The organism is Gemmatimonadota bacterium (assembly GCA_009838645.1).
In the GTDB taxonomy this organism is placed as follows: Bacteria; JAAXHH01; JAAXHH01; order JAAXHH01; family JAAXHH01; genus JAAXHH01.
In genome coordinates this window covers 1-57671 of sequence record VXRC01000047.1, presented here as the reverse complement: position 1 = coordinate 57671, position 57671 = coordinate 1, and the positions used below count along the sequence as shown (strand labels likewise).

At 58.0% G+C, this 57671-nt stretch carries 50 protein-coding genes and 2 rRNA genes (1 of these 52 running past the window's edge); 17 read left to right on the top strand and 35 right to left on the bottom strand.

All coding sequences use genetic code 11. The features are described from left to right. The 3 genes in view from F4Y38_13265 to F4Y38_13255 are tightly spaced (at most 33 nt apart) and all read left to right on the top strand, a layout consistent with a single transcriptional unit that may run on beyond the window. Positions 1 to 149 carry the 3' portion of a polyprenol monophosphomannose synthase gene (locus tag F4Y38_13265; protein MXY50251.1) on the top strand. It extends 565 nt beyond the left edge of the window, so 149 of the gene's 714 nt are visible here — the last part of the coding sequence; its start codon lies off the left edge, out of view; its stop codon occupies positions 147 to 149. Positions 150 to 182: 33 nt separating this feature from the next. Further along, on the top strand, positions 183 to 986 hold the full coding sequence (locus F4Y38_13260) for a phytanoyl-CoA dioxygenase family protein (GenBank protein ID MXY50250.1): 804 nt from the start codon (positions 183 to 185) through the stop codon (positions 984 to 986). Continuing rightward, complete coding sequence (locus tag F4Y38_13255; GenBank protein ID MXY50249.1) at positions 983 to 1759, top strand: 2-dehydro-3-deoxyglucarate aldolase; 777 nt, start codon at positions 983 to 985, stop codon at positions 1757 to 1759. Before F4Y38_13260 ends, F4Y38_13255 begins: the two co-directional genes overlap by 4 nt. Positions 1760 to 1817: 58 nt before the next feature. Here the strand turns inward: F4Y38_13255 and F4Y38_13250 are convergent, their stop codons facing one another. The 25 genes from F4Y38_13250 to F4Y38_13130 form a co-directional block, all read right to left on the bottom strand. Further along, a complete protein-coding gene (locus F4Y38_13250; GenBank protein ID MXY50248.1) occupies positions 1818 to 2810 on the bottom strand; it encodes a methyltransferase domain-containing protein in 993 nt (330 codons plus the stop codon). Positions 2811 to 2870: 60 nt separating this feature from the next. Beyond that, a complete protein-coding gene (gene atpC, locus F4Y38_13245) occupies positions 2871 to 3272 on the bottom strand; it encodes an ATP synthase F1 subunit epsilon (GenBank protein MXY50247.1) in 402 nt (133 codons plus the stop codon). A 3-nt stretch (positions 3273 to 3275) separates the two neighbouring features. Then, on the bottom strand, positions 3276 to 4676 hold the full coding sequence (gene atpD / locus F4Y38_13240) for a F0F1 ATP synthase subunit beta (GenBank protein MXY50246.1): 1401 nt from the start codon (positions 4674 to 4676) through the stop codon (positions 3276 to 3278). A 38-nt stretch (positions 4677 to 4714) separates the two neighbouring features. Further along, positions 4715 to 5569 carry an ATP synthase F1 subunit gamma gene (atpG, locus tag F4Y38_13235; protein ID MXY50245.1) on the bottom strand — a complete coding sequence of 285 codons (855 nt, stop codon included), beginning with the start codon at positions 5567 to 5569 and terminating at the stop codon, positions 4715 to 4717. A 10-nt stretch (positions 5570 to 5579) separates the two neighbouring features. Then, complete coding sequence (locus F4Y38_13230) at positions 5580 to 7097, bottom strand: F0F1 ATP synthase subunit alpha (GenBank protein ID MXY50244.1); 1518 nt, start codon at positions 7095 to 7097, stop codon at positions 5580 to 5582. A 33-nt stretch (positions 7098 to 7130) separates the two neighbouring features. Next, entirely contained in the window at positions 7131 to 7673 is a 543-nt protein-coding gene (atpH, locus tag F4Y38_13225; GenBank protein MXY50243.1) for an ATP synthase F1 subunit delta, read from the bottom strand. Positions 7674 to 7680: 7 nt separating this feature from the next. Next, the gene (gene atpF, locus F4Y38_13220) at positions 7681 to 8187 is read right to left on the bottom strand and encodes a F0F1 ATP synthase subunit B (GenBank protein ID MXY50242.1); all 507 of its coding nucleotides are present in this window, start codon (positions 8185 to 8187) and stop codon (positions 7681 to 7683) included. 67 nt (positions 8188 to 8254) lie between these two features. Next, complete coding sequence (locus F4Y38_13215; GenBank protein ID MXY50241.1) at positions 8255 to 8515, bottom strand: ATP synthase F0 subunit C; 261 nt, start codon at positions 8513 to 8515, stop codon at positions 8255 to 8257. A gap of 106 nt (positions 8516 to 8621) precedes the next feature. Beyond that, positions 8622 to 9434, bottom strand: coding sequence for a F0F1 ATP synthase subunit A (gene atpB / locus F4Y38_13210; protein ID MXY50240.1), 813 nt, complete (start codon positions 9432 to 9434; stop codon positions 8622 to 8624). 12 nt (positions 9435 to 9446) lie between these two features. Further along, entirely contained in the window at positions 9447 to 9908 is a 462-nt protein-coding gene (locus F4Y38_13205; GenBank protein MXY50239.1) for a hypothetical protein, read from the bottom strand. Then, entirely contained in the window at positions 9892 to 10161 is a 270-nt protein-coding gene (locus F4Y38_13200; GenBank protein ID MXY50238.1) for an AtpZ/AtpI family protein, read from the bottom strand. The genes F4Y38_13205 and F4Y38_13200 overlap by 17 nt, the downstream gene beginning before the upstream one ends. 10 nt (positions 10162 to 10171) lie before the next feature. Then, positions 10172 to 10636, bottom strand: coding sequence for a hypothetical protein (locus tag F4Y38_13195; GenBank protein ID MXY50237.1), 465 nt, complete (start codon positions 10634 to 10636; stop codon positions 10172 to 10174). Positions 10637 to 10678: 42 nt separating this feature from the next. Beyond that, the gene (locus tag F4Y38_13190; protein ID MXY50236.1) at positions 10679 to 11347 is read right to left on the bottom strand and encodes a M23 family metallopeptidase; all 669 of its coding nucleotides are present in this window, start codon (positions 11345 to 11347) and stop codon (positions 10679 to 10681) included. Positions 11348 to 11778: 431 nt separating this feature from the next. After that, positions 11779 to 12639 carry a ParB/RepB/Spo0J family partition protein gene (locus F4Y38_13185; GenBank protein ID MXY50235.1) on the bottom strand — a complete coding sequence of 287 codons (861 nt, stop codon included), beginning with the start codon at positions 12637 to 12639 and terminating at the stop codon, positions 11779 to 11781. Then, positions 12590 to 13393, bottom strand: coding sequence for a ParA family protein (locus tag F4Y38_13180; protein MXY50234.1), 804 nt, complete (start codon positions 13391 to 13393; stop codon positions 12590 to 12592). Before F4Y38_13180 ends, F4Y38_13185 begins: the two co-directional genes overlap by 50 nt. Positions 13394 to 13430: 37 nt before the next feature. Then, positions 13431 to 13922 carry a 2-C-methyl-D-erythritol 2,4-cyclodiphosphate synthase gene (locus F4Y38_13175; protein ID MXY50233.1) on the bottom strand — a complete coding sequence of 164 codons (492 nt, stop codon included), beginning with the start codon at positions 13920 to 13922 and terminating at the stop codon, positions 13431 to 13433. A 39-nt stretch (positions 13923 to 13961) separates the two neighbouring features. After that, the gene (gene ispD, locus F4Y38_13170; protein MXY50232.1) at positions 13962 to 14660 is read right to left on the bottom strand and encodes a 2-C-methyl-D-erythritol 4-phosphate cytidylyltransferase; all 699 of its coding nucleotides are present in this window, start codon (positions 14658 to 14660) and stop codon (positions 13962 to 13964) included. A gap of 206 nt (positions 14661 to 14866) precedes the next feature. After that, positions 14867 to 15250, bottom strand: coding sequence for a hypothetical protein (locus F4Y38_13165; GenBank protein ID MXY50231.1), 384 nt, complete (start codon positions 15248 to 15250; stop codon positions 14867 to 14869). A 168-nt stretch (positions 15251 to 15418) separates the two neighbouring features. Next, positions 15419 to 16720, bottom strand: coding sequence for a tRNA preQ1(34) S-adenosylmethionine ribosyltransferase-isomerase QueA (gene queA, locus F4Y38_13160; GenBank protein MXY50230.1), 1302 nt, complete (start codon positions 16718 to 16720; stop codon positions 15419 to 15421). Then, complete coding sequence (gene ruvB / locus F4Y38_13155) at positions 16663 to 17712, bottom strand: Holliday junction branch migration DNA helicase RuvB (protein MXY50229.1); 1050 nt, start codon at positions 17710 to 17712, stop codon at positions 16663 to 16665. The genes queA and ruvB overlap by 58 nt, the downstream gene beginning before the upstream one ends. Further along, complete coding sequence (gene ruvA, locus F4Y38_13150) at positions 17713 to 18321, bottom strand: Holliday junction branch migration protein RuvA (GenBank protein ID MXY50228.1); 609 nt, start codon at positions 18319 to 18321, stop codon at positions 17713 to 17715. After that, positions 18299 to 18817 carry a crossover junction endodeoxyribonuclease RuvC gene (gene ruvC / locus F4Y38_13145; protein MXY50227.1) on the bottom strand — a complete coding sequence of 173 codons (519 nt, stop codon included), beginning with the start codon at positions 18815 to 18817 and terminating at the stop codon, positions 18299 to 18301. The genes ruvA and ruvC overlap by 23 nt, the downstream gene beginning before the upstream one ends. 9 nt (positions 18818 to 18826) lie before the next feature. Then, positions 18827 to 19576: a YebC/PmpR family DNA-binding transcriptional regulator gene (locus tag F4Y38_13140; GenBank protein ID MXY50226.1), complete on the bottom strand. Its 750-nt coding sequence runs from the start codon at positions 19574 to 19576 to the stop codon at positions 18827 to 18829. A 10-nt stretch (positions 19577 to 19586) separates the two neighbouring features. Continuing rightward, entirely contained in the window at positions 19587 to 21881 is a 2295-nt protein-coding gene (locus F4Y38_13135) for a hypothetical protein (GenBank protein MXY50225.1), read from the bottom strand. 9 nt (positions 21882 to 21890) lie between these two features. Then, positions 21891 to 23954: a hypothetical protein gene (locus F4Y38_13130; GenBank protein ID MXY50224.1), complete on the bottom strand. Its 2064-nt coding sequence runs from the start codon at positions 23952 to 23954 to the stop codon at positions 21891 to 21893. A gap of 318 nt (positions 23955 to 24272) precedes the next feature. Here F4Y38_13130 and F4Y38_13125 point away from each other — a divergent pair, with 318 nt between their 5' ends. Continuing rightward, positions 24273 to 25193: a serine acetyltransferase gene (locus F4Y38_13125; GenBank protein MXY50223.1), complete on the top strand. Its 921-nt coding sequence runs from the start codon at positions 24273 to 24275 to the stop codon at positions 25191 to 25193. A gap of 66 nt (positions 25194 to 25259) precedes the next feature. On the opposite strand, the gene trxB is transcribed toward F4Y38_13125, so the two are convergent. The 8 genes from trxB to fusA form a co-directional block, all read right to left on the bottom strand. Further along, complete coding sequence (gene trxB / locus F4Y38_13120; protein ID MXY50222.1) at positions 25260 to 26183, bottom strand: thioredoxin-disulfide reductase; 924 nt, start codon at positions 26181 to 26183, stop codon at positions 25260 to 25262. Next, the gene (locus F4Y38_13115) at positions 26184 to 27707 is read right to left on the bottom strand and encodes a tetratricopeptide repeat protein (protein MXY50221.1); all 1524 of its coding nucleotides are present in this window, start codon (positions 27705 to 27707) and stop codon (positions 26184 to 26186) included. A 70-nt stretch (positions 27708 to 27777) separates the two neighbouring features. Beyond that, positions 27778 to 29121 (bottom strand): bifunctional folylpolyglutamate synthase/dihydrofolate synthase, encoded by a 1344-nt coding sequence (locus F4Y38_13110; GenBank protein ID MXY50220.1) that lies wholly within the window; start codon positions 29119 to 29121, stop codon positions 27778 to 27780. After that, positions 29118 to 30284 (bottom strand): YheC/YheD family protein, encoded by a 1167-nt coding sequence (locus tag F4Y38_13105; protein MXY50219.1) that lies wholly within the window; start codon positions 30282 to 30284, stop codon positions 29118 to 29120. Before F4Y38_13105 ends, F4Y38_13110 begins: the two co-directional genes overlap by 4 nt. Beyond that, positions 30281 to 31456 carry a sugar kinase gene (locus tag F4Y38_13100; protein MXY50218.1) on the bottom strand — a complete coding sequence of 392 codons (1176 nt, stop codon included), beginning with the start codon at positions 31454 to 31456 and terminating at the stop codon, positions 30281 to 30283. Before F4Y38_13100 ends, F4Y38_13105 begins: the two co-directional genes overlap by 4 nt. 171 nt (positions 31457 to 31627) lie before the next feature. After that, entirely contained in the window at positions 31628 to 32596 is a 969-nt protein-coding gene (locus tag F4Y38_13095) for a dipeptide ABC transporter ATP-binding protein (protein MXY50217.1), read from the bottom strand. Between the two features lie 87 nt (positions 32597 to 32683). Then, positions 32684 to 33664: an ABC transporter ATP-binding protein gene (locus F4Y38_13090; protein MXY50216.1), complete on the bottom strand. Its 981-nt coding sequence runs from the start codon at positions 33662 to 33664 to the stop codon at positions 32684 to 32686. Positions 33665 to 33733: 69 nt separating this feature from the next. Continuing rightward, on the bottom strand, positions 33734 to 35815 hold the full coding sequence (gene fusA, locus F4Y38_13085) for an elongation factor G (protein MXY50215.1): 2082 nt from the start codon (positions 35813 to 35815) through the stop codon (positions 33734 to 33736). A 551-nt stretch (positions 35816 to 36366) separates the two neighbouring features. On the opposite strand from fusA, the gene F4Y38_13080 reads away from it, so the two are divergent. The 13 genes from F4Y38_13080 to F4Y38_13020 all read left to right on the top strand — a co-directional run bounded on the left by F4Y38_13080 (position 36367) and on the right by F4Y38_13020 (position 56994). After that, positions 36367 to 39039: a PDZ domain-containing protein gene (locus F4Y38_13080; GenBank protein ID MXY50214.1), complete on the top strand. Its 2673-nt coding sequence runs from the start codon at positions 36367 to 36369 to the stop codon at positions 39037 to 39039. Then, positions 39036 to 39689, top strand: coding sequence for a response regulator transcription factor (locus F4Y38_13075; GenBank protein ID MXY50213.1), 654 nt, complete (start codon positions 39036 to 39038; stop codon positions 39687 to 39689). The genes F4Y38_13080 and F4Y38_13075 overlap by 4 nt, the downstream gene beginning before the upstream one ends. Positions 39690 to 39920: 231 nt before the next feature. Beyond that, positions 39921 to 40553 carry a response regulator transcription factor gene (locus F4Y38_13070; protein ID MXY50212.1) on the top strand — a complete coding sequence of 211 codons (633 nt, stop codon included), beginning with the start codon at positions 39921 to 39923 and terminating at the stop codon, positions 40551 to 40553. Between the two features lie 209 nt (positions 40554 to 40762). Next, the gene (locus tag F4Y38_13065; protein MXY50211.1) at positions 40763 to 42802 is read left to right on the top strand and encodes a hypothetical protein; all 2040 of its coding nucleotides are present in this window, start codon (positions 40763 to 40765) and stop codon (positions 42800 to 42802) included. A 281-nt stretch (positions 42803 to 43083) separates the two neighbouring features. Next, complete coding sequence (locus F4Y38_13060; GenBank protein ID MXY50210.1) at positions 43084 to 44673, top strand: radical SAM protein; 1590 nt, start codon at positions 43084 to 43086, stop codon at positions 44671 to 44673. Between the two features lie 122 nt (positions 44674 to 44795). Then, complete coding sequence (locus F4Y38_13055; GenBank protein MXY50209.1) at positions 44796 to 47225, top strand: FtsX-like permease family protein; 2430 nt, start codon at positions 44796 to 44798, stop codon at positions 47223 to 47225. A 43-nt stretch (positions 47226 to 47268) separates the two neighbouring features. Continuing rightward, entirely contained in the window at positions 47269 to 49167 is a 1899-nt protein-coding gene (locus tag F4Y38_13050; GenBank protein ID MXY50208.1) for a S8 family serine peptidase, read from the top strand. A 15-nt stretch (positions 49168 to 49182) separates the two neighbouring features. After that, positions 49183 to 49467 (top strand): hypothetical protein, encoded by a 285-nt coding sequence (locus tag F4Y38_13045; GenBank protein MXY50207.1) that lies wholly within the window; start codon positions 49183 to 49185, stop codon positions 49465 to 49467. Continuing rightward, positions 49457 to 51118 carry an ABC transporter ATP-binding protein gene (locus F4Y38_13040; GenBank protein MXY50206.1) on the top strand — a complete coding sequence of 554 codons (1662 nt, stop codon included), beginning with the start codon at positions 49457 to 49459 and terminating at the stop codon, positions 51116 to 51118. The genes F4Y38_13045 and F4Y38_13040 overlap by 11 nt, the downstream gene beginning before the upstream one ends. 53 nt (positions 51119 to 51171) lie before the next feature. Beyond that, the gene (locus F4Y38_13035; GenBank protein ID MXY50205.1) at positions 51172 to 53496 is read left to right on the top strand and encodes a hypothetical protein; all 2325 of its coding nucleotides are present in this window, start codon (positions 51172 to 51174) and stop codon (positions 53494 to 53496) included. A 17-nt stretch (positions 53497 to 53513) separates the two neighbouring features. Then, a complete protein-coding gene (locus F4Y38_13030; protein MXY50204.1) occupies positions 53514 to 54713 on the top strand; it encodes a glycosyltransferase family 4 protein in 1200 nt (399 codons plus the stop codon). A gap of 192 nt (positions 54714 to 54905) precedes the next feature. Beyond that, positions 54906 to 56240, top strand: a complete 1335-nt coding sequence (locus F4Y38_13025; protein ID MXY50203.1) for an HlyD family efflux transporter periplasmic adaptor subunit — start codon at positions 54906 to 54908, stop codon at positions 56238 to 56240. Positions 56241 to 56319: 79 nt separating this feature from the next. After that, positions 56320 to 56994 carry an ABC transporter ATP-binding protein gene (locus F4Y38_13020; protein ID MXY50202.1) on the top strand — a complete coding sequence of 225 codons (675 nt, stop codon included), beginning with the start codon at positions 56320 to 56322 and terminating at the stop codon, positions 56992 to 56994. A gap of 325 nt (positions 56995 to 57319) precedes the next feature. On the opposite strand, the gene rrf is transcribed toward F4Y38_13020, so the two are convergent. Continuing rightward, positions 57320 to 57436: ribosomal RNA gene (rrf, locus tag F4Y38_13015) — 5S ribosomal RNA — on the bottom strand. A gap of 53 nt (positions 57437 to 57489) precedes the next feature. After that, positions 57490 to 57671 (bottom strand): 23S ribosomal RNA (locus F4Y38_13010); the annotation flags it as partial.

Sequence of the window (57671 nt, the reverse complement as noted above, 5' to 3'; positions counted from 1 at the left end):
GCTGGCGCAAGGGATACCGCATGCGTGAAATTCCCATCATCTTCGTAGACCGGCGTTCGGGTACCTCGAAGCTTTCCCAGGGCGTGATCAACGAAGCGGTCTGGATCGTCTGGTGGCTGCGCCTGCAGCGTATATTGCGCCGTTTATAGGAATCCGCAACCTGGAGATGAAGGAGCCGCGTCATGTTGACCGAACAACAGTACCGGCACTACAAGACCTTCGGTTTCGTCGTATTGCGCCAGGTCTTCACGCCGGACGAACTGGCCGTGATCAACAAGGAGTTCGACCACGGCCTGAAAGCCGCCTACCGTCACCTGCCCTTCGACGGCAAGGTCCGCCACTGGGTCACGATGATGGGCAGATCCACGCCCTTCTTCGCGAGCCTGCTGGAGGACGGACGACTGTGCGGTATCGCCGAGCAACTCTATGGCGCCGATACGCTGGGGGTCGCGTCCGACGCGAACCGGTACGTGGGCGATACGAGATGGCATCCGGATACTCACAGCATCCACCAGTACGGCATCAAGTTCGCCTACTACCTGCAACCCGTCGGACCGGAGACCGGGGCGCTGCGCGTCATTCCGGGTTCCCACCGAAATCCCTACCACGACGAATTGAAACGGGGCATGCCCGAATTCGGCCTGCCCATCGAGGATGTGCCGTCCCACGTCTGCGCATCGGAACCGGGGGACGTGGTCGGATTCGATCTGAGGTTGTGGCACGCCAGCTACGGAGGGTCCAACGACCGGCGCATGTGCACCTGTGTATACTACAACAATCCCGGTACACCGGAGGAACTCGAGGCAACCCGGAAGCAGGGGGCGAGCAACGGCAAGGCGACCACCACGTACCACCGGCCCGGCGATCCCCTCGTCGACCCGTACTGGATCGCAAACGCCGATGGCAGTCCGAAGAGGCAACGCTGGCTTGACCGCCTCCTCGAGCTAGGTTTCTTCCAGGACGTCGTGGGCGGCGAATCACAATGAACAGCCGCCTCAGGACACTGCTGGACGAAGGGAATCCCGCTTTCGGGATTCAGCTTCGATTCGGATCTCCCGCCATTGCGGAACTGGCCGGCCTGGCCGGGTTCGACTGGATCCTGATCGACACGGAGCACGCGCCGCAGACGCCGGTGGCCGTGCAGGCCCAGATCCAGGCGGCGTGTTGCACGCCGGCCACGCCGATCGTCCGGATCACCCGCACGGACCCGGACCTGATCAAGCTGTACCTCGACATGGGCGCCATGGGCATCGTCGTCCCCTTCGTAAATACGCCGGAGGAGGTGAAGCTGGGGGCCGATGCCTGCCGCTATCCGCCGCGCGGCACAAGGGGATGGGGTCCTCACCGCGCCGCGGGTTATGGACTGTTCGAAAAGGAATATACCGCTGAAATTGACGACATGGTGATGTACGTACCGATCATCGAGTCGGCCGAATCGGTAGGGAACATCGACGGCATCATGGCCGTGGAGGGCGTGGACGGCTGTATCGTGGGTCCCGTGGACCTGTGTATTTCCCTGGGAATTCCCTTCCGGTTCGACCATCCGAAGTATATCGACGCGCTCCGCCGCGTGCGGAAAGCCGGTCAGCGAACGGGAAAGCCCGTGGGCCATCCCCTGCTCGGTTCCATGGATGACGAGGAGAACGTCCGTCGCCAGGTGCAAGAAGGCGTGCGTCTGCTGCTCGTGGGAGGCGACGAGCAGGTGTTGAAGGACGGGTTCCGGCGGGCGGTCGAAGCGATGGCGTTTCTGCGGAACTAGGCGCCGGACGACGCGGTTCCGCGGCACGCGGTTCCGCGGCACCGCCACCTCGCGCCCGTCATGCTGCCGCCGGTTTCCGGGCGATCAGTGCCTGGGTCACCGTGGACAGTCCCAGCCATATGGCCATCAGATCGATCATGCAGCACACCGACTTGATGAGAAAGTTGTCGTAACTGATGATGCGGTACAGCAATCCGGTCGAGCGGGGAGCGTGGGGTTCCATGCCCAGCTTGATGCGGAGGCTACCCGGCCAATGACTCGCTTCGACGATGGCGCCGTGGAACGCGATCTCCAGGTCGCATTCGCGGACGCAGGCCGCGAGGTCCTTTCGGGAAAACAAGTGGAAGTGCCGAGGGGTACTCAGGGCCTGCCACTGGTTCTTGAAGATGAAACGGGACAGCGCGTTCAGATCGGGTGTTTCCAGATATAAAACGCCTCCCGGCGCGAGATGATCCGAAATCCATCGGACCAGCCGTCCGGGATCGGTCACGTGTTCGATGGCATGTTGGCAGATGATGGCATCGAACCGCTCCTCGCACTGTACCTCCTCGACAGGTCCTTCGATTAACGTCACGCCGCGGTCGGAAAGAAATGAACGGGCTTCCGGTTCGAATTTGAGGTCGTTGGCGAAGAGTTTGAGTGGAAAAGGCGCAAGTTTCGCCAGGTAGGTCAGGTTCCCGCCGAACCCCGCGCCGATATCGAGCACCCGGGAACCGGCCCGGAGATGCGCGATCACTTTTCGGTTCCATCCCCGGTCGAGTACGTTGAGTTTCAGCCACCTGAACGGAGCGAACGGCGGATACTGGGTTTCCGTGACGCGAAGCGTGTAGTTCCTCGGATAGATACGATCGATGTCCCGCATCCGGACTCGCGGCGACAGGTACACGTGCCCGCAGTCCGAGCACGCGACGAACCGGAACCGGTTGTCGCAGGAGCGGTACTCGTAGTCGTATCCCTCGAAGACCGCCCGCGGTTTCGTTTCCGAGCTTCCGCACATCGCGCAGGCGACCGGGACGAGGTCCAGTTCGACACCACTGCCTATAGGGTTCATGGGATTGTAGGCCACGCAGCGTGAGGGCTGATGCCGGGTCGCCTCCTTGCAGCGGGAGGACTACTGCTGAGTCGCCTTGATGCGGTTGAGCGCCCGGTCCAGCGAAGCCCTGGCCCGTTCGACGTCGACGCCTTCTTCGTCCGATCCCAGGCGCTGGCGCGCTCGTTCCTCGGCCTGCTTCGCCCTATCGACGTCGATGGCGCCGACCTCTTCGAAGGTCTCGGCCAGGACCGTCACCTGGGCCCGAAGCACTTCGACGAATCCGCCGGACACGGTATACTGCGTACGGCCCTCGTCGTTTCGGATGGTCAGGACACCGGGCCGCAGCGAGGTGAGCATGGGCACGTGGCCGATCAGCACCTCGAAATAGCCGTCCGTGCCCGGGGCCAGCACGCTGCGCGCCTCGCCTTCATAGGCCATACTGGAAGGCGTTACGATGACCAGGGGGAATTCGCCTGCCATGATCTACTGGAGCTCCTTGGCTTTGTCGTAGGCTTCTTCGATGGTGCCCACCATGTAGAAGGCCTGCTCGGGCAGTTCGTCGCACTCGCCGGCGACCAGCTTCTCGAATCCCTCGACCGTATCCTCTACCTTGACGTACCGTCCCTCCAGACCGGTGAAGATCTCCGCGACGAACATGGGCTGGGTCATGAACAGCTCGATCTTCCGGGCGCGGGAGACGATCAGCTTGTCGTCGTCCGACAGCTCGTCGATGCCCAGGATGGCGATGATGTCCTGGAGGTCCTTGTACCGCTGCAGGACCTGCTGCACACCGCGGGCGACGCCGTAGTGCCGCTCTCCGACGACGGCGGGATCCAGGATCCGGGAGTTGGACTCGAGGGGATCCACAGCCGGGAAGATGGCCCGGGCGAAGAGATCCCGGGACAAGGCGGTGATGGCGTCGAGGTGGGGAAAGGCCGTCACGATGGCCGGGTCCGTATAGTCGTCGGCGGGCACGTAGATGGCCTGCACCGAAGTGATGGCGCCTTGCTTCGTGGACGTGATGCGCTCCTGCAGGTCGCCCATCTCCGTGCTCAGCGTGGGCTGGTATCCCACGGCGGAGGGCATGCGGCCCAGGAGGGCGGAAACTTCTGATCCCGCCTGCACGAAGCGGAAGATGTTGTCGATGAAGAGCAGCACGTCGCGGCCTTCCTCGTCGCGGAAATACTCGGCGATGGCCACGCCGGACAGGCCGACGCGCAGGCGCACGCCCGGCGGCTCGTTCATCTGGCCGAACACCAGGGCGGTCTTGTCGAGCACCTTCGCCTCTTCCATCTCGAGCCAGAGGTCGTTGCCCTCGCGAGACCGTTCGCCCACGCCGGCGAACACGGAAATGCCGCCGTGCTCCCGGGCGATGTTGTTGATCAGCTCCTTGATGAGCACCGTCTTGCCCGTACCGGCGCCGCCGAGCAGCCCCGTCTTGCCGCCGCGGGTATAGGGTTCCATGAGGTCCATGACCTTGATCCCCGTCTCGAACATCTCCGCGGAGGTCGTCAGGTCCTCCTGTTCCGGCGCGCGGCGATGGATCGGGTAGTGATGATCCGATTCCACCGAGCCTCCGTCGTCGATGGGTCGGCCCAGGACGTTCATCATGCGGCCGAGGACGGCGGGTCCCACGGGAACGTTGATCGGTCCGCCGGTGTCGACGGCCGGCACGCCCCGGACCAGCCCGTCCGTGGCGTCCATGGCCACGCACCGCACCTTGTTGTCGCCCAGGTGCTGCTGGACTTCGAGGACCAGCGCGTCGCTGCCCTCCACGGGCACTTCGAGGGCGTTGTAGATCTTCGGCAGCGCGCCCGAACCGAATTCTACGTCAACGACGGCGCCAATGATCTGCGCCACGGTTCCTGAATTCGTTCCTTCCATGGTTTCCCTTCCCCGGTCAGCGGACGGCCGTCCTGGCGTTACTTCAGCGCTTCGGCGCCGCCCACGATGTCCATCAGTTCGGATGTAATGGTTTCCTGGCGGATCTTGTTGGCCGTCAGGGTCAGTTCGTCGATCAGGTCGCTCGCGTTTCGGGTGGCGTTGTCCATGGCCATCATGCGGGCGGCTTCTTCCGCTGTGTTGGATTCGAGCAACACGCGCCAGAGCTGGAATCGGAGATGCTGTGGCAGCAGGTCGTTCAGGAGCAGGGGCTGCGACGGCTCGTACACGTAGCCGGTGAACCCCGGATCGTCCTCAACCGCCATGGGCGGCACGGGGAGCAGTTGCTCGGTCACGAGGCTCTGCTGCCCGGCGGACTTGAACTCGTTGTAGAGCATATCCACCCGGTCGACCGTGCCGCGCGTAAAGAGCCCGGTCACCTCGTCGGCGATCTCGCCGGCCTGGGCGTATTCCAGCGCCTGGAACACGTTGGTATGGCTGGACAGGATCTCCAGCCGCTGGCGGGAAAGCGTATCCGAACCTTTGCGTCCTACGCAGAACAGCGCGGGTGTCGGCGAACCCTCCCGGACGCTTTCCAGGGCGCGGCGCACGACGTTCGAATTGAACCCTCCGCAGAATCCGCGGTCGGCCGTCACGACGATCAGCGCGGAGGCCTTCACCTCGCGGGAGGTCATGAGCGGATGCCGCTCGTCGGCCGTCTGCGCCGCCAGGTGCTTCATCATCTCATCCAGCTTGCGGGCGTAGGGACGGGCGGCGAACAGCCGGCTCTGCGCCCGGCGCAGGCGGACGCCGGCCACCGTCTGCATGGCCCGCGTGATCTTCTGGATGTCCTTCGTGCTCGCGATGCGTCGCCTGATTTCGCGAAGTGACGGCATGTTGCCCTTTCTACACGTTGTACGTCTTGCTGAATTCCTCGACCGCGCTCCGGATGCGCTGCTCGGTGTCTTCGCTCAGTTCCCTGGTCTCCCGGATCTCGCGGCCCACGTCCGAATGATGCGTCTCCATGTGCTGGAGGAAGGCCGCCACGAAGGGCTGCACCTCGCCCACCTCGAGGTCGTTCAACATCCCGTTGACGCCCACGTAGAGCGAGAGGATCTGTTCCTCGACCGCCATGGGCCGGTACTGGGGCTGCTTGAGCAGTTCGACCAGCCGCTCGCCCAGATGAAGCTCCCGCTGCGTGGTCTGGTCCAGGCCCGACGTGCCGAACCGGGCGAAGGCCTCCAGTTCGCGGTACCGGGCCAGCGACGTTCTCAGCAACCCGGCGACCTGGCGCGATTTCATCGCCTTGATCTGCGCGGCGCCTCCCACGCGGGAAACCGACAAGCCCACGTTCACCGCCGGCCGTTGACCGGCGAAGAACAGGTTGGATTCCAGGAAGATCTGACCGTCGGTGATGGAAATCACGTTGGTCGGAATGTAGGTCGACACGTCGCCGAACTGGGTCTCGATGACGGGCAGCGCGGTCAGCGATCCGGAACCGTATTCGTCGCTCATCTTGGCCGCCCGCTCCAGGAGCCGGGAGTGGAGGTAGAACACGTCCCCCGGATAGGCTTCGCGGCCCGGCGGCCGCCGCAGGTTCAGCGACAACTGCCGGTAGGCCACCGCGTGCTTGGTCAGATCGTCGTAGATGACGAGGGCGTGCTTGCCGTTGTCGCGGTAGTGCTCGCCCATGGTCGCGCCGCCGTAGGGCGCCAGGAACTGCATCGGCGCCGGCGTGCTGGCCGAGGCCACGACCACGGTGGTGTACTCCATGGCGCCGTGTTCTTCAAGGGTCGCCACCGTCTTGGCGATCGTGGAACCCTTCTGGCCGACGGCGACGTAGATGCAGACCACGTCCTGGCCCTTCTGATTGATGATGGCGTCCAGGGCCACGGCCGTCTTGCCCGTCTGCCGGTCGCCGATGATCAACTCGCGCTGCCCCCTTCCGATGGGGAACATGCTGTCGATCACCTTCAGGCCGGTATACATGGGTTCGTTCACGGGCTGGCGCTGCACCACGCCGGGGGCCTTCGCCTCGATCGGGCGAGAGTCCGCGTCTACGACCGGTCCCTTCCCATCTATCGGCCGGCCCAGGGAATCCACCACGCGGCCCAGCAGGCCGTCGCCCACGGCGCACTCGACGATCCGCCCCGTCCGCTTGACCGGATCGCCCTCCTTGATCAGCTGGTCGTCCCCGAAGAGGATGCACCCGACGTTATCTTCTTCAAGATTGAGCACCATGCCCACCACGTCGTTGGGGAACTCGACCAGTTCGTTCGCCATCACGTTGGAGAGGCCCTGCACGCGGGCAATCCCGTCGCCCACCTGGAGCGCGGTACCCGTTTCGTAGATGTCGACCTCTCGCTTGAAGTCGAGCACCTGCTGCTTGAGGAGTTCGGAGACCTCGTCCGCACGAATTGCTATTTCATCAAACGCCATTGTCTTCTCCATCGAAGGTCATTTTCGAACGAGCGCCTGCCGGACCCGCTGGAGCTGGGTCGCCAGGCTGCTGTCGAACACCTGGTCGCCCACGCGCACCACGAATCCTCCGATCAGGTCTTCGTTTACCGTGGTCCGCATACGAACGCGCTGCCCTGTCTGCGCTTCCAGCCTGTTTTTCAAGTCGTCTTCCTGCCCGTCGGTCAGCGCCACCGCGCTCACGACGTCCGCGTTTACGATGCCGTCCCATTCGTCCAGGATGGTGCGGCAGGCGTCCAGGATCTCCGGCAGGTTGCGCGCCCGCCGCCTGGAAGCCAGCAGATAGAGGAAATTGAGTGTGATGTCCTGGACTTTTCCTTCGAATATCTCACCCAGCATGCGTTGCTTTACGTCGGCGGGTATGACCTTGTCCGTGATGAAGTCCACGAAGGGTTGCGAGTCCCGGCACAACTGCTCGAAAGCCGTGATTTCCCCGCGCACCGCGTCCAGGGTATCTGTTTCCGCCGCGGCTTCCAGCCACGCCCCGGCGTAGCGGTATGCGATGTCTGACTTGCTGGCCATCGGTCCCTTATTCCTTTGAAGGCATCTGAGCGATGAACTCGTCCACGACCTTCCGGTGTTCCGTCGCGTCCAGGGTGCTGTTCAGGATCCTGCCCGCGATTTCCACCGCCAGATCGCCCACCTGCGCGCGCAGTTCGGCCACGGCGTATTCCTTCTCGCGCCGGATCGTGTTGCGCGCCTTCTCGAGCTCGCGCTCCGCTTCCTGCTGGGTATGCTCGAGGATCCGGCCCCGTTCCGCGTTGGCCTGGTCGACCGCGGCCTGCATCTTCTCGCGGGCCTCGGTCTCGATGTCCTCGAGCCGCCGCCTGGCTTCCTCGTGCAGACGGTCCAATTCCGCCCGGTCCGCGTCCAGTCCCTCCATGCGGTCGCGGATATCCCGTTTCCTGTCTTCGATGGCCTGGGCGATCATGCCGAAGACATACTTCCTCAGGACGAAGAACAGGACGGCGAACCCGATCATCTGGATGATCAGGGTGCTCAGGTCAATGCCAAGATCGTGCAGGATATCTAACACGCGCTATGCTCCTTCGAACGCCGGCGGCACGCTCCTTAACAGGCGCGCGCCGCAAGCCGCTTGACTGCTACTGGGCGAGGCGGCTCAGTTCCATGACCTGTTCGAAGGACGGCAACTGGCCCTGGAGCATGAAGAACACCAGCAGGCCGTAGATCGCCAGCGATTCCATGAACGCCAGGCCGATGATCAACACCAGCTGGATACGGCCGGCGGATTCGGGTTGACGGGAAATGCCCTGACAGGCCAGACCGGTCGCGATCCCCTGACCGACACCCGAGCCGATGGCCGCTACGGAAACGGCCAGCGCCACGCCAAGTCCTAAACCCATGTAGTACAGCATGAAGCGAGCTCCTTTCGGAATGGAGATTGAACTACAACAAATCAAACATCAATAACAGAATCCGTGATGTCAGAATCAGTGGTCTTCCTCCCTATCAGTGGTCTTCCTCCCCGTGGTCGTGATCCAGGAACTGGGCCACGTACACGGCGCTCAGCACCGAGAAGATCATCGCCTGGACCGTCCCCGAAAATACGCCGAACATCAACATCGGAACCTGCATCGGCACGAAGGGCACCTCGAGGGCGCCAATAAGGAAGACCGGGGACAAGCCCAGAAGCACCAGTACGATCATCTCTTCTCCGAACACGTTTCCGAAGAGGCGGATCGACAGGGAGATGACCTTGGCGAACTCGCCAACGATATGAAGCGGGCACATGAGCACGCCCATCCACTTGGGTTCGCCCCAGAAATGCCAGAGATAGGCCTTGAGTCCGATCTCGCGCAGGCCGATGAGATGGGCCGAGACGATGGAGATCAGGGCGAATCCGAGGGTGGTGTTCAGATCGGCGGTGGGCGACTGCATACCGGGTATGACGCCCAGCATGTTCATGAACCAGATGTAGATGAAGAAGGAGGCGAAAAAGGGAATGTACTTCCTGCCGCGCTCCCCGACGATATTGAGGAAGAAGCCGGTCAGTCCTTCGACGGCCATTTCGAATAGCGTCTGGACCGAGCCTTCGGGTATGCGCTTGAACGTTCTTACCGCGATGGTTACGAGAACGAGGACAATGACGAAGACGAGCAGGGTATTCAGCAGGAGATCCGGCTGCCTGACGGGTTGGGGGATCCAATCGGCCAGCGGGCCCAGCAGGTAAAATATACCATGTAGAATCGAGTAGTGCGCTTCACCGCTTCCTCCCTCGGTCGCCATCTCCAGAGAGAGGACACTCGACCACGGACCAGTCAAAGGACAACCTCCTTACCGGAAAGACCGCTTCGGCTTGCTCAACACGGCGGTCCAGTCTGCCCGATTATCCGATGAACCCTGTCTCATGACCAGGACGAGTCCGCACAGGGTCAGCGTGAAGGGAATCAGGGACACGCCCGTCAGCAACCCGATGGGGTGGAACCAGTTCCCCGACGTCACGAAATAAAGTACGATCCCCAGCAGCGGCAGCTTGGCCATCAGCAGCAGGAACAGCTTGTTGCGGTTCCGCTTGATCTGCTCGCCGGGCGTCACGAAACGGCGGACCAGCCAGGCCGTGACGTAGAGCATGGTCAGCCCGATCAGCGACCCGACGAAGAAATTGACGGCAAGCAGGTCCGCGCCCGCCACCCGCGCCGCGATGGTGCCGACGATGGTCAGCACGGCGCAGATCCGGTAGACGCGGGGCAGGAACCGCCTCAGCGGCTCGCCGTCATGTTCAGTGGTTTGCGCCATCTCTCTCCCGTTCCGCCGCTTCGATCTTCCTGTTCAGCCGTTTCAGCGTCCTCGCCATCTCCAGGAACCCGGCCACGACCCCGAGCATGGCGCCGACGACGCCGCCCCAGGGCTTCCACTCAGGCCAGACCCGTTCGACCTGGTGACCCAGGAAGTACCCGATCGCGGTGGCGAACACCAGAGTCAGGCCGATTACGGCGAGCTCCCCGGCTTCCCTCATGTACTGCCATTTGCCCTGCGTGTCCCGTGCCATAGACCATCAGTTAACGCTCGTAGGTATTTCGAGTCCCGGTCGTACCGGATGCGGCGGCGTCTCCGCCGTCCGCGCCGTCCGCGCGGTCCGCCTGATTCGTCTGCTTCGTCTGCTTCGTCTGGTTAGCCTTGTTCGGCTGGCTCACCTGGTCCGATCCGGCGAGTTCTTCCGCCATGGCCGAATTCCCGTGGAATACCGCTCCTTCCTCGATGACGAGGGTCTTGGTCTTCAGGTCGCCGACCAGGGTGGATTTGCCGCCCAGGAGAATGTGCTGCGATACGATAAGGTGGCTTTCCACGTAACCATGAATGACCGCGGTCTTGGATTCTATGGTCGATCCTACGATCCGGCCGGTCTTGCCGACCTCGACCCCTTCGGTGGCTCTCACGTCGCCGTGCACGGTGCCGTCTACCCGGACATTGCCCTCTATGTCCATCGAGCCGTTCATTTCAGCGCCTTTGGCAATGATCGTCATACCGCGCTCCTGAATCGCCCCGCGCCTGAAGATCCGCACGCGTCAGCGTTGCGTTCGCAAGCTCAACAGCAGATCGTCCCAGTGGATGACCTCGGGCAGGTAGCCGCGGGGATCTACGGGAACGTCGTCTTTCCAGACCTCGTAATGCAGATGCGGCGCCGTGCTTCGGCCCGTGTTCCCGACCAGGGCGATGATCTGTCCTCTGCGGACCGCCTGGCCGCGGTCGACGCGCAGCCTGGAATTGTGACCGTAATACGTCGACATATCATATCCGTGATCGATCTTGACCAGCCAGCCCAGGTTCTGGTCCCAGTCCGCGAACGTCACGATCCCGTCGGCCGTGGACACGACCGGCGTACTTTCGCGGGCGGCGACGTCCAGGCCGAAATGCGTCGCGACGATCGAGTCTTCCCCGGACTGAAACTCCCGGGTCACCCAGCCCGCCACGGGCCATATGGACGGCACGTACCGGAACAGCGCCGCGCTTTCGCTTTCCGCGTCGGCCGCGCCGGCCGTCGTAGAAAGGGCGCCCTGGCCGGCCAGGCTGACCAGGCTGGCCGCAGCCCCCGCCGGAAGGCCGTCATCCGCCAGGAAGGGCAGCCCGTCCCGGTGGGCGGCCAAAGTGGACCAGGCCGGCCGATGGCCGGTTTCATCGTCCACGCCGGCCAGGTATCCCGAATCGATCGACTCTACGCCCGCCAGCCTGCGAATGGTTCGGACGGTCTCTTTCACTTCTTCCAGTTGCCGGGCGAGTTCCGTGGACTTGTCCTCAACCGACCTCATCTGTTCCTTCAAGGAATAGCCGAAAGTAACGTCGGCTATACCCGCTGGAAGGACCAGGACAGCCACCGGCGCGAGTACGCACAGGCCGATCACCACGACGAGCGCGCCGAACAGGAACCGCGGCATGCGCAGTTCGTGCGCCCGGCCCGATCGGTCGGAGACGAAAACCAATGTCATCCAGTGCACTCTGAACATGGCCGACACCGCCCCGGATACGTGCGTACCTCCTTGTTCCGTCACGCCTCTCGACGGATTCGGCGCAACAGGATAAATATAGGTCGCCGGCACTGAAAGTCAACGGATATCGGCAAAATAACGGGGCTGAACAGGCGTGTGGCGTGTATGGGGTCAGGCGCGTCTCACAGTCGGACTTTCAGCAGTTCGAGGATGCGGTTCAGGTCGTCCGTGGAATAGAACTCGATTTCGATCTTCCCCTTGTGCTGCCTGCGATTGATGTTCACCTTCGTGCCGAGTATGCGCTGCATGATGGACTCGGCGGCCGCGACGTCGTGGGGCTTGCGCGCCGGTGTGCTTTCCCGCTTCTCCTCGAAGCGTTTCTTGACCAGTTCTTCCACCTTGCGGACGGACAGGCCCTTCTTTACGACCTGCTTGCACAACTCGGCCTGTTCCGTACGGTTTTCCAGGCCGAGCAGCGCCCGCGCGTGGCCCATGGTGATTTCGTCGGCCAGGAGGCACTTCTGGACCTCGGCCGGCAGTTTCAGCAGCCGGAGCGTGTTGGCCACCGTCGTCCTGTTCTTCCCCACGCGTGTGGCGACTTCCTCCTGGGTGAGGTGGCATTCTTCCTGCAGCCGAAGGTACGCCCGGGCTTCGTGGATCGGGTTCAGGTCGTCCCGCTGGATGTTCTCGATCAGCGACAGTTCCATCATTTCTTCGGGAGATGAAACCGCCATGACGATGGCCGGTATGGTCTGGTAGCCCGTTTGCCTGGCGGCCCGCAGCCTCCGTTCCCCGGCGATCAGTTCGTATTCTTCCTGCCCGTTCTTCCGGCGGACGGTCACCGGCTGGATTACACCCTTTTCGAGGATGGACCGGGCCAGTTCGTCGAGCCTGGCCTGGTCGAAGGACTGCCTCGGTTGGTAGGGATTGGCCGATATCCGGTCTATCGGCACCTGGAGCACGCTTTGCCGTCCTTCCTGGTCGTCCGGAAGGTCAGGGATCAGCGCTTCCAGCCCCCGTCCCAGCGCTTTCCTGGCTGCCATTGGCCATCACCTCCCTGGCCAGATTCATATAGCTTTCCGCGCCAGACGAGAGAATATCGTAGAGGATAATCGGACTCCCGAAACTCGGCGCTTCGCTCAACCGGACGTTTCTCGGGATGGTGGTCTGGTAGACCTTGTCCGCGAAATACTGCTTGGCTTCCACCTCGATCTGTCTCGAGAGGTTGAGGCGCCTGTCGTACATCGTCAGGAGGATGCCTTCGATCTTCAGGTTGCGGTTCAGGTGCTTCTGGATCTTCCGGATCGAATTGAGCAACTGCCCGAGCCCCTCGAGGGCGTAATACTCGCACTGTATGGGAATCAACACCGAGTCGGCCGCCGTGAGGGCGTTCAGGGTGAGCAGGCTCAGGGAGGGCGGGCAATCGATCAGGATGTACTCGTACTCGTCGCGTATGGGCTTGATCGCCTCTTCCAGTTTCCGTTCCCGGGCGATGGCCGATACCAACTCGATTTCGGCGCCGACCAGCCGTCGATGGGCCGGGACGGCGTGGAGCGCGGGGATCTCGGTCTGCTGGACGGCTTCCCCGATGTCGCGCTCGTCCAGCAGGACTTCGTAAATCGTTACGTCCAGCGTCCGGTCCTGCAGGCCGAGTCCCGACGTGGCGTTCGACTGCGGATCCAGGTCGACCAGCAGCGTCTTCTTCTCCGCGACGCCCAGGCAGGCGGACAGGTTGACGGACGTCGTCGTCTTGCCCACCCCGCCCTTCTGATTCGCTATCGAAATGACCTTGCCCATAAACGCAAATCACCCGCCGTCACTCGTAAAACGCAAATCACCCGCCGTCAGCGGAACGGATCAGTACCACGGCGAGGGCCGCGATGCCTTCTTCCCGTCCCGTGAATCCGAGTCTTTCTGAAGTTGTGGCCTTGATCGACACGCGGTCTTCCGGGAGTCCGAGGGCTTCGCCGATCCGGTCGCGCATCCGCGGCACGAAAGGCGACAGTTTCGGACGTTCCGCGACGACGGTGGCGTCCACATTCGTTACAGTATAACCGGATTCGCCCAGTGCGTCAATAATCCGTTGGAGCAGCACGAGGCTGGAAATCCCGCGATAACGGGCGTCGGTATCCGGGAAGTGAGTCCCTATATCGCCCAGCCCGGCCGCGCCCAGCATAGCGTCGCCAATGGCGTGCGACAGCACGTCCGCGTCCGAGTGGCCCTGCAGCCCGCGTTCATGGGGAATGGTCACGCCGCCCAGCACGAGGGGCCTGCCTTCCGCGAAGGCGTGGACGTCGTAACCGGTACCCACGCGAATGTCATCCATGTCCAATACCCCGTTCGTCTGTTTTCGGTTGCCGCACCGTCAGATCCGCCCCTGCCGCCGTAATATGCGCTCGGCGATTTCCAGGTCTTCCGCCGTGGTCACCTTGATGTTGTCCGGACTGCCCTCCAGCACCCGCACCACGTATCCGGCCCGTTCCACCAGTTCGGCGTCGTCGGTACCCACGTAGCCTTCTTCGCGGGCCCGTTCATGGGCCGACCGCAGGATCCGGTATGCGAAGGTCTGCGGGGTCTGCGCCCGCCAGAGCGCCGACCGGTCCGGTGTCGCCTCGACCACGCCGTCGCGGATAATCTTCATCGTATCCGTGGCCGGAGTGGCCGAGATCACGGCGCCGTGCCTGGCGCCCCCGAGGACGGACGCTTCGAGCGCGTCCTGTTCGACGCAGGGCCGCGCCGCGTCGTGAATCAGCACGGACCCGGTGCCCTCGTCAAGGGCCATCAGGCCGCGGTACACCGAGTCCTGGCGCGTGCTTCCGCCGGCGACCACACCGGCCAGCTTCGGATAGGCACCGCCCGCCTCGGCGAGGTGTGCCATGCACGAAGTCTGCCGGGAGGGCTCAACCACCAGCACGTATCCATCCACGGCCGGGCACGCCTCGAAGACGGCGAGGGTATGGGTCAGGATCGACCTTCCGCCGATCGCGATATACGGTTTCTCCTCGACCGACCGCATGCGCAGGCCGGTTCCGGCGGCGGGTATGATGCCCATGACCGAATTCAACGGCAATGCCTCCTTCCGAGCCGAATCGAGCGTCGGGCGCGGGTGCCGGGGGACGCGTGCAATTTGCGAGCCGCAAAAACGATCGTTCACGCGCTCTGCGACGATCCTGCTCTAATGAATACTAATTAAAGCGATCGCGTGAAGGAATTTGAATGTTATTTTGGGGATCGATTCAAAATCCGGCGCGAGGATCTTCCATCCCCGGATCAGGGGCCGCCCAGATACCACCAGGCCAGCAGGCTTCCGGAGGTTCCGGCCGTGAGGATCGCCCCGACGAAAAACGCCAATACAAAGGCACGCCACAGCATGGCGCGGGCCCATTTTACGGCGTCCTCGACGCGACGGATCTTGCGGAAACGGACCGGACCCCGGTCCCGGGCCGGATTGCCCTGGTCTCGGGCGGAATCCGCACTATCTCCAGGCCAGGGCGTGGTCGGAACCGCGCCAATAGGGGGCCGCCGGTTCCAGGCGCGCCAGGTTAAGAAGATGGCCAGCAAGGCGCAAACCAGGATGATGGCATCTGCCAGGGGATCGATAAGGCCGACATACTCGCGGGACGCGGCCGCCGCGCCGATCTCGTCAAGGGTCATGTCCGCCCTCGTTGGTTAAGGCCGCCTGAAACGGCGCCGGATTTGACAGCCGCGAACAATAGGGTACGGCACTCATCGGATAATCAAATGGCCATCTGTTTCCGATGAGTAAAATATGAGCATAAACGTTAAAGTAAAGAGTTTTGATGTTTAATTGTTTGAATTAACTCAGACGATCAGCATGGCGTCGCCATAACTGTAGAACCGGTATTTCTCCCGGACCGCTTCCTCGTACGCGGAAAGAATCAACTCCCTGCCGGCAAAGGCGCTGACCAGCAACAGGAGCGTCGATTTCGGAAGGTGGAAATTCGTCAGCAGCGCGTCGACCAGCTTGAACTCGTAGGGAGGATAGATAAAACACCGGGTAAGGCCTTCGTACCGGCAAGGTTCGAGTATGGAATCGGCCCCTTCGGTTGCGCCGCCCGGTCCGCCTGGCCTAGACTCGCCCCCGGATCTTCCCGCGCTGCCGCTTCCCGCCGCAATTGTCTCCAGGACGCGCACGGTCGTGGTCCCCACGGCGAACACCCGCCCCTTGGACCGCCTGCGCTGGATCGTTTCCGCCTGGCGCGCTTCCACCCGGTAGTATTCCGCGTCCATCTCGTGGTCCTCCACGGCGGCGGCGCGGATCGGCTGGAACGTTCCCGGCCCGACGTGGAGCAGGACCGGCACCACTGCCGTGCCCCGCCAACGGATGCGATCCAGCAGGGGCGCCGTGAAATGCAGTCCGGCCGTAGGCGCGGCCACGGCGCCGTATTCCTCCGCGTAAACCGTCTGGTAGCGGTCCCGGTCCTTCGCGTCCTCCGCGTCCGGCGCGCGCCGTATGTAGGGCGGCAGCGGCGTGCGGCCCACCTGCTCGATGACCCGGACCACGTCCGCGTCCCCTTCGAAACGGATGCGACGAATCTCCTTCCCCGGGGCGTCCTCCACGGTAGCGGTCAGGACGCCGCCCTCCAGTTCCAGGCGCGTCCCTTTCGCGAGCCGTGCGCCCGGTTTCAGCAGCGCTTCCCAGTGGTCGAGTCCGATACTGTGGGCCGGCCGGTTTTCGCGCGCTTGCGCAGATACGCGGGCTGGAGAGGATGTGCGGGCTTGAGTGGATGCGCCGGCGGGTGCGGATGCGCCGGCGGGCTCGGTTTCGGGGAACGGGCGGAACGGGCGGAACGGGCGAATCAGTACGACTTCAACCCTGCCGCCGGTTTCCAGCCGCACACCACGGAGCCTGGCCGCCATCACCCGCGTCCGGTTGAGCACCAGCGTGTCGGCCGGGGCCAGGTAGTCGACGATATCCCGGAAGGTCCGGTGTTCGATCTCGCCGCCGTCGCGGTGCACCACCATCAGCCTCGACGTGTCGCGGGGTTCGGCGGGGTATTGGGCGATCAGGTCTTCCGGCAGGGAATAGTCGAATTCGGAAAGATTCACGGATTGTCGAACAGTCCGGCCTGCGGCCTGGGCGGCGCGGGCGGTCCGGCGAATCCCAGGTGGTTGTACGCCAGCTCGGTGGCCACCCTGCCCCGGGGGGTGCGCTTGATCAGTCCCTGGACGATGAGGAAGGGCTCGTACACCTCCTCGAGCGTACCGCTCTCCTCGCCCACGGCCACGGCCAACGTGTTCAGGCCCACGGGACCGCCCTCGTACTTTTCGATGATGGTCGTGAGGATCAGCCGGTTCATGTCGTCCAGCCCCATGTGGTCCACGCCCAGCATCTCGAAGGCGGCCTTCGCGGTCTCTCCGGTGATGCGGCCGTCACGCTTGACCTGGGCGTAGTCCCGCACCCGCTTCAGGTACCGGTTGGCGATCCGGGGGGTTCCCCTGGACCGCAGGGCGATCTCCATCGCACCGGACTCGTCGGTCTCCACGCCAATGATTTCCGCCGCCCGCGCAACGATCAGGTAAAGCTCGTCCGGCGTGTAGAAATCGAGGCGGATGGGGATCCCGAATCGCGCCAGGAGCGGCGCCGTGAGCAGGCCCGTGCGTGTCGTCGCGCCCACCAGGGTGAAATGGTCCAGGTTGAGGGCGAGGGAACGGGCGTTCGGTCCGCGGTCCACGAGGATGTCGATCTTGAAATCCTCCATCGCAGCGTACATGTGCTCTTCCACCACGTGGTTCAGGCGATGGATCTCGTCGATGAAGAACACGTCTCCCGGCTGCAGGTTGGTCAGCAGGCCCGCCAGGTCGGCCGGCTTGTCCAGCACCGGCCCGGCGGTCTGACGGATCTCCACGCCCATCTCGTTGGCGAGAATGGTGGCCAGCGTGGTCTTGCCCAGTCCGGGCGGCCCGTGGAGCAGCACGTGGTCGATGTGGTTCTCGCCACGGGTCTTCGCGGCCTCGATGTAGAGTTGCAGCTCCGCCTTGGCCTTTTCCTGCCCGGGGAATTCATCGAAACGGCCCGGCCGCAGCGCGCGGTCGAACTCGGCATCCTCATCGAGCCGGTCGGGGTCGGTAAGCGGGAAGTCCCGTTCGTCCATCTATTGCCTTTTCTGATTTTTAAGCACCGTTCGGATGATTTCCTCCGCGACGGGCGTCTCCGCGCTTTCGGACAGCACGCGGATGACCTGCCTGCGCGCTTCGGGATGATCGAGGCCCAGGGAAACCAGGCCCGTGATGGCGTCGTCCACTTCGGGGGCCTCTCCCGCCGGAGCCACGGGCAGCGGCTGCGTTCCGCCGGTATCCATGGCGGCCAGCTTGTCGCGCAGTTCCATGATCAGCCGCTGCGCGGTCTTCCGGCCGATCTTGGGCAGCGAGACCAGTTTCCCGATGTCTTCGTTGATGATGGCCGCGGTGAACTCGGAGACCGTCGCGCCGGAGAGGATGTTCAGGGCCACGCCGGGACCGATGCCGGGCAGGGTGATCAGCACCTCGAATAGGCGCTTCTCCTCCGCGGTCGCGAAACCGTAGAGCTGCATGCCGTCCTCCCGCGCATGCAGCACCGTTTCCACGCGGACCTGCGAACGCGCGGGACCCAGTGCCTCAAGCGTGGAAAGGGGGACGAACATTTGCAGGCCGATCCCGCCGACGGACACCGTTATGGCGTCGGGCTGCTTGTCGACCAGTTCACCTTCGATGAATGCGATCAACCGCCTTGTTCCCTCCGGTTACCCTGTGATAGTGGCAGATGGCGACGGCCAGCGCATCCGACGCGTCCTCCGGCAGGTGTTCCCGGCCGGGGCCGCGGTCGAGGTTCAGCATCGCGCTGACCATGTACTGTACCTGCTGCTTCGATGCGCCTCCCGCGCGGACGATGGCCGATTTCACTTCGCGCGGGGCGTATTCCCAGACCTGCAGTCCCCGGTTCGCCGCGGCCAGGAGGGCGACGCCCCGGGCATGGCCCAGTACGAGGGCCGCCCTGGGGAAACGGCCGCCGAAGGTGGACTCGACGGCCACCAGTTCCGGGTGGTTCCGGTCGATGACCTCGCACAGGCCGTCGTAGATGACCTTGAGCCGGTCCGCGAGGGCCTTGCGCGAACCCGGACGCAACACGCCCTGGTCCAGCAACCGGTACTGCCTGCCCCGGGCCTCGATCACGCCGTATCCCGTAATCACGCTGCCCGGATCGATTCCGAGGATGATCATGGATACCCGCTACCCGTTCATTTCCTCCAGCACCTTGTCGTCCACGTCGAAATTGGCGTATACATGCTGGACGTCGTCGTGGTCCTCGAGGACCTCCATCAACCGGAGAAGCTGTTGCGCATCCTGACCCGCGACGGCCACGGTCGACTGCGGGATGCGGCCGATTTCCGCCCGCAGGGGGGCGAAGCCGCTCTCCTCGAGCTGGACCCGGACCGCCTCGAAATCGGAAACTGCCGTCAGCACGTCCAGGGTATCTCCCTCGTCCTGGATGTCTTCCGCGCCGGCGTCGAGGGCGACCATCATGACCTCGTCCTCGTCGACGCCGTCCTTGTCCACCACGATCGTGCCCTTCTGGTCGAACATCCAGGCCACGCAGCCCGCCTCACCCATGTTCCCGCCGTTCTTGGTGAAGGCATGGCGCATCTCGGACGTCGTGCGGTTCTTGTTGTCCGTCACCGCTTCCACCAGCAACGCCACCCCCGCCGGCCCGTAGCCCTCGTAGACCAGTTCCTCGTAATGCACGCCGTCCAGCTCGCCCGTGCCGCGCGCGATGGCCCGGTCGATGTTGGCCTGGGGCACGTTTTCCGCCTTTGCGGCGAGTACGGCCGTCCGGAGCCGCGGGTTACTTGTGACCGATCCGCCGCCCTGCCGCGCGGCAATGGTGATCTCCTTGATGACCCGGGTGAAGATCTTCCCGCGGGCGGCGTCTTTCTGCTCTTTCTTCCGCTTGATCGTGCTCCACTTGGAATGACCCGACACCTTCGCCTCCTCAGGGAATGGTAACGACCCGTTTCCCCGTTCCCGTGTTATTGGCCGTGTCCCTGGCGCGAATGGCGAGGGTATGTTCTCCAGACTCAAGACCGTCCAGGGTAATCTCGAAGGCCTCCGTCTCCGAATCCGTTACGCCGTCTTCGGGATGGACCACCCGCCAGTCGCCTCCGTCAATCGCGTATTCGACCCGGTACAGGGGACTGGCGCCGTCCCGGACCATGAAGGACAGTAAGCCGCCCGACACGTCGATCCGGGTGACCTGCGGGCCGGTATTGTCCACCAGGAAGGGTTCGCTCAAGTATTCCGCTTCCAGGGCCTGGTCCGGAGGATTCGAGGGGGCGTCGCTGGCCACGACGCGAAGGACGTATTCGCCGTCCGGAAAGGTCTCGGAATCCCACGAAAAGGAAGGAGTGCGCCGCTCCGACTCCAGGAGTTTCCACATTTCTTCCGCTACGCCCCGGAAATAGATCTCGTAAGACAGCCCGTCCCCGTCGGGATCGCTGGCCCGGACCGCGACCGCCCGCATGCCCTTCCGGTAGGCGGGCGTCCCGGACGATGCGCTCTGGCCGCGACCGTTGCCCCGGCCGCCGACCTGCGCGGCGATGCCCGGGGGGAGATCGGTTTGTGCGGACTGCCCGACCTGACCCGGCGCGGCGTCCCGCAGGTAGACCCCCGGCTCATACACCGTGACCGCATGCACCCTGGGCGGATTGTTCCGCGTCAGGTACGAGGCCGAAACGGACGAGACGGTGGGGGTTTCGTCGTTCTGCGTGCCCAGGACCGCCTTCCACTGCAGGTAGCGAGCGGGTGGGCAAGCCAGGGCTTCCCCTTCCGGATCGGTATAGGGTCCGGTCCATTCGCTCCAGGTCTGGTCCGGCGAATCCGTATTGCCGGACCGCGCGAACAAGCGGACCGAAGTTCCGGGGGGCTGTTCGCTCTCCCACCGGATACGGCCCCACCGCGCCATGCCCCGGGTATCACGGACATCGGACTCGTACTCGCCTTCCCGCATCGGCGTGGAACGCAGGCGGTACAGGTTGCCGCGATTGCTCGTCGCCACGACTACGCCGTCCGAAGCGTCCGGTGACAGCGCCGTGATCTGCGACTCCTGCAGTTCGTTCAGCAGCGTGCCGATGCCCCGTTCCCGGACACTGTATAGCCGGCCGCTCGACCCGGTACCGATGAGCAGTTCGTTATCCCCGCGAATCGCCAGCGACAGGCCTACGTCCGTCTGGGACCGCCACCACTCCTCCACCCGGCCGTCCGGATCGATCCTGAAGACGACGCTGCCTCCCGTGGCGAAATTACCGACGGACGGGCGATCGGCGGTCTCCGCCGCGGCGGTCACTTGAACCGCGTTGAGCATCGGACCTCCGCCCGGATCATCGGGCGCGCCAGTGGAAGGCGGAGGCATCGAAGCGCCCGCCGATCCGGCCCGGCCGCCGCGTGCACCGCGACGCGGCCCGCTCAGCGCGCTGGCGAAAATCGCGCCTTCTTCGCCCACCAGAAGGGTATTCACTTCACCGTAGGGAGAATCATGAAGGACCGAGATGGCGCCGTCGGACGAAATCCGGTAGACTCTTCCACCCGGCTCGGTCCCGGCAATGAGCCGGCCCGATCCATCCACGGCCAGGGCCATCACATGGGCCTCCTCCAGCTCGGCCAGCAGGTGTACTCCGCCGTCGTCGTCGATTCGATACACCCTTCCCTGCTCACCGGTTCCCGCGTAAAGCCTGCCCCCGGCGTCCAGCGCCAGCGACCAGATGTAGTTCGTGCCGCCGCTCGGGCCATCTCCATTGCCGCCGCCCGTGTCGCCGTCCGGGCCATTCATGCCGCCATCCTGCGCGGGATCGAAAAACACCGCGTGCGTCCCGTCCGGGTCGATCCGGTGGATACGGCCATCGGGAAAAGTGGCGGCGTAGACCCGGTCATTCCGATCGATCACGACGCTGCGGTTCTCCAGCTCGTCCGCATCGAAAAACACCTCGGACCGGCCCGAAGGTTCGATCCGGTACAGCTTGCCGTCGTTTCCCGTACCCGCGTACAGGTTTCCCCTGGAATCGGCCGCGAGACTCCAGATCAGCGGCTCGTCGCTCTCGAAAACGAGATCCAGCACCGGTGACAGGGTCAGGCGGCCCTTGCCTGTAATGGAAACGCCCCGGGTTTCACCTCTTATAAAATCCCCGTGGCCGGCCTGTTTCCAGATGACCGGCGTCGACGCGTGGACGCCGAATGCCGCCGGCAGAAACACCACGGCCATGCACAGCACTCGCCACCCCGGTATCTTTCTCAAGGATCGCTCCTATCGCTTAACGGTCAGCCGGCTCCAGTTCTGCCCGGCGACGACGTAGTCCGTGCGGATCGTTTCTTCGGCCACCACCTTCTCGCGGATCGGTACGAAACTGCCTTTGGTACGCTCCGAATCCATGACGGCGAGGACCGACGGGGGCAGGCCGGGCATTTCCCTTCCCTTCACCATGCCGCCCGCGCCGCCCTGGAACATCTTCAGGTATACCCGGTTTCCGGTCCGGCGGTTGTTGAGCAGTTCGATCAGCCGGGGGCCGTCCGTGGGCCTGTATCGCTGGGGAACGGCGTTCAGATCGTGGCGGGTGACGGCCCGGGCGGAACCGACCAGTACCTGTACCGGTCCGGCCGATATGGTCTTGGGGATCGTCACGTCCATTCGCCTGACCTGGCGGTCGCCCCGGTAGGGCCGGAGGTATACCCTGACCTCGAGCGTGTCGCCCGGCTCGACGGTTTCCGAACCGAACCACACGTCTTCGATGACGGCCGTACTGCGTTTGTCCGACGAATGGATATCGATCCTGAGGGACTCGATCATCGGCGTGATGAACCGGTTGTCGAGGACGAAATTTAGCACGCCGTTCACATCCCTGGCCAGCGCCGAAATGGACGCCTGGCCGGAAAACTGGTCGTCGAAGACGATGTCAGGATGGCCTCGCAATACAATCCGGCCGCCGATCGTAATCGTTCGCTCACCGGCCATGCGGCCGTTCGCGAGGATCGTATTCGACACGGCCATGTTCACCAGCAGCGGAGTCCAGCCGTTCGCCATCATCACGTCGAAACGGTAGGTCCGGGGCGCGCGAATGGCATCGTCATAGGAGAGTTCTACCGGGATCATGCGCGCCGTATCGCCGAGTTGGCCGTATATCCCGTTCGTATGGTCCCACAGGACCGAACCGACTTCGTCCGCCACGCTGCTGATCTTGGTGGAACCGGTCTGGTCCGGGATAACCGTGATGATCTCCGCCCGGTTCATCGGGACATTCAGGGCGCCCGTCCACAGGAAGGGATGCCCGAAGGCCAATATGGCGTCTTCCTCGCGCCAGGTGACCGTACCCGTGCCCGCCATATTGTAATCGCCCCGGATGAGCTGCGCGCTCACGGCGGAACCGGGTTCCAGGGGGGACTTTCCGCCGGTCGATGCCGGGCCTTCCTGTTCCGGGTCCGCGTCATTGCTGGCTACGTTGTCCGGTATCTCACTGGAAGCGCCGGCCAGACTATCGGTTTCTCCGCTGCCGGAAGCGCCGGCCACACTGCCGCCAGTCACCCTTCCGGCCACACTGCCGCCCGCCACCGGAACGAGTCCACGACTGCGCAGATCGTTTTCAAAAAGGGACACGGTGCTCGGGTGGAATCCCGAAAACACCATGGGCACGGCAATGGGCTTGAGACCGGACGGACCGAGTTCGGACGGGCTGAGACCGGACGGGCCGGTATTGGACGGACCGAAATCGGACGAATCGAGACCTGAAGGATCAAGACCGAATGGACCGAGATCGTGCCGGCCACCGCCCATTCCGCCCGGTGTCCCACCCGGTGCGTTACTTCCCGGCTTCGTTTCCGTTTCCACGGCCTCGCGAATGTCCAGCATATGGCCTATCGGCGTGACGCCGCCGATGGGCTTCATCGGAAACGCTCCGAAACGGTACGCCAGCGCGCCGACGAGTTTACCATCGATGTACACGGGGCTGCCGCTCATCCCCGCGATGACGCCCGCTTCGTCGACATAGGGCCCCGAGACCCCCACCATGATGATGTCGTGATCCGTGTAGAACTGGTTCTTGATGACGCCGATCACTTCGACGTCGAAGGTATCGATCCGGGCATCCTGAAAGACCGTGAGGCCGTATCCCCGCATGCCCGGTTGCACGTCGTCGATATCCATGATCCCGATATGCTGACCTGCGGGCCGGGCTTCGGCCGGCGAGGCGGACTGAGCCATGGCCAGCGTGGCGGACCGGTCAATGGCAGGCGAGGCGGACTGGGCCCCGGCCCGCAAGGCGGGTGAAAGCAGGCCTGCGAAGTATAAAAGCACGACCATCGATTGAATGATATACATAGGGCCGCTGCGCGGTGAGCAGGGGATCGGAATATGACGCCAGACTACTGCAATATAAGGTCGCACCGCTTCCCCTGGCAACTGGTTTGTAGCGGTTTCTGGACGATCGCGGCGCAGCCGTTAATGACAGAAACCGCTTGACTTACCGCGATGGATCTGCGAGATTCAGACAGCCGCGCAAGGGTACGGAGAGCAGGCCCCGCGCATACCTCGACACCATCGGAAAACGGCAGGCGAAACCCCGTATGGAGCACCATGGAACAATCACGGCGCAATAAGACCACGGACGAGAAGCTGGTACCGAACTTCAACATGACCATGTCCGAAACACGCGACCAGATCGGCGCCCTTTCCTCCCGGATCGTACAATCCTACGACACAATCGGCGGCCTGAACCGTATCGACGGCAAGAACCTGCCTTCCAGGGAACGGGTCTACGGCATCCTGAAGGACCTGCTGGCGCTCTGCTTTCCCGGCTACTTCGGCGCCGAGCCTCTCGTGACGAAGAACGTGGCTTTCTACGTGGACGGACTGGTGGACACCATCTACATCCGCCTGCGGGAGGAAGTGACCCGGAGCCTCATGCACGACGCGCAGTGCAAGGGAAAGGATCCCGTGGCCTGCGAGGAGATCGCCGACCGGATCGCGCTCGAACTGCTGGAGGCCGTTCCCGGAATCCGGAAGCTGCTCATGAGCGACGTGGAAGCCGCCTACGACGGTGATCCCGCGGCGAAGAGCCATGACGAGATCATCCTCAGCTACCCGTGCGTGGAAGCCATCTCCACCTACCGGATCGCCCATGAACTGTACCTGAGGAATACGCCGCTCATCCCGCGGATCATGTCCGAGCACGCCCACAGCCGCACGGGCATCGATATTCATCCCGGCGCGACCATCGGCACCCGTTTCTTCATCGACCACGGAACGGGCGTCGTCATCGGGGAAACGGCGCTGATCGGCAACAATGTGAAACTCTACCAGGGTGTGACGCTCGGCGCGCTGAGTTTCAGGAAGGATGAGGGCGGACGTCTCATCAAGGGCGGCAAGCGCCACCCCACCATCGAGGACGACGTGGTCATCTACTCCGGGGCGACGATCCTGGGCGGCGGAACGACCATCGGCCACGATTCCGTCATCGGGGCGAACGTCTGGCTGACGGAACCGGTGCCGCCCCATTCCAAGGTTACCATCGGCGACCCGAACCTGGACGTGGTGAAGCACGACGTCCGAACGGCCTGACTGGCCGCCTGTCCTGATTAACCTGGCCGTCCTGACCTGAACGGCTGCCTGCCCTGACCAACCGGCCTAGCCCGCGTTTTCAGCGATGTATTTCTCGGCTTCCATGGCGGCGGCGCATCCCGTGCCCGCCGCGGTGACCGCCTGGCGGTATACGTGGTCCTGCACGTCCCCGCCCGCGAACACGCCGGGCACGCTGGTGTGCTGCCGCCGGTCCGTCAGGATGTAGCCCTGCTCGTCCACTTCGAGCTTGTCCCTGAAGAGACCGGTATTGGGCGTGTGCCCGATGGCGATGAAGAGGCCCTCGGCGTCCAGTTCACGGACCTGGTCCGATTCCAGTTCCCGCACGCGCACACCGGTCACGCCGGTGGTCTCGTCACCCAGCACCTCGTCGACCACGGACCCCCACTGGAACGCGATCTTCGGATGTTTCAGGGCCCGTTCCTGCATGATCCTGCTCGCCCTCAGTTCGTGGCGGCGGTGTATGATCCGGACGTGGCTCGCGAACCGCGTCAGGAAGAGCCCTTCCTCCATGGCGCTGTCGCCGCCGCCCACCACGGCGACTTTCCGGTCCCGGTAGAAGGCGCCGTCGCAGGTCGCGCAGGTGGAGACGCCCCTCCCGAAGAACCTTTCCTCGCCCGGCACACCGAGCAGGCGTGGCGAGGAACCGGTACTGATTACTACGGCCTTCGCCGTGTACTCGCTGCGGTCCGTCGTGATCCGGTGCGCTCCCGGTTCGAACGCCACGGAGGTGACTTCCTCGTACTTCATCTCGGCGCCGAAACGTTCGGCCTGCTGCCTCATGCGGTCCATGAGGTCCATGCCGCCCAGGCTCTCGGGGAATCCCGGGAAGTTCTCGATCTCGCTGGTGAGCGACAGCTGCCCGCCGACCGTGCTGCCCGTCAACACGACGGGGGAAAGGTTCGCCCGGGCCGCGTAAAGGGCCGCCGTATAACCCGCCGGTCCCCCGCCGATGATGACGACCTGCTCCATTTACTCGATCCGCTTGATGATGTGAAAGCCCATGGGCGTCTGAACGACCCCGCTGAGCTCGCCGACCTCCAGGCCCATCGAGGCCTGCTCGAATTCCGGGATCATTTCGCCCGGACCGAAGAACCCGAGGTCGCCCCCGCTGTCCCGGCTCGAATCGATGGAGGTCTCCCGCGCCAGTTCGGCAAAATCGGCGCCGGCCGTCAACCGTACCATCACGGCGTCCGCGGCCTCCCGCGTGGCGACGACGATCTGGCGGACGCGGATCTTGTTGGATTCGATGGCCTTCTCCCGCTCCTCCACGATCCGCCTGACCCGGTTCAATGCGGCTTTCAGTTGCGCGTTTTCAGGCACGAGCTCGAGGGCCTGTTCATAGTTTGTGATCGCCTGGTCGAAGTCTTCCCTCCGCTCGTGTACCAGGGCGATTTCCGCGGAAATGCGCGGATCTTCCGCGCCCAGATCAAGAATCTCCCCGTAGTAACGCAGGGCGTCGTCAAGACGGCCTTCCGCAAAGGACAGGCGGGCAAGCGCCACGCGGGGCACGACCGACTGTCCTCCGACCTCCAGGGCTCTTTCCCAGACGGCCCGCGTGCTGTCCGGCATGTCCTTGTTCTGGTAGGCGGTCCCGAGGTTCATGTAGGCGTCCATGTAATCCGGTGCGAGCGCGGCGGCCTGCTTCCATTCCGTTATCGCGTCGTCGATGCGCTCCAGCCCCATGTAGGCGACACCGAGATTGAGATGGATCCTGGGCAGCTGGTCCTCCGGGGGAGACAGGGAGAGCACTTTCTCGTAGGCCTCGGCCGACTGTTCGTATTCCTCGGTGTCTGAATAGACCTTGCCGAGATTCGTATAGGCGTCAACGTAGGAGGAATCGTTTTCAATGGCCTGCCGGTAGTGGTGGACCGCTTCGTTGAGGTACCCGCCCTGGTTGTACGCGATCGCCATGTCGGTATGGGCCGCGGCCAGGTTCGGTATCCCCACCATCATCCGGTCGTACTGGCTTCGGGCCCAGGCATAGACGGTATCGGGCGGAACGGTGGTCATGCGCGCGACACTGAGCGTATCGCCCTCGACGGTATTCATGAACGCATCCAGCGCCGCGGCCGTATCCCCCCTGGCGTGGTGTACCAGCCCCATCGTGAGGTAGGCGGCGGCGAAACCCGGCGCAATCTCCAGGGCGTGTTCGAGATGCACCTGGGCGCTGTCGTACTGTCCCTGCTCGAAGTACACCGCGCCGAGGTTATTCTTCGTGATGGCGACGGTGGTCAGAAACTGCTGCAGCGCGGCCTGCTGGCGTTGCTCAAGCGTCAGCGTAGTGTCCGGCTGCGCGTCCTGCGGGGTGGGCGGGGCCGCTGTCGCTCCCGGATCTGCGTCAGCGCCCGTTGCTTCCGTCCCGGCCGGCGGATCGGTGGTCGTCTGCGCAACGGCCGGCCCTGTCCCGATAAATGAAAGACAGAGGATGCAAGACGCCAGCCATGTTCCCGGCCGGACCCATGCGGTTTCCCTTGTCTGAATGAACTTGCTCATTCCTTCCGTCCTCCAGTATTTTCCGCTTAAATTGCTTCTCGTATCTCTTCAACGGTTCCGCGTTTGTTTTTCAACGACTTGCCGTTTCTTCAGGTTCCAGTTCGTTCAGTACTTCCAGTGCTTCTCCCACCAGCGCGAAGCATCCCGTCACCAGGACCAGGTCGTCCGGTCCCGCCCTGTCCATCGATTCGGAGAGGGCCGCCGCCACCGACGGCGTCGTTCGCGCCGGCGTTCCGGCACGCCTGCAGGCTTCCGCCACGTCCCCGGGATTCGCCTGCCTTTTCCGCAGCACGCGCCGCTCGGGAACGATAATCTCGTCGGCGTACCGCGCGATGACCGCGCACAGGTCACCTACGTTCTTGTCCCGGTGCGCGGAAAGCACGACGATGGTCCGACGGACTGGAAACAGGCCGCGCAGGCTGTCCGTCAGGCTTTCGGCCGCCAGCACGTTGTGGGCGCCGTCCAGCACCACCCAGGGCCTGTCCTGCAGGACCTGCATGCGTCCGGGCAGCCGCACCGAGGCCAGGCCGCGGCGCACACCTCGGTCCGTGATCTTCATGCCCCGCTCGGACAGGGCCTGCGCCACCCCCACCGCTATGGCCGCGTTGGCGGCCTGGTACGTCCCGGAAAGCGGCAGTATGAGGTCTTCGTACGTCCGGTCCACGGCCTCAATGTCGATCACCTGCCGGCCGATCGCCGCTTCCTTGAGCGCGTAACGCACGTCGTCGCCCACCTGCACCAAGGCACTCCCATGGCGCTCGCAGGCTTCCCGGATCGCTTCGGACGCTTCTGGAAGCTGGGCGGCCGAAACGGTGCAGACGCCCTCTTTCACGATCCCGGCTTTCTCGCGGGCTATTTCCGCGATCGTCCCGCCGAGCCGGTCCGTATGGTCCAGGCCGATGGGCGTAATCGCGCAGACCCGGGGCCGGATTACGTTGGTCGAATCCAGCCGTCCGCCCAGTCCGCATTCGACCACGGCCAGGTCCACCCGGCGTTCCCTAAAATACACAAAGGCCAGGGCGGTGAGTACATCAAAAAAGGACCCCATGTCTTTCCACCGCGGGCCGTTTCCTTCGATGGCGGGCCGGGCGCGTTCCGTGAGTTCGGCGAATTCCGGTTCGGATATGGGCTCGCCGTCGACCTGTATGCGTTCGCGCAGGGAGACGAGGTGGGGCGAGGTGTACAGGCCCACGCGGTAACCGCATTCGCGGACGATGGCCGCGATCATGGCGGCGGTTGATCCCTTCCCCTTGGTCCCGGCCACGTGCACGGATTTCCACTGCCGTTCGGGATGACCCAGGGCTTCCGTCAGGGCGCTTATGCCCGACAGGTCCATGCGGACCGGGGCGGCGCCCGGCCGCTGTTCGAAGTCCACGAATCCGTACAGATAGTCCAGCGCCTCTTTATAGTTCATGCGGATATCCCGATTTCAGCCAAAGCCTTCGCGTACTCGAAGGGACGGGCCACCGACCTGCGGCGTATCGCGCCGTACCGTTGGCGGGACGGGGCGGGGACGTCCGCGCTGCGGGCGATGCGCCTGAACACGTTCCGGCCGGGGCGGGCGTTGATCTCGATGATCCACGGCAGGCCGGCCACGTCCGGCACGATGTCGAGGCCCACCTCTCCGATGGGTCCGAGTTCCGCGTCCAGCAGGCGGCAGGCCGCGAATGACGCCTGCTCGGCACGGCGCAGGATCTCCTTCCTGCGCGGCCGTCCGTACAGCGCGTCGAGGACGGGCTCGGCCTCCTCCGAGCGGGCGCCATTACTCAGGTTGGTCGTGGGGCCGCTGGTCTGGCCGACGCGGGCTGCCAGGCCGGTCAGTTTCCACCGGGCCTGCCCGTTCTTCTGCATGAGCAGCCGCAGGTCGAACCTCGGAAAACGCCTTTTGCCCGCGGGCTCGGCCGATATCCCCTGTTGTACCAGGCAGCCCATGTGTTCCGCGCGTGCTCCGGCGGTCAGCGCCATGATCCGGTCCATGGCCGGTCCGGCGCCTCGCGTCTCATAGGTTGCGTCCAGCGTCCTGATGACCTGGCGTCCCCCCGCGGCCCGGACGATTTCCATGACGCCCGTTCCCAGGGACCCGACCCTGGGCTTGACGTATACGTGATTGTACCGCGCCAGGAACGCCCGCAGCGCGTACGCATCGAGGATCCCTGTATGGGGTAATGCGAGGCCGGCATCCGCCAGGCGTCGGTGCATCTCCAGTTTGTCCACCGCCAACCCGACGAAGGATCCCGGATTCACGAAGGGTATGCCCGACCTGTCGAACAGGTTCCGCGTGCGATCCGCTGCTCGAGCACCGGCGGGATCGATCACGGGCGCCCGGTCGTAGATGACCGCCGGCCAGGGTTCGGGGCCGCATTCGACCCACCGGCCGTCCACGACCGTGGCCGGAGACACCGTTCCTTGCGCGGCATCCACGTCGGTCGCGTCGAACACGACCGCGCGCATATCCAGCGCCGCCGCCGCCTCGCAGCACTCCTCGAAAAACCCCGTGGGAGGACCGAAGGGCCGGCCCTGCTCGTCGGGTGCCCGACATGTCAGTATTCCGACGGTGACCATGGCCTTCGTCTTCATGATTCTGTGGACCGGTTGGACGGTGCGGATGGGGTGGACGGCTCAGACCGGGCGGACGTTGCGGATCGGCTGACATGGACCGGCCGGGCCATCCGTTTCACTTCCTCCAGCGTGGACCATGTCATGTCCCCCCGTTCCGACAGGCACAGTGCGGACAGCGCGGTACCGTAAGACAGTCCGGCTGGGAGATCTTCGCGCAGCAGGCCGTACAGCAGGCCGGCATCGAAGGCGTCGCCGGCACCGAGCCGGTCGACCGGTTCCACCACGTAGGGCTTCGTGTAGAGAAAACCTGTCTCCGCGGACCAGCCCACGGCCCCGCCCTCGGCCAGCGTCAGCACCACGATCTCGTTCCCGAACCGCCCGTGGAGTGCTTCGACGGTTTCCTCCGGCATCCCGTCCAAGCCGAAGATCAGTGCCGCGTCGTCGGACGTCGATACGAGGATGTCGACCTGGACCAGCAGTGATTCCAGGGCGGCGCGGGCCTCCTCGGGCGACCACAACTTGGCCCGGTAGTTGACGTCGAATGAGGTCCGGTATCCGCCCTCCGCCCGGTTGCCCAGGACCCGGGCGACCGTATCACGGCACTCGGTACTCAGGGAAGCCGTGATGCCGGACGTATGCACGATCCGGGCGCCGGAACGGAGCGCCTGTTCCACCACCTCGGGCGTCATGCCGGTTGCCGCGGACCCGGCGCGGTCGTAGACGACCCGGCTGCCTCTTGGCGGCGATCCAGGCTCGAGAAAGAATACGCCGGGCCGAACGGGCTGCCTGACCGTGCCGGGCCGAACGAGCTGCCTGACCGAACCGCCCCGGTCGTCCGTCTGTTCGGCTTGCCCGGTCCGGTCGTCCCGCTTGGGACGCCCATCCGACGGCTCGTCGGGGTCGCCTTGCCACGCCACGTGGGAGGTGTCCACCCCGTGCAGCGCCAGCCTGGAGGCGATCCACCGTCCGGCTGGATGGTCGGGGAGGACGGAAACCCAGGCCACGTTGGCGCCCATCCTGGCCAGAGCCGCCGCCATGTTGGATTCGGTGCCTGCCGCGTCGGCCCGCAGGTAATCGGCCTGTTCCAGCATCTCGCCGTCCACGGGCGAGAACCGGATCATCGTTTCGCCGAATGTGATGACGTCGTACCGCGGTCGGGAAGGCTCGCCGAAAGGAGAGGAAGAGGACATGTTCGGATTAGTTATGCGGGCGCGACGCCTCAGGTCTGCGAGGGCGCGACGCCTCAGGCTGGCGGCGGCGCCTCAGGTATAGCGCACCAGGCGCCTCAGAAGTTCCGGCCGGGCGCTTCAGTCACCAGGCGCCTCAGAAGTTCGGACCAAGCGCCTTAGGCAGGCGGCGCCTCAGGCGTAATGACAGGCCACCCAGTGGCCGCTGTCGTTCTGTTTGAATTCCGGTTCGTGCTCGGCGCAGTCGGCCTTGGCGATAGGGCAGCGGGGATGAAAACGACAGCCGGAGGGCGGGTTGACCGGACTGGGGACGTCGCCCGTGAGCTGAATGCGCTGCTTCTGGCGCCGTTTGCTGATCTCCGGAACGGCGGAAAGCAGGCTCTGCGTGTAGGGGTGCTGGGGGTTGTCCGTCACCTCGTCAGTCCGCCCGGCCTCGATGAGCTTGCCGAGGTACATGACCCCGATGCGGTCGCTGATGTGGGCGACGACGGCCAGGTTGTGGGCGATGAACAGGTAGGTCAGGTTCAGCTCGCTCTGCAGGTCCTGGAGCAGGTTCAGGATCTGGACCTGGATGGACACGTCCAGGGCGGAAACCGGCTCGTCGCAGATGATCAGGCTCGGGTTCAGCGCGATGGCCCGGGCGATGCCGATCCGCTGCCGCTGGCCGCCGCTGAACTCGTGGGGATAGCGGTCCACGTAAGCCTCGCCCAGTCCCACCATCTCGAGGAGACTGACCAGCCTCGTCCTGCGTTCCTGCCGGTTGCCCACGCGATGGATGTCGAGGGGTTCCTGGACGATGTTCCCCACCGTCATGCGCGGGTCCAGCGAGGCGTAGGGGTCCTGGAAGATCATCTGGAGCTGCCTGCGGACGGGTTTCAGGTCATTCTCCGACATGTCCGCCAGGTCGTTGCCTTCAAAGAAGACCTTCCCAGCCGTGGGGCGGTACAGCTGCAGCACGGTTAGTCCCAGTGTGGACTTGCCACAGCCGCTTTCCCCCACCAGTCCGAAGGTCTCGCCCCGGTTGATGGAAAAGGAAACGCCGTCCAGGGCCCGGACGGTGCCGCCTTCCTCCTTGCGGCCCAGCCCTTCTTCCAGTTCGAAGTGCTTGACTACGTTGTCCAGTTGCAGCAAAGGCTCGTTCAACGCATCCTCCAGGATGTCGGCCGCCCGTCATGGCGGTCCATGTCAGCGGTCCATGTCAGCGGCCAGCAACGGTGTCAGCGGTCCAACTCAATACAGCCAGCAGGCGCAGTCGTGCTCCGAGGCCACGTCCTTCAGCGCCGGATCTTCCTCGCACCGGTCGAAACGGCTCGGACACCGGGGCGCGAAGCGGCAGCCAGGTGGCAGCTGGATCAGGTTCGGCGGCACCCCGTCGATGGGTTCCATGCGTTCCTTCACCGTGGGACCCAGCTTGGGCACGGACTGCAGCAGGCCGTGGGTATAGGGGTGCTTCGGATCGTCGAGCAGCGTGTCCACCGGACCCGATTCGATGATCCGGCCGGCGTACATGACGATCACCCGGTCGCACACCTCGCCCACGACGCCGAGGTCGTGGGTGATGATGACGACGGACATGTTCAGTTCTTCCTGGAGCTTCATCATCAGTTCCAGGATCTGGGCCTGTATCGTGACGTCCAGCGCCGTGGTCGGCTCGTCGGCGATGAGCAGTTTCGGGTTACACGCGATGGCCATGGCGATCATGACGCGCTGCCGCATCCCCCCGCTGAACTGGTGGGGGTAGTCGTTCAGGCGCTGCTCCGGACTCGGGATGTTGACCATCTGCAGCAGTTCGATGCTGCGGTCGGTGGCCTGCTTCTTGTCGAGGCCGAGATGGAGCTGGAGGGGTTCCCGAAGCTGCCACCCGATGGTCAGCACCGGGTTGAGCGACGTCATGGGGTCCTGGAACACCATGGAGACGATATTGCCCCGGATCTCCTGCATTTCGCGTTCGGAAATGGTGCGCAGGTCCACCGCCGGTTCGTCGGCGCCGGGACGGAACAGGATGTTGCCGCTGACGATGCGGCCCGGAGGGCTCGGAATGAGCCGCATGATGGAAAGCACCGTGGCGCTCTTGCCGCACCCGCTTTCGCCAACGATACCCACCGTTTCCCCTTCGGCCACTTCGAAACTGACGTCGTCCACGGCCCGCACCGCCCCGCCGCGGGTGAGGAAGTGAGTCGAAAGGTTGTCGACCTTAAGTAAAGGATCCATAATTTCACGCTTTCGGGTCGCTGGGCCGGCGGCTCGCTGGTTCGGCGGCCCACAGCGCCTTTCCCGCCGCTATTCCTCTTCCAGGGCCTTGGACTCTTCGATGACCTTGGTTTCGATTTCCCGGGGCATTTCCTCGTAGCGGACGAATTTCCGCGCGTGGCTGCCGCGCCCGTGCGTGATGGACCGCAGCACGGTGGAGTAGCGGTACAGTTCCGCCAGGGGCACTTCGGCCCGCACCACCTGGTTGCTCCCCCGGGGTGACATACCCAGGATGCGGCCGCGCCGGCTGGAAAGATCGCCCATCACGTCGCCCATGTAATCCTCGGGGACGACCACGTCCACTTCGTAGATCGGTTCGAGCAACACTGGCCGGGCTTCCATGAAAGCCTTCTTGAACCCCATGGACGCGGCGACCTTGAAGGCCATTTCGGACGAATCGACCGTGTGGAAGGAACCGTCGTACAGCGTGGCCTTCAGGTCGACCACGGGATACTTGGCCATCACGCCTTCCACCATGGCTTCCTGGATACCCTTGTCCACGGCCGGAATGAACCGGCTCGGGACGGCGCCGCCGACGATGCCGTTGTCGAATTCGTATCCGTCGCCCCGCTGCCTGGGTTCCACGCGCAGCCAGACGTCGCCGAACTGGCCGCGGCCCCCGCTCTGCCGCTTGAACCGGCCCTGGGCCTCGGACTTGCCCTTGATCGCCTCCCGGTAGGGGATGCGCGGCTGCACCATCTCGACTTCCACACCGAAACGGCGGCTCAGCCGCTCGACGATGAGGTCCAGGTGCATTTCGCCGGCACCCGCCAGGATCAGTTGCTTGATCTCGGAATTGTACCGGAAGGTAAAGGAGGGATCCTCCTCGTGGAGCCGGGAGAGGCCGGTACTGATCTTCTCCTCGTCGTCCTTGCTCTTCGGCAGGACGGCCACGTTTGCCACGGGCTCGGCGAACTCCACCCATTCCAGGCCGAAGGACTTCTGCCTCGTGCTCAGGGAATCGCCGGTGTGGGTGTCCTTCAGTTTCACGGTAGCCCCGATCTCGCCGGCACGGATGACGTTCAGTTCATTGCGGGTGTGGCCGTTCGTGTGGTAGATCTGGCCGAACCTTTCCGACGTGTTCTTCGTCGAGTTGTAGACGTCGCCACCGTGCTTGATTTCTCCGGAAAAAACCCGGAAATAGGTCAGTTCCCCGATATGGGCCTCGGAGACCGTCTTGAACACCAGCGCGGCCAGCGGGCCGGAGGGATCCGGGTCCAGCGCGACTTCCTCGTCTCCGCCCGAAGGGGTGGCCGTCACCGCCGGGCGGTCCGCCGGAGAAACCATGTACGCGGCCGCCGCGTCCATCACGCCGGAGACGCCGATGTTTGCAGAGGCGCACGTCGCCAATACGGGATAGATGGCCCCGTCCTTCACCCCCTTGCGCAACCCTTCCAGAAGCTGCTCATCGGTCAACGCGCCTTCTTCGAAGTAAACCTCGAGCAGTTCGTCGTCGGATTCCGCCACGGTTTCTACCAGTTTTTCCCTGTGTTCCTCCGCCTGGTCGGCGAGGTCTCCGGGGATCTCGGAGCGCTTGCCCTTGCCGTCGCCGCCCTCGAACGTCACCGCCTTCATGGCGACCAGGTCGACGACTCCCGAGAATCCATCGGCTTCTCCGATCGGAATCTGGACGGGAATGGCCTGCGTGCCGAAGCGTTCCTGCAGGCGGCCCAGCGCGTCGTAGAAGTCGGCGTGTTCCTTGTCCAGGAGATTGACCACCACCATGCGGGGCAGGCCGTACTGGTCCGCATACTCCCAGGCGCGCTCCGTCTCCACCTCGATGCCTTCGATAGCCTTGACCACGATGGCCACGTTGTCCGTGACGCGCATCGCGCAGTGCACTTCGCTGGTGAAATCGGAATAGCCCGGAGTGTCGAGAATATGGAGGTCGTGGTCGTTCCACTCGCAGTACAGCGGCGTCAGGTTCATGGAAATGCGGTGTTCGATCTCTTCCTCGCGGTAGTCCGACACCGTGTTGCCGTCGTCCACGCTACCGAGCCGATTCGTCGCGCCAGCGTTGAAGAGCATGGCTTCGGCCAGGGAGGTCTTGCCGCTCCCCCCGTGGCCCGCGAGGCAAATGTTTCTTATTTTTTCGATGTTATATTCCTTCACGAACACCCCTCCTCTTCGGGACTGCGCTTTCCGAGTATTACGCTTTATTTCAGTAAGATCGTCAGTACGACAGTCAACTTTCCGGGAAAACTCTAATATGTTTCGAACCGGCTTCAGGTGTCAAGGTTTTCGGGCGGTCCGCCAGGCTGACCCTGGCACCCGGTGTTGACGGAAACTCGCTGGTAAACTATGTATGTAATTATACCGTGCGCATTGAAATATGGCAGGATTCGACGATGTTCAACCTAGATTGCTTAATTCGGTCTTGAAACGACCGGTCGGGGCGCGACCAGGACGCAATTCGTTAGGGAAAGGAGCGGATATGCTTGTCTATGAAAGGTTACGGTTTTTATCTTTGTTTCCAGGTGTTTTCCCTCAGTGCTACTATTGACGAATTATTCGCCTAACCGCACTATTACACCATGATTTGTGTTTAAAAACTTCCTTTATACTATAGGTGCAGGTGAAATAGCTTCTTAATTGCGTTCCGATTAACAGTATTCAAATCGGGGTTTAACGTAGTAATCTTGCATAATCTGGGAGAGCCCAGGTTGAAGACATTGATCTGCCGATACCTCTTACTTTGTGTGCTGATCATGGTGTTGTGTGGCCAAATAGGCATGGTTACATGGACTCTGATTCGATTCACGGCAATCGAACACTGGTCGCCCGGTATCCGATTCTCTGGAAATGAATTGACACCCGCGGAAGGGCTGACGAATAGAGCGGTCAGCAGTCATAAGGAAGGCACTTGGTTTCACGTCACTCAGGTTCATAAGGATGGGGGTATCCGCGTTTCGCAATTAGATGTCGGCAGCCCTGCAGAACAAGCTGGATTGGTTTCGGGCGACTTAATCACATCCATAAATGGCATTGATCTGAACTTGCGTCCCGTCGCTTGGTTTCAAACGCGTTTTCAGAGTAATCCCGGTGATATCATTGATCTCGTCTGGCTTCACGATGACGAAGAAAACTCCGGTAGGCTGGTACTCGAGGCAGCAGACGACCTATCTTACGCCTTCGAGGTTAATCAACAGCAAATAACGATGAGCATTGGAGCAACGACTTGGTTCAATCAGGGCCCATTCCTGCTCTTTCCGATAGTGCTGTTATGTTTTGGAACATGGATGGGATTTCGACGACAGGGGCATCACATTGCTTTCTACTGTGCGTTACTCTTTCTAACCAAGGCTATTACCTTTACACCTGAACTCCATCCTATGGTAGCAGGATGGCCAAACTGGATTCTGTCACTCAGCATTTTCATCACCACAACAGCGTCGTTTCTGGAATTCATGTTCATGTATCTGATCTTGACTGTCTTCCCCGTCGAAACGACGATTGGATCCTGGTTGCGCGGAAAGGCATGGTACTTACTTGTACCCCTCTTCACTTGGATGACGCTTCAATTGATTTACTTTATAAGTATGACATACGGCTGGAGCGATGAGATCATCGTGCGAGCCGTGGTGGAACTGGTCGATATTGTTCCAGCGTCTGTGTTGCCTATTCTCTTCATATCAACTGCAGGTACTTTGCTGATAGCCCAACACTCCGTTGCACGACGGCAGCAACAAACACGCCTGCAATTCATAAAACTTGGGTTTGTCTCGGCCTTTATTCTTGCCCCTTTGTGGACAATCCTTCAACCTGTTACGTTGTTAGACTCGTCATACCTTTTTCCACTACAGGACCCTGTGACGCCGTTGTTCGTATGGTTGCTTGATAGTATAGTCCTCGTAGGTCTACTATGCGTGTTGCCTGTTGCTTTTGCTTACACGATCCTGGCCCATCGGGTCTTCGGTCTCAGTTTCGTAATGGGGAAAAGCCTTCGTTACATGATCGACAATCATGGCGTTAATCTTATCCTGAGTCTCGGGATGCTCATCATACTCTATGAAACAATATCCTTCTGGTCAAATGGTGTAAATGCGTCTGAACTCCTGGTGGCAAGCAGTACGGCTGGATTTATCTTGATTCTCGTTGGCGGCTGGAGCGTGGCGAAGGACTCATTCATCCGTTTTGTGGATCGCTATCTTTTTCGTGATGAATTGGAGAATCGACAACGACTGTTCAGGCTCAGGCGCACGTTGCAGCATTTCCAGGACCGAAACGCTCTTCTGGGCAATACCGGACGAGAGTTGCTCGGGGCATTGGAAATCTCATACGCGGCGATCTTTCTATATGACGAACATCGAGAATCGCTTTCGGTATCCTGGTATGGGACCAACGAGGTTTCAGAGCGGAGACATACAGCAGACTCATCATTCTTTCAAGGTGTAACCGAAAGAATTGAAGAGATATTGAAAACGATGTCGCCAGAAAGACCTGTAATCGAATACGGAGATCTACTTTCCTATACACAAAAACTCGAAGGTCTAGGCTTCGAACTCATCATCCTACTCCGTGACGAGTCCGGCACACAGGGATGTATCGCACTGGGAGCCAAGGTAACGGAAGAACCGTTCGCTGGCGAAGAAAAAGAGCAATTACTGGTCCTCGCCGCCGAATTAGAGTTGGCGTTGACTAACATCGAAATGGCGACTTCACTTAGTTTGCAGGCTCAACGGATGACAAGACTTTCCCGACGCCTGATCGATATACAGGAATCCGAAAGACGCCAATTGGCCCGGGATCTACATGACGACACCGGACAAGTGCTTACGGCATTGAAGATTAACCTGGAACTGACTCGCAATGAGTTGTCCGGAATCAACGACCCCGCCTGCGAACGACTTCACGACGCCATATCGCTTACAGACGAAACTATGGACAAACTTCGGACGATTGCACATGGTCTTCGTCCACCTTCCCTCGACACAGTCGGGCTGAATTCGGCGCTGGAAGAACTCTGTAAGAGCTTTGCCCACCATACCCGAATCTCTGTTGATTACAACGGCGTTGAAGTTTCGAATATCCCCAATCCGATCGATATCTGTCTGTATCGCATCCTGCAGGAGGGACTTACCAACTGCGCGAAACATGGCCAGGCCACACAGGTTAGCGTTAAGCTGGAACGTAACGAACAGGCCATTGTATTATCGATTACAGATAACGGGCGGGGCTTTGATCCTCATACAACGGATTCGGACCGAGAAGAAGCGGGCATAGGGTTGCTCGACATACAGGAACGCCTTGAGTCTTTAAAAGGCCGAATGAGAATTCATTCACAACGGGGAAACGGTACCCGATTGGTTGCTTCGATTCCCTCGGAGGCGCTATGATAAGTATCGTCATTGCCGACGATCACCATCTGGTTCGCCAAAGCATCATATCCTTACTCGAAAAGTACGAGGATATCGAAATCGTCGGCGAAGCCGCAGATGGTTATGAAACACTTAAACTGATCCAACAGAAAAGACCGGACGTGGCAATCGTGGATGTTGCCATGCCTCTATTGAACGGTATCGAAACCATGCGCCGGGTCAAATCGTTGGACGTAAACACAAACGTCGTTATCCTGTCCATGCACTCGGATGAAGTCGTGGTGCACGAAGTGCTTCGAAACGGGGCCAGAGGATATCTCCTTAAAAACTCCGTCGTCGAAGAACTCATAATCGCCATACGGTCCGCCAGCAAGGGTGAAATCTACCTGTCGCCAGCCATCGCTCAAACCGCGTTGTCCAATAGTTTTCAAACGGAATCGGCGTCGGAAGCTTTGAACATACTGAGCCGGCTATCCTCCCGTGAGAGGGAGACTCTTCAGCTGATCGTCGAGGGACATACCAACCAAGCCGCGGCACAGATTTTGAACATCAGTACCAAGACTGTCGAGAAACATCGTGCAACCCTTATGAAAAAGTTGGAAGTCCGTAACCTGCCGGAACTTATCCTCAAGGCCGTAAAGAACCGTCTTGTCTACCTGGACGAGTAGCCACGAAATGTAACCCGCATGTTGTTCAACCAGCCTGTTTAAGCCTGCCTTCCCCGAAAGTCAGCCGCACCCCCCAGAAGTAGCCTTTTTCAATCCCATAATCAGGGTAGTTCCTTGTTTAATGTAGGGAATCACCCTATAGAACATCTTCCATTTTCGACGTTTATTATCAATTGAACACCGTGTGACACATTTGACAATTGACCTTAAAAATCACTCGAGGTCGTCATTATGATAAAAGTAGTTATTGCCGATGATCATCATTTGATTCGACAGGGACTACGTTATTTGCTTGCGAAGGAATTTGATATTCAAGTAGTCGCAGAGGTAGCGGATGGCCAAGACGCCATAGATACCGTGAAGCGACTTCGCCCGGACGTTGTGGTGATGGACATCGACATGCCTGGAATCAACGGTATCGAAGCGACGGGACATATCAGTGCGTCATTTCCGGAGATTCGGGTGGTTATGCTTTCAATGCATTCCGACCCTGTGCTGGTCCGGAAATCCCAGGAAAGCGGAGCCAAAGGCTACGTACTCAAGAAATCAACCAGTATGGAGTTGGTAGGAGCCATCCATGCCGTTTGCCGTGGGGGCACTTACCGTCCTCACATCAAGGTGCAAGACGAGAATGCATTCAAGCAACCTACTCTCGGAACCACGCCGAAACTTACTCGCCGAGAGAGTGAGATCCTGAAGTTTATCTCAAAAGGACACACCAATCGCCAGATTGCAGGTAAGTTGCATATCAGCGTAAAGACCGTCGAAAACCATCGTATTAACCTGATGTCGAAATTTGACGTGCACAGTCTACCCGAACTGATCCGCGTAGCGATCAAAATTGGTCTGATCGATACAGATTAACAGGGACATGCATCTTAAAAAAGAATGTCACAGGTTTTTTGATTTGGGGGGTAAGGTTCTGAAGAAGGTAGGGTAACACCCTATAGGATCGGGCCCCGCCATCCGTATCTTCAGTTGTAGAAGGCATCATTCGTAACCCGGTTCGCTTTGAAAACTCCACAAATCTCCATTGGTGATGTAAGGAAACAGCAAGTTGAGGGAATGCAAAAATGAACTCCAGCCAAACTTATCTAAATAAAATCGTTTTAATTGCATTGATTTTGATGCCACAAACTGCTTCGGCTGGTTGGCGAGTCTTAACCGATAGTTTTAAGACTTCCGAGGTCTTGTTCTCAGCGAGAGATTTAAAGGATAGCATAGTCCCCGAATCTGGATACTATTTCCCTGTTTATTTTCCCGATGACTCAGTTGTCACCTCAGGATTTCACCTATTCGGTTCTACTAACCTTCCAGTGGAGATCAGGGCTGATTTATCTCCCGGTGCAACATTTTACGCATGGACACATTCATTTGAAAGTCCTGTTAAGTGTACTATGCAGGAATCGATACTTTTTCAACGAATGTATGTTGAACAGGTCACCCGATATTCAGTTTACATCCACTCCAAAATCGATAACGGGTGGTATAAGAAAAGCTACTCGATTCCGTTTGAACGGTATCAAATACCTAAAATCGACGCGATTGGTACGCTGACAAGGATAGGCGGGGAAAGAACACGTAATTCCTCCTCTTCTGTCTTTGAGTACAATCAAGTAAATGAAATTGACGAAATTACGATTGTGGTTTTCCCGCGATCTGAAAAATTCGAATTCGTTGTTGGCGACTTGAAAATAGCAAACTGGAAGCAATCGAAAATTGAGTACAACCATCCCTTGTTCGATCCGATAGTCAAAAAGAAAACAAGTCGGTTGGTCCCTCGGGACATCTTCTCGATCTCCGATAATCTGCCTGTCGTAACTGCCCCTCTGTACATGCGGTCAACAGATAAGTCAGCAGGTTCCAATTTCTATATTGTCCCAGATTACGACCAAAAAACGGAGCCTAAATCTATCCGTATGCTCAAAGAAGACATCATATCGCGGATTTTAAGCCTCTATCCATTCTATGATAGCCACAATGTCGACAAGTCGCAGGTGTTAGACAGGTTTGCGGAGATACGCAAACTCCCGTTAGGGCAGAATGAAGCGTTTGAAGACAGCATCCGTCAATTGGTCTCGGATTTCAACGACGTTCATTTTGATATTGTCACCCGTCCGATGAGCTCTCCTCGCGTTAAAGTCAGCCCGCTTGCTTTGTACGAAATCGAGAATGACATATACATCGCCGCTGTCTTCGATACGCTTTTAACCGATTTAGTGGGAAACCGTATCGTTTCTATAGACAACGTTCCAATACAGGAAGCCATTCTGAAAGAAAGCGGGATTCACAAAGGATCCGGTACAGTAAGAAGACGCAAAGCACTGAACACCATTTTGAAAAGGGAAAAGCACGAGCGAGTGACGATCCGCGTTCAGACTGAATCAGAAACCATTAAAAACGTAACCATTCGCTATGACAGAAAAATCTTAATTCCTCCCGGTTTTGTACCAGCGCACGGTGAGTTCAGGATCTTAGAAAACAATATCGTTTATTTCCGTGTTGCAAGATGGACTCCCGACGTTTGGATCAGGTTTTTAAATCATTCGGAACAGATTCAAAACTCAAAGGGTATCGTGCTCGATTTGAGATCAAATGGAGGCGGGGATGTACGAGTGGTTATACGCCTCGTATCGACCTTCATAGACCAACCTGTGGTTTCCGGCCATCTTGTGACCCCGGCTGACGGTAGAACGGAAAGCATGATCGTGTATCCACATCCAGTCTTCCATTTCAACCAACCGATGATGATTCTGGCGAACAATCGGACTGCATGCGCTAGTGAAGAGTTCATCGATACGATGCGATATGCGGGTAAAGCGCATATGCTCTCCAACACCAAAACGCAAGGTACAGATTCCGCTTTGATCTACATAACCCTACCCGATGGCTATCAAATAGCCACCAACACGTGGATGATAAGACTGAAAGCCTCTGGAGAATCGGTTGAAGCATCAGGAATCGCACCTGATTACTGGGTTCATATAGATAACGTCGATGACCTCGCACATCGAGACGATAAGCTGCTCAAGGTAGCCACCACTGTTCTGGGAAAAAACTCGTTTTCACCCTATCAAGAAAGGCAGGTCAAATCCCGTCAAGATCACCAATAATCACTCCTGGTCAGCGCGGCTGGATAGGTGGTGTACGTCATATTCAAGTTTCTCGAAAGGAGATTATCATGAAAGTCCTGATCAAGCCCCAAGTCGTTGTAAATGAAGAGGACTCTGATGTTGATGAATTAGAACCGGAAGCCATCGCTATGTGCGATCTTGGACCGTGTCTCCCCCTGCAATGCACGCTTGGTGCATGCAATCCACTTTCCGGTGATACATCGGACGGGGATATACTGTTCTGATTTTGTTCAACGCGTTCTGTAGTTTCCTACCGAAACTTGAATACTGCAATCCACCATCTGTCCAGCCAAGTCCCCCGGTGGATGAGGAACCACCGGGGGAAAGAAAGTTACCAAAACCGTAGAACGAGGAGATCAATCATGTTAAAGACAAGTTTCTACAATATGATCATTCCTGTGCAGGAAAAGAACGTACATCTGGTATACAACACGCGTTCAAACTCACTCTTGGAGCTAGAACCATCCGAAGCGCAATTGTTATACGATTGGAGAAAAGCTGGTGTAATTTCCTCGATTGACCAGAAAGAACACCAACATTTTATCTCTGCCTTATGGGACAATGGGATAGTTGTACGACATGATTTAGACGAAAAGGAAGACATTCATCAACGGATTATCAGAGAACGCGAGTGGAGTTTCAAGAAGGCGAACTTTTACATAACTATAACTCCTACTCTTTCATGCAATATGGGATGCTCCTACTGCTTCGAAGGCGAGAAGCCATGGAACAAGTTTATGAAAGACAAAACAATAGATGGGGTAATTGAGTTTCTCCATCGCGAAATCAACTCCAGTAAACTAGTAGAGGAATTCGAAGGTATCAAAGTAACCTGGTTCGGCGGTGAACCGTTGTTGAGGCCAGAGATAATAGATCGATATTCAGAAAAACTGATCGAAGTATCTAAGCAATATGGTCTGCTTTATAGTTCAAGTGTCATTACAAATGGCGTAAATCTCACCAGTGAAGTTTGGGAGATACTGTTGCGGTCTCACGTGGAACAAGTACAGGTAACATTAGATGGTTATAGAGATACGCACAATATGTTGAGGCCTATTGTCCCAACAGGTGTCGCCCCGGATGCCAATAACGATCTGGGTAGCTACGACCTCATATTAGACAATCTCTCAAACAAACCCCAATCGGAGATTTTCGCTACAATACGAATCAACACGGATAAGGTCATGTATCCTCATCTGGAGGAACTTCTTGATGACTTGGAACGTCGCGGAATCTGGCCGCAACGTCATGAGGAATTCAGCCCTTATTTGGCTTTCAAAGAAGTGCCGTATGAAGGATCGGGCGTCCATGATAGTATGTCGCAATATTACCACAGAAGAGAATTCGCAAGGGTAGTGGAAGAATTCCGTGAATTGAAATGGAAACACTACAATGTGTTTGCAGAGACGAACGACCTTCCAAAAGCCAAGAAAGAATTCAAAGTCCCTAAAGCCACGATGCACTTGTGTGGTGCGGCTTCCCATCCCTACAGCATGGTCATAGATCCGGATGGTTACATTCAACAATGTTGGGAATACGCGAATGATCCCAATACTCGTTCACACCATATTACCGATGAATACAACATTCATGACAAGAATCGTACCCTGTTCACGAACTGGGATCAGTTCACAAGGCCCATTTGCCGAGACTGTAAAATACTACCCGTTTGTGAAATGACCTGCCCTCACAAAGACCCACCGGAAGCGTGTCCCGACTGGAAGTATTCTCTAAAGTGGATGCTTCGTGACCAATATCTCCATTCGATTGACCGTCCGGATGATATTCAGTCCTTAGCCGAAATCGGAACGTCCGTGGATCCTGCACTTAAAGAATGTGAGGAATTGTGAGTGCTCTTTTTCGTGTCACTCAACGGCCTTTGGTCCATGTTACGGGGTCAAGCACATCCATGCGACGATCCTAAAGAAGAGTTCCGAGTATACAGAGATACATCAAAGAGAAGAGGCCTCTGATGTTCTATAAACACATAACTCATTCAATACGCTGGATAAATCATAACAGAGTATATTCGGTATTAAACATCCTGGGGCTTGCTCTCGGTTTCGGTTCGGTCCTGATAATAGGAATGTATGCATACCAGAGCATGCAGTTCGATGACTTCCATACGAAAAGGGATCAGATACATCGAGCTATTCTCCAGGTCCAATTGCAGGAATCAGACCCTTACTTCATAAGCGGTGTAATGTCTCCGATCGGACCGTTGCTCAGAGACGAGCTTCCCGAAGTAACTGACTATGCCCGGTTGCGTAGCGCCATTACTACGGAAAAGATGTTCATACATGCCGACAACGAGTTGTTTGAAATCACGGAGTCGTTCTTTGCGGACCCATCAATACTGAGCATGTTCGATTTCAAACTCGTACAGGGCAAGCCGGATGATTTGCTGAAGTCGCCTTTTACAGCGGTTGTAACCTCGACGCTGGCTCAACGGATCTTCGGCGAACAAAATCCTGTCGGCAAGACTATTCAATGGCATGATGAGACTTACACGGTAGAAGGAGTTGTAGAAACTCCCCCCTGGAATTCATCAATAAAGTTCGAACTACTGATTTCTTATCTGACCGTTCAATCGCTTACTACAGGTTTGGAACAGGGATGGAACAGCGGCAATACCTACACCTACCTGTTGCTTCGCAATGATTCGGAAACATCCGAGATAGAATCCAAAGCGCTGTCGTTAGTCAGAGACCGTGGCCAAAATGGTTTGGGAACAAACGTCACAGCGTTCGTTCTGCAACCTCTTTCCGAAGTCCATCTGTATTCGGCGTACATCGGTGGAGAAGATCAGGTCCGGTGGGTGAACTGGAACAAAGGCGATATCGAGGATATCAATCAGTTGATTGCCATCGCGGTACTTGTCCTGTTAGTGTCGACTTTCAACTTGATCAACTTATCCTCGGCCAAGTTAACGTCCCGGTTCAGGGAAATGGGCGTACGGGCGGCTTTAGGCGCCGACCGAATACAGCTCGTTCTTCCAGTAATCATCGAATCCATTGTCGTCTATCTATGCGCAATGATTGGTACTTTCTCCTTAATGTTCATAGTTGTTTCGTTTTTGAACGATTTGGATCTGATCGAGCTAAAACCGGAGTTGTTTACACTGATGGATTACATCCTTATCGGAGTTGTCTCCATTTGCGTGGTTGTAGCTCATAGCACTGTTATCGGCTTAGCGTCGTCATGGAAGCTATGGTTTCAAAAACCGTTCTCTCTACTTCGAACTTCCGGCAAAGGAAACTACAGAAAATCCGTTCAATATGCTTACATCGCTGTCCAAATGACCATATGGACACTTCTGGTAACGTGCGCGACGTTCATCGTAGAACAAGCCCGTTTCATGGAAACGAAAGATATTGGATTCGAGAAGCAGAACATCATGCTGCTGCCTATCGGCACTGATATCGACTACAGAACGGCTAAGCAGGAGTTTGGAAAATTCGCCGGTGTTGCTGAAACGGCCGCGTCAGGATGGGAGTTTGGCGGTACAACCAGGATGCACATGAATATGAGATTCAGGGATCGCCAGGATCAACCGCAGGTACACTTGTTGCCGGTAGACGATAACTTCATGAGCCTGTATAACCTGCCCGTGTCGGAGGGACGTGCGTTTTCTTCTTCCGGTTCGGATAATCCGCTGGAGTTCGTCGTGAACCGGAGTTTGGTCAGGCAAATGGGATGGCAGGAACCGATCGGTCAACAGATGGGATTCCCTTTCTCAGGCGAATTCGGACGGGTCGTCGGCGTAATCGACGATTTTCATTGGACGTCGTTGCACAACCCAATTGAACCTCTCGCGATGTATCTCGGTCAGACTCCGCCCCGATTCTTCTTCCTGCCGACGGAACTTCCCATGTTGTCGGTCCAGCTGTATCCCGGGACGCGAACGCAAACGATAAACGACGTGGCCATGATCTGGCGGGACCTGATCCCGCAGCGGCCGTTCACATATTCGTTTATCGAAGACAGTTTCACCGATCTGTATCAGTCCGAATTCAGGACGAGCACGGTAATTGGTGTTTTTTCCTTAATGACGACTATCATCACCTGTATAGGACTGTTCAGTATAACCAGAATAGTCGTAAACCGTCGGATGAAGGAGATCGGTGTACGAAAGGTCTTGGGCGCCTCGTTCCGGAACGCGACCTGGTTGCTGCTACGGGACTTCGTATTGCTTGTCACCGTCTCGGTCATAGCAGCCTGGACGATTGCCTATTTAATCCTCAATCAGTGGATTCAGGACTTCGCGTACAGAATCGAATTGGATCCTGTCATTTTTCTGGCGGCAGGAGTGAGTACGCTCGTCATTGTCGTATTGACGACATTATACCATGTCCTGCCTGCTTCTTCTGCCAACCCTGTAGACATACTAAAGAACGAATAGACTTCGCGGCGTGTAGTGCGCCGCCTCTTTGGGGGTTTGCGGAATGAGAATCGCAGTGGTGGACAGTGGTATCGATGCGGAGCATCCGCGTTTAGAGAACCTCCGCTGTTCCGGAGTATCTTTCGTACAGGACGAGTGTGGGCGCGTTTCCACCGTCATGGACTTTGAGGACCGCCTGGGACACGGAACCGCCTCCGCAGCGATCATCTACAAGTTTTGCCGTGAGGCAGAATATGTAGCTGTTAAAATCTTCCAGAATGAGTTGGTTTCATCAGAGAAAACACTAAGTACCGCTATCTCATGGTGTATCGAAAACTCAATTGACATCATTAATCTCTCACTTGGCATTCTTACCAATTCACCCTCTGAAGAGTTATTGCGCGTATGCGATGAAGCCCACTATCGAAATATCGTCATAGTTGCTGCTGGTCATCACAACTCCAATAACGATTGTTACCCCGCCTGCTATCCATCAACCTTCGGTGTCACCTGGGGTAACGTCCCTGATTTCAGAAAACACGGTTACATACCAGATTCGCCCATCGAGTTTATCGCAAAAGGTACGATTCAACGTGTGGCGACTATCGATGGCGGGTACCGAATACGAAGCGGTACCAGCCTTGCGTGCGCCTATTTTACTGGCATAGTCGCAGCAATCCTCGAATCGCATAGTAAAATGGATCTGACCACTTTAAAAAGACATCTGGTCGATAACGCGGACCGCAATATCAAACCAATACAGTTTGGAAGACAGACAAGGCAAATCGATTTCCCCGCAGTACGAAGCAGTGAATTGGTGGCCGTACGAAAACGGGTTTTTAGTAGCAGAATAGATCAGAGATGGGTCGGCAGACTCGGGGTATTTCCTGCTAGCGAGAAAGAAATGCGGGCATTTGTCGAATTACCTGACTATGCCTCGTTTCCAGTCACGATGTATCTGGACTATCCGAGGAATGTTGATTTCAGGAAACTTTCCATATCGAAAAAAGAAGAATCCCTTTCGCCAGCAACGGGTCCGAGTTCGAATTCCATGGAAGGTTTTGACACGCTGGTCTTGGGATACTACTCGGATCAGATGTTTGAATCGAACATCAGATTTGGTCGTACACTTGTAGATAAGTGCCTGCTGGAGAACAAAAACATCTTTGCATTTGATTTTCGCTTACAATCAGAATTGCAGGAACATATGCGTAACCACCTCTATAACGGTAAAGTATATGTCCCGGGCGTTACCCAGAAACTGTTCGATGATGTTATGGAGTTCAGATATCTACCACCAGTTAAAGTACCTGTATTGGGGGTGATCGGTACAAGCAACCGACAAGGCAAGTTCACCACACAACTTCGTGTTAAGAGGATTATGGAAAACGCAGGATACAGAGTTTCATACTTGTCTTCTGAGCCGCAGGGCGAACTTTTTGGTGCGAACATGACTTTCCCTTATGGCTATCAGTCTGCGGCGCATATTGAACAGGAAAAGTGGCAGTTTTTTTTACGTACATATCTGAAAGGAGTATCAGAGTTTCAGCGCCCACACGCGATTCTGACGGGCACTCAGGGTACAACCATTCCACGCGGGAACAGAGACTTAATCATCGGGAACGAGATCGACACACTGAGTTTTTTATTAGGGACAATGCCTGATCGCTTTATCTGCGCAGTCAATCCGCAGGACTCGATTGGGTATATACGCAACGTCTGCAAGGTCGTTAGTGTATTCTGCAAGGCAAGTCCCATATTCTTTGTTATGACCCCTTGGAAACGTGTTTTCAAAAAAACCGAGACCGGACAAACCGTTGCTAAACACCTCACTCTGGATGAAGATGAAAAAAACGACTGTCGAACGAGATTTGAAGAGGCCCTGAACAAGCCAGTCATAGATATCATGGATCACAAAAACGATGGTTTGATTCTGCGCACTATAGAGGCTGAATTCTCGTGAGAAAGTATAGGTATCATGACGAAAGACGAGATTAAGACAAATCTATACGAGCTTACCGATACGTTTCTTGGCGGTACCTTGAATGTTGCACAAGAAGATCGAGAAACTGTGGTTCTCAATCATCTTGCAAGTGATTCGATACAGGCCATAGAATTCGTTCTTCTTATCGAATCGGAATTCGAAATCGAGTTAAATGATGAGGATATCAACGAAGCGTTTTTTACAAGCTTTGATTACATGGCCAAGCTCGTTCTCGAGCAATTGAATCGCAGTACTCGAAGAGGGTCTGATGGTACATAGCAAAGAGTTGAAATCACTACTCATACCCAGGGCGCTTATTGAAAACGTCTATCACGTGTTAGGCTTTTGCTGTGTTGCAGCGGTCCTGGTGATACTGAACATCATTAAACCGTTGATTTTCTCCAGAATAGTTGATATGGGGCTTGTCGCCCAAGACTGGTCAATTGTAAAGGAACAGTGTCTGTACTTTGCCGGAATAGCCGTTCTGATTGCGACAGCGTCATTTTGCCAGGGAGTACTGGCCTCCGTAATTTCCAATCGTGTCGGAGTAATCGCCAAAAAAGCCGTCACGGAAAAACTGTACAAACTTGGGTATGCTTTTTACCAGAAATTTGGAACCGGTGACATTCTCGCAAGGGTTGATGGGGATACCGAACAAATTCGTAACTTCCTCATGACCATCTTGTACTATTCCATGACTAGTTTGTTAGGATTCATTGCTGCTGTAGTGTTTGTTGGCTACGTGGAGTGGAGAATGTTAGTAGCAAGTTTCGTGATTGTGCCTTTCGTTGGATTGCGCATGTACATGTTCAGAAGCGTTACGCTAAACTCCAACTTGAAGGTATCTGAAGACCGCGCAACGAGTATTGAACAGATGACATCAGGTATACAGAACATAATCCATCTCAGGCAAATCAACCTCGACGCATGGTCGCTTGATAAGATAAAAAAGGGATTTCAAGCATTAAAACGGTCATCGATAATCAGAGACAGTTGGATGCAAGGCGGCGATGCCGTCACCATGCTGCTTATGGCGATCGGGTATATCATTACTATCGGCTATGGTGGACTGTTAGTAGTAGAGGGAAGTCTGAGCGTAGGATATTTGTTTGCGTTTCTCACGTTGAGAGATCGTTTTAACGCACCGGTTTACTTCATAACTCAATCATACCAAAGCTATCTGGCGGCTAAAGCTTCACTACAACGAATTTCCGTATTCTACGAGAATGAAGAGGAGGATGGGATCTCTCAATCATCAAAATCGAATGGTTCGCTGAAATTCGACCATGTAGAGTACAGGAATTGTGTCTTTGGCTACAACGGCCAAAACCCCTGTTTGGAAGTTAACGCGATATTCAATACTGGTTGGAATACTATCTATGGAAACAATGGAACGGGAAAAACTACAGTTCTAAGATTGCTGTTGAAGTTGGTAAAACCTGCTGAAGGCAAAATACTAATTGATGATACCGACATAGCAAGATTTAACAATCAGGAATGGCGGCATTGCATAAGTGCAATGCCCTCAGACACCTACCTCTTCAGTGGCACCATTCGTGAGAACATTCGGCTATTTGACGATACCATTAATGACCATGAAATTGTCCGCATACTAAATGATCTAGGTATTGAAGAAGATAAGCTGGAAGGATACGCATACCTGGATTTTGTAGTATCTGATGGCGGAAGGAACGTATCTGATGGTCAACGCCAGAAAATAGCACTTGCACGAGTACTGGTTCAAGATTCCCCGATAGTAGTTCTTGACGAACCTTTTTCTCACTTTGACGGACCATCTAAGCAATCGATTCAATACTATCTAAAACGAAAATTGACAGACAAAATCGTCGTCTGTGTATCGCACGATGATGTGTCAGAAATAACCGATCGCGCATTCGAGATTAAAAATGGGAATCTTGTACACACGTAAAGATTTGCAATCAGAAGCATGAACCCTGCCGTTTAAGGAATCAGGATGAGTAAATGAAAAAGCAAATCCCTGTTCAAGAACCTCCTGTTACGTCTTACCTGTTCTACATGTACCCGCTGTCGGTCATTCGTCCGCACATGGCGTTTACACCGTGGATATGTAGTAATTTCCTCCAACTCTATCATTACAACGATCGGGACCTGAAATTCTACGTCAGCCCGTTTTCACCGAAAGGCGGGAAGAAAAACTCATGTTTCGTTTCTTGCCCATTCTTAGAGATCCAAAACCTGGAACAGAACATGATCACGCGGAGGCGCGACGACATCATACAGTTTGTCATGCAGAGCCTCGATGAAGATTGGCACGTGCAATTGGACGTTGATTATTTCCATTTACCATCTACGGCACCATACAAGCAATTCCATTATCTGCATGAAGTACTGGTATCGGGATATGACGACAATAGCAGGACGTTTGAAATCTCCGGTTACAATAGGTCATGGAAGTATCATATATCAACGATAACGTTCAGTGAGCTCTTTGAAGCCGTGATTGATAAGGCACTGAACGATGACACCGATCCTGCAGACCAGTTAGACGAAAGCCCCAAGGTTTTCTTATACAGAGCCGATCACAGTAGAAAGTACGATATCGATATCAGACAAATGTATGAATTGCTCTCGGATTACTTGGAATCAGCAAATACGGCTGAGAAGTATCGTATGCTGTATGTTCCTCAAGAGGTTGGAATCTGGGGAGTATCCGTGTATTCATACCTGACAGATTTATTGGATCAATGTCGTTCACTGAATTCCCTCACGATTCCTCTGCGTGTTCTTTGGGAACATAAAAGAATCATGGCGGAGCGAATCGGGTATTTGGAAGAGCATGGTTACATTGATTCGGACTATCGCATCTTCGAAGCGTATTCAGAAGTAACAAGAATGGCGAACCATGTGAGATGGCTCCTTCTAAAGTGCCTCATGAAACCGAAAGTATCATTGGTAAAAAAAGCCCGTGATATCCTGCATGACATTGCGGAGCGCGAATACAGAGTATTGAGTAATCTCAGGAACCTGATCGAAGGCTGCAACTCGGAACCTGGTAAGGGGTCAACCGATTACTACTCGTACTGCGACATAAAAAGATCGCCTCTCTATATGTGTTGTGATGATCCGTTCACGGCGTGTTCGGCAGAATCACCTACTGAACACGGACACACGTTCACCATAGCTCAGCCGACCCATAGCATGAAACTTGTAGCCAACTCCATAGAACATCATCGGGAACGCTCGCTTCGACAGCTTGTCCGGAAAGATGTATATCAACCGTCTTGCGATGATCTGTCCAATCGGGTCAAACAGATACTCCGTTACACCCAATGTGGTAAGGTAAAAGTGCTGATGCCACTGAGAGAGTTGAAAGGCGACGGAGCCGTTATCGTATCGGAGATTCTGCGGGTTCTACGACTGCACGTTGGTGTATCCAACGTTTTTGTCGTGGATAATGGAGTTCATCCGCGGACCGCCCGGGAGATCGTTGACAGTGGAGTAACGGTGATCACCGAGTCGATGATACGGCAACGGTTGGATTGGGACCGATTGATGTGCCATCTGAACCTTCCCGATATCCGATTCGGCAAAGGTTATGCTGTTACACTGGGTCTTGCTTATCTTGCTATTCATGGTCTGATGGATGATGACGACTGGCTCGTGCAATGCGATGGAGACATTTCGGGATTCAGACGTTTTCAACTGATGCCACATCTGTTCTATCCAATCATCATGGAACCCGAAAGCCCCTGGGAATACCTGAAAATCGCACAAACTCAAAGAAACAATGAGACCGTTAAAGCAGGAATCAACGGCTTGGCGACTTACTTCAAACTTGCAGAGAACATTTCCGATTCACGCATGAATCAGCAACGATTGATGGCACAGGAAATATACGACGCCTGTATTCACCACATCTGGATGCTGACCGGGCAATTCGCGCTTCGGTGGCGGCATGCGGTAAACAGAATGGTCGCAACCGGATATTGCGATGAGACCCTTGTCAGTGCGCAACACGGTTGGCGCAGACTTGCTCAGGTAGTGAATCCCAATCCGTGTATGGACCGGACGAATTCGAAACAAAAAGAAGATTGCATGATGACGCGAATCATTCAGTTCATAAACGCGCTAACAGTTTTTGGACAATCGGTCAGAACGTCCTGGTCATTGGAAATGATCAGAGAGTTTAACGAAGGCGTAGCCCCGGGCGTGGACTCCATAGTCAGGATTCCAGATAAGAACGGTCCTTTGTGCGTCGACGGTATCGAAATGGATCGTGTTTTCCCATCCGTACAAGCCATGCTGGATAACGGCCTGTTGTCATAACAGATGGTTTATTTTCCATGGTGGACACAGCCATGCGTATAGCCGTAATAGGTCACGGATTCTGGCCTCAAGTAGGTGGACTGGAAAGGCAAATATACGATTGTGCAATGGGCTTCACCCGCAGAGGTCATAGAGTATCGATACTATCGATCTCTGGTGAAAACAGTGAGTCCCCTCAAAAAGAATTGTTAAAAAGCCCCAATGCCCATCCCATCGAGGTTTATCGTTTCAAGGTTCCTTCATCCAGACCTGACCGGGACGATCCACTTCAGGACCTTTCCATCCCTTTGGCATTTTACAAACGTTCGGCTTCAGACTGGGCACAGTTGATACAGTCCGCTGATCTCATTTGTACCTTTGGCGTGGTTCCGGGCATAGTGGGAGGAATTATAAAAAAAACGTGTCAGATACCGCTTGTTGCTGTACTTCCAGGTATTCCGGACAAGTCAAGTCCGGATTTTGAAGAAGTTCTGAACAGCAATGCGAATGCCTTCGTCAGTGTCTCAAGATACATGCAGGAGAAAGCCAGAGCGTTGTATGATCTCGAGATGATCAACATCTACAATGGAGTGGACACCGATTTCTTTAAACCGACACACAAGAATATGAAGTACGGCTTTCTTAAAAACGTGTCCGAGGAGTTGATTACCAGTCCAGTTCGTCTCGATCCGATGAAAGGTATCCACATACTCATCGAAGCATTCGAGAAGGTACATAGATCGTACGACAAGGCGACATTGTTGATTACAGGAAATGGAAGCGTATTTCATGAAATGGGTACGATCAGTCCATATCATGAGTATCTGTTGAATATGTCTGATCGCATGGGACTGAACGATCACGTGGTTTTTGCTTTAGGTGAAACCTCAAGCGAGGATATGCCGGCCCTTTATTCTCTGTCCTCTGTATGTGTAATGACCAGTATCAGCGAGGGATTCGGGTTGGGCATAGCGGAAGCAATGGCATGTGAATCGCCGGTAGTGGCTACACGAACAGAAGGCATGCAGGAGGTTTTCGAGGACGGCATTGGAGGTTACTATGCCGATGTTGGAAACACAGATCAAATTGCTGAAAGGATTATCAGGATTTTGTCAGATTCTGAACTCAGAAGACGTATGGGGAAGGCTGCCAGAGAGCATGTTGTCAGCACATACTCTCTTGATATTCAAACAGATGGTTATTTGAAGGTCTTCTCTTCGTTGTGCTGTAAGGAATGAGATGAGATTACAAGCCCGAGGCATTCTTACGCGAATCAGAGTGTATTGTGTACGAATCTACGCTGCAAATAAGGGGTTTAATCTTAAGAAAGTAGGGAATCACCTTATAGAAACGAATCCACGTTACGGGTATTATGCAGTTAAGGACACTATGCTGGGAGAGCACCGGACGGAAATGCATAGGAGGTATCTATGACTGGCTCACGTAACGACGACAAAGATCCGAAGAGTCTCGTGGATATGTTCACGGATGAAAGACAGCGTGAGCAACCAGGCACTACGGACCGACAGATCGAGAAGAAGCGTTTCACGCCGCGCCGGATCGCACTCGGCGGCCTGGCGGCCGCGGTAATCGCCTTCGGGGCCTATGCGCTGCTCAGCGTCAACCCGTCGTCGCTGAACGTCGAGGCCGGCAAGCTGACCATGGCGCCGGTCACCTACGGTCCCTTCCTGGAGTACATCGTCGAGCAGGGCGCGGTGATGCCGCTCACGACGATCTACCTGGACGCCGTGGAAGGCGGACGTGTGGAGGAGGTCTACGTCGAGCAGGGCACGCACGTGGAACAGGGCACCCCGATCCTGCGGCTATCTAACGCCAACCTGCAACTCAACGTCATGCAGCGCGAAGCCGAGCTCTTCCGCGAGGTGAACGCCCTGCGGCAGACGCGGGTGACGATGGAGCAAAGACGCCTGGAGATGCGGGGGCAACTGGTGGAGCTCGATTTCGAAATGCGGAAGGCCGAACGGGAGTTCGAGCGGCAGGCCGCCTTACTCGAGGCCGACCTGGTCTCACAGCAGGAATACGACGAGGCCAGGGACAACCTCGAGTATCTTACGCGTAAGCGTTCCGTCACCGTGGAGACGCTGCGCCAGGACTCGCTCTTCCAGGCGGTGCAGATCCAGCAACTGGAGGAATCGATCGATCGGCTGCAGCTTAACCTGAACATGGTGAAGGAGAACCAGGAGAACCTGACGCTCCGCGCGCCGATCGCGGGACTTCTGTCCTCGCTCATAGCCGAGGTGGGCGAATCGAAACCCGGCGGGGAGCGGCTCGGCCAGATCGATGTAGAGGGCGCTTTCAAAGTGAGAGCGGCGATCGACGAGCACTACATCGCCCGCATCCGGTCCGGACAAGCCGGCTCCTTCGATTTCGCCGGAGGGTCCTACGACCTGGTGATGAGCCGGGTGTATCCCGAGGTGCTCGAGGGTCAGTTCGAAGCGGACATGGTGTTCCCCGAAGGGATGCCGGAGGGGCTGCGCCGGGGCCAGACGCTACAGGTGCGTATCGCCTTGGGCGAACTGGCGGACGCCCTTCAGGTGCCCCGGGGCGGGTTCTACCAGAAGACGGGCGGGCGGTGGATCTACGTGCTCGATCCTGCCGGCGAGACCGCCGTGCGGCGCGCGATACGGCTCGGAAGGCAGAACAGTCAGTACTTCGAGGTGCTGGAAGGTCTCGAAGAGGGTGAGCAGGTCATTACGTCCATGTACGACAACTTCGGCGACATGGAACGGCTTGTATTGCAGTAACGGGTACGGACACATGTCGGAAGGTTCTCGATCAGGAGGCGACGGCGCCAGGCGCAATAATACATAATTGGAGCACACCATGATTCGGACACAGCATCTCAAGAAGCTTTACGCGACGGAAGAAGTGGAGACGACGGCGCTCAACGACGTGACCATGGCCGTGGACGTAGGGGAGTTCGTGGCTATCATGGGTCCGTCGGGTTGCGGCAAGTCCACTCTCCTCAACATCCTCGGGCTCCTCGACAACCCCACAGGCGGAGAGTACCACTTCGTTGGCGAGGAAGTGTCCGCCCACTCCGAGCGGCAACGCGCCAACCTGCGCAAGAACAACATCGGCTTCGTCTTCCAGAGCTTCAACCTGATCGACGAACTCACCGTGTACGAGAACATCGAGCTGCCGCTGATCTACCTGGGCACTTCCAAGGCGGAGCGAAAGCAACGCGTGGAAGCGGCCATGGAACATATGCAGATTCTCCACCGGCGGAATCACTTTCCGCAGCAGCTTTCAGGCGGCCAGCAGCAGCGCGTGGCCGTGGCGCGGGCGGTCATCGGCAATCCCAAGTTGATTCTGGCCGACGAGCCGACCGGCAACCTGGACTCGGCAAACGGTACCGAGGTGATGGAATTGCTCATTGGCCTGAACGAGGCGGGCACGACTATAATCATGGTGACCCACGACCAGACGCTGGCCAACCACGCCCACCGAATCATCCGCCTCTTCGACGGGCGCATCGTGCAGAAAGCCGCGGCGTAGGAGAAAGCGTAAAGGTACTTTGTGAAGTCGACTGCCGGGACCTACCTGGTGAACTGCCATTCCAAGATATCGGAGTGTTCGTTTTAAGTTGTTGTTCAGTGGATTGACATGGGCTGCGGGCGACAAGAGGAACGGGCGACTGGCGCGTCCGTAAACAAGGTCTCCGACGAGTCGTCCGCTGAATGAGAAGTCGTCGGAGGCCAACGCCGCTGGCATAGACAGGCGACCCCCGCGCGCCGGCCTCAGTAACGTATCCCTCCGTACGCACAAAAGCACCCCAAAATAGAAAAGGCGCCCGAAATGAATCGAGCGCCTTCTCAGCATCCCCCGGCAGCGTCCTACTCTCCCACAAGGTCACCCAAGCAGTACCATCGGCGCAAGAGGGCTTAACTACTCTGTTCGGAATGGGAAGAGGTGTTTCCCCTCCGCTATCGCCACCGGAAGAAATGGGTTGCAATTACAAGGAATGAGGAAACGACGTCGTAGCATGAAGCATTGGTCAAGCCGCACGGCTATTAGTACCAGTCGGCTGAATGGCTCGTTACCTCGCCACTTACACCTCTGGCCTATCGACCTTGTAATCTTCAAGGGGCCTTCAGAAGCTTACGCTTGGGACATCTCGTCTTGAGGTGGGCTTCCCGCTTAGATGCTTTCAGCGGTTATCCCGTCCGAACATA

What these genes read in the sequence shown, in the direction of transcription:
- F4Y38_13260 (MXY50250.1), top strand. Translation starts at nt 183, where the DNA reads ATGTTGACCGAACAACAGTACCGGCACTACAAGACCTTCGGTTTCGTC.
- F4Y38_13255 (MXY50249.1), top strand. Translation starts at nt 983, where the DNA reads ATGAACAGCCGCCTCAGGACACTGCTGGACGAAGGGAATCCCGCTTTC.
- F4Y38_13250 (MXY50248.1), bottom strand. Translation starts at nt 2,810, where the DNA reads ATGAACCCTATAGGCAGTGGTGTCGAACTGGACCTCGTCCCGGTCGCC.
- atpC (MXY50247.1), bottom strand. Translation starts at nt 3,272, where the DNA reads ATGGCAGGCGAATTCCCCCTGGTCATCGTAACGCCTTCCAGTATGGCC.
- atpD (MXY50246.1), bottom strand. Translation starts at nt 4,676, where the DNA reads ATGGAAGGAACGAATTCAGGAACCGTGGCGCAGATCATTGGCGCCGTC.
- atpG (MXY50245.1), bottom strand. Translation starts at nt 5,569, where the DNA reads ATGCCGTCACTTCGCGAAATCAGGCGACGCATCGCGAGCACGAAGGAC.
- atpH (MXY50243.1), bottom strand. Translation starts at nt 7,673, where the DNA reads ATGGCCAGCAAGTCAGACATCGCATACCGCTACGCCGGGGCGTGGCTG.
- F4Y38_13215 (MXY50241.1), bottom strand. Translation starts at nt 8,515, where the DNA reads ATGGGTTTAGGACTTGGCGTGGCGCTGGCCGTTTCCGTAGCGGCCATC.
- F4Y38_13205 (MXY50239.1), bottom strand. Translation starts at nt 9,908, where the DNA reads ATGGCGCAAACCACTGAACATGACGGCGAGCCGCTGAGGCGGTTCCTG.
- F4Y38_13200 (MXY50238.1), bottom strand. Translation starts at nt 10,161, where the DNA reads ATGGCACGGGACACGCAGGGCAAATGGCAGTACATGAGGGAAGCCGGG.
- F4Y38_13195 (MXY50237.1), bottom strand. Translation starts at nt 10,636, where the DNA reads ATGACGATCATTGCCAAAGGCGCTGAAATGAACGGCTCGATGGACATA.
- F4Y38_13185 (MXY50235.1), bottom strand. Translation starts at nt 12,639, where the DNA reads ATGGCAGCCAGGAAAGCGCTGGGACGGGGGCTGGAAGCGCTGATCCCT.
- F4Y38_13180 (MXY50234.1), bottom strand. Translation starts at nt 13,393, where the DNA reads ATGGGCAAGGTCATTTCGATAGCGAATCAGAAGGGCGGGGTGGGCAAG.
- F4Y38_13175 (MXY50233.1), bottom strand. Translation starts at nt 13,922, where the DNA reads ATGGATGACATTCGCGTGGGTACCGGTTACGACGTCCACGCCTTCGCG.
- F4Y38_13165 (MXY50231.1), bottom strand. Translation starts at nt 15,250, where the DNA reads ATGACCCTTGACGAGATCGGCGCGGCGGCCGCGTCCCGCGAGTATGTC.
- ruvB (MXY50229.1), bottom strand. Translation starts at nt 17,712, where the DNA reads ATGGACGAACGGGACTTCCCGCTTACCGACCCCGACCGGCTCGATGAG.
- ruvC (MXY50227.1), bottom strand. Translation starts at nt 18,817, where the DNA reads ATGATCATCCTCGGAATCGATCCGGGCAGCGTGATTACGGGATACGGC.
- F4Y38_13130 (MXY50224.1), bottom strand. Translation starts at nt 23,954, where the DNA reads ATGTATATCATTCAATCGATGGTCGTGCTTTTATACTTCGCAGGCCTG.
- F4Y38_13125 (MXY50223.1), top strand. Translation starts at nt 24,273, where the DNA reads ATGTCCGAAACACGCGACCAGATCGGCGCCCTTTCCTCCCGGATCGTA.
- trxB (MXY50222.1), bottom strand. Translation starts at nt 26,183, where the DNA reads ATGGAGCAGGTCGTCATCATCGGCGGGGGACCGGCGGGTTATACGGCG.
- F4Y38_13115 (MXY50221.1), bottom strand. Translation starts at nt 27,707, where the DNA reads ATGAGCAAGTTCATTCAGACAAGGGAAACCGCATGGGTCCGGCCGGGA.
- F4Y38_13110 (MXY50220.1), bottom strand. Translation starts at nt 29,121, where the DNA reads ATGAACTATAAAGAGGCGCTGGACTATCTGTACGGATTCGTGGACTTC.
- F4Y38_13105 (MXY50219.1), bottom strand. Translation starts at nt 30,284, where the DNA reads ATGAAGACGAAGGCCATGGTCACCGTCGGAATACTGACATGTCGGGCA.
- F4Y38_13100 (MXY50218.1), bottom strand. Translation starts at nt 31,456, where the DNA reads ATGTCCTCTTCCTCTCCTTTCGGCGAGCCTTCCCGACCGCGGTACGAC.
- F4Y38_13090 (MXY50216.1), bottom strand. Translation starts at nt 33,664, where the DNA reads ATGGATCCTTTACTTAAGGTCGACAACCTTTCGACTCACTTCCTCACC.
- F4Y38_13075 (MXY50213.1), top strand. Translation starts at nt 39,036, where the DNA reads ATGATAAGTATCGTCATTGCCGACGATCACCATCTGGTTCGCCAAAGC.
- F4Y38_13070 (MXY50212.1), top strand. Translation starts at nt 39,921, where the DNA reads ATGATAAAAGTAGTTATTGCCGATGATCATCATTTGATTCGACAGGGA.
- F4Y38_13065 (MXY50211.1), top strand. Translation starts at nt 40,763, where the DNA reads ATGAACTCCAGCCAAACTTATCTAAATAAAATCGTTTTAATTGCATTG.
- F4Y38_13055 (MXY50209.1), top strand. Translation starts at nt 44,796, where the DNA reads ATGTTCTATAAACACATAACTCATTCAATACGCTGGATAAATCATAAC.
- F4Y38_13050 (MXY50208.1), top strand. Translation starts at nt 47,269, where the DNA reads ATGAGAATCGCAGTGGTGGACAGTGGTATCGATGCGGAGCATCCGCGT.
- F4Y38_13045 (MXY50207.1), top strand. Translation starts at nt 49,183, where the DNA reads ATGACGAAAGACGAGATTAAGACAAATCTATACGAGCTTACCGATACG.
- F4Y38_13040 (MXY50206.1), top strand. Translation starts at nt 49,457, where the DNA reads ATGGTACATAGCAAAGAGTTGAAATCACTACTCATACCCAGGGCGCTT.
- F4Y38_13035 (MXY50205.1), top strand. Translation starts at nt 51,172, where the DNA reads ATGAAAAAGCAAATCCCTGTTCAAGAACCTCCTGTTACGTCTTACCTG.
- F4Y38_13030 (MXY50204.1), top strand. Translation starts at nt 53,514, where the DNA reads ATGGTGGACACAGCCATGCGTATAGCCGTAATAGGTCACGGATTCTGG.
- F4Y38_13025 (MXY50203.1), top strand. Translation starts at nt 54,906, where the DNA reads ATGACTGGCTCACGTAACGACGACAAAGATCCGAAGAGTCTCGTGGAT.
- F4Y38_13020 (MXY50202.1), top strand. Translation starts at nt 56,320, where the DNA reads ATGATTCGGACACAGCATCTCAAGAAGCTTTACGCGACGGAAGAAGTG.